The organism is Sorangium sp. So ce117 (genome assembly GCF_051524395.1).
Taxonomy (GTDB): Bacteria; Myxococcota_A; Polyangia; order Polyangiales; family Polyangiaceae; genus Sorangium; species Sorangium cellulosum_B.
Genome location: NZ_CP150309.1, coordinates 3,661,374 through 3,705,000 on the forward strand (window position 1 = coordinate 3,661,374; position 43,627 = coordinate 3,705,000).

38 protein-coding genes and 1 tRNA gene (1 of these 39 running past the window's edge) are annotated in these 43,627 nt (G+C 72.9%); 21 read left to right on the forward strand and 18 right to left on the reverse strand.

Translation table 11 applies throughout. The features are described 5' to 3' along the window. Window positions 1–344 precede the first annotated feature (344 nt). Entirely contained in the window at window positions 345–2,006 is a 1,662-nt protein-coding gene (locus WMF46_RS13800) for a hypothetical protein (RefSeq protein WP_437986037.1), read from the forward strand. Window positions 2,007–2,033: 27 nt separating this feature from the next. Here the strand turns inward: WMF46_RS13800 and cyaY are convergent, their stop codons facing one another. The 12 genes from cyaY to WMF46_RS13860 form a co-directional block, all read right to left on the reverse strand. Further along, on the reverse strand, window positions 2,034–2,372 hold the full coding sequence (gene cyaY, locus WMF46_RS13805; protein ID WP_437986038.1) for an iron donor protein CyaY: 339 nt from the start codon (window positions 2,370–2,372) through the stop codon (window positions 2,034–2,036). A gap of 57 nt (window positions 2,373–2,429) precedes the next feature. Then, window positions 2,430–3,869 (reverse strand): phosphonoacetaldehyde dehydrogenase, encoded by a 1,440-nt coding sequence (phnY, locus tag WMF46_RS13810; protein WP_437986039.1) that lies wholly within the window; start codon window positions 3,867–3,869, stop codon window positions 2,430–2,432. A gap of 43 nt (window positions 3,870–3,912) precedes the next feature. Beyond that, window positions 3,913–5,208: a phosphonoacetate hydrolase gene (gene phnA, locus WMF46_RS13815; protein ID WP_437986040.1), complete on the reverse strand. Its 1,296-nt coding sequence runs from the start codon at window positions 5,206–5,208 to the stop codon at window positions 3,913–3,915. A gap of 91 nt (window positions 5,209–5,299) precedes the next feature. Continuing rightward, window positions 5,300–5,581, reverse strand: coding sequence for a hypothetical protein (locus WMF46_RS13820; protein ID WP_012235184.1), 282 nt, complete (start codon window positions 5,579–5,581; stop codon window positions 5,300–5,302). Window positions 5,582–5,645: 64 nt separating this feature from the next. Further along, a tRNA-Arg gene (locus WMF46_RS13825) sits at window positions 5,646–5,719 on the reverse strand. 120 nt (window positions 5,720–5,839) lie between these two features. After that, window positions 5,840–6,580: a polyprenyl diphosphate synthase gene (gene uppS, locus WMF46_RS13830; protein WP_437986041.1), complete on the reverse strand. Its 741-nt coding sequence runs from the start codon at window positions 6,578–6,580 to the stop codon at window positions 5,840–5,842. Window positions 6,581–6,872: 292 nt separating this feature from the next. Further along, window positions 6,873–8,249 carry a histidine kinase dimerization/phospho-acceptor domain-containing protein gene (locus WMF46_RS13835; RefSeq protein ID WP_437986042.1) on the reverse strand — a complete coding sequence of 459 codons (1,377 nt, stop codon included), beginning with the start codon at window positions 8,247–8,249 and terminating at the stop codon, window positions 6,873–6,875. Window positions 8,250–8,252: 3 nt separating this feature from the next. Continuing rightward, window positions 8,253–8,954 carry a winged helix-turn-helix domain-containing protein gene (locus tag WMF46_RS13840; protein ID WP_437986043.1) on the reverse strand — a complete coding sequence of 234 codons (702 nt, stop codon included), beginning with the start codon at window positions 8,952–8,954 and terminating at the stop codon, window positions 8,253–8,255. A 128-nt stretch (window positions 8,955–9,082) separates the two neighbouring features. Then, window positions 9,083–9,670, reverse strand: a complete 588-nt coding sequence (locus tag WMF46_RS13845; protein WP_437986044.1) for a hypothetical protein — start codon at window positions 9,668–9,670, stop codon at window positions 9,083–9,085. A gap of 11 nt (window positions 9,671–9,681) precedes the next feature. Then, on the reverse strand, window positions 9,682–10,950 hold the full coding sequence (locus WMF46_RS13850; protein ID WP_437986045.1) for a hypothetical protein: 1,269 nt from the start codon (window positions 10,948–10,950) through the stop codon (window positions 9,682–9,684). After that, the gene (locus WMF46_RS13855) at window positions 10,947–12,161 is read right to left on the reverse strand and encodes a hypothetical protein (protein WP_437986046.1); all 1,215 of its coding nucleotides are present in this window, start codon (window positions 12,159–12,161) and stop codon (window positions 10,947–10,949) included. Before WMF46_RS13855 ends, WMF46_RS13850 begins: the two co-directional genes overlap by 4 nt. A 139-nt stretch (window positions 12,162–12,300) precedes the next feature. Next, a complete protein-coding gene (locus WMF46_RS13860) occupies window positions 12,301–13,080 on the reverse strand; it encodes a tetratricopeptide repeat protein (protein WP_437977850.1) in 780 nt (259 codons plus the stop codon). Between the two features lie 391 nt (window positions 13,081–13,471). Between WMF46_RS13860 and WMF46_RS13865 the strand changes: the two genes are divergently transcribed. From WMF46_RS13865 to WMF46_RS13895, 7 genes are all read left to right on the forward strand, one after another. Further along, window positions 13,472–14,917, forward strand: a complete 1,446-nt coding sequence (locus WMF46_RS13865) for a sigma-54-dependent transcriptional regulator (RefSeq protein ID WP_437555384.1) — start codon at window positions 13,472–13,474, stop codon at window positions 14,915–14,917. A gap of 4 nt (window positions 14,918–14,921) precedes the next feature. Next, window positions 14,922–16,214: a formylglycine-generating enzyme family protein gene (locus WMF46_RS13870; protein ID WP_437986047.1), complete on the forward strand. Its 1,293-nt coding sequence runs from the start codon at window positions 14,922–14,924 to the stop codon at window positions 16,212–16,214. Window positions 16,215–16,408: 194 nt separating this feature from the next. Beyond that, window positions 16,409–17,149, forward strand: a complete 741-nt coding sequence (locus tag WMF46_RS13875) for a hypothetical protein (protein ID WP_437986048.1) — start codon at window positions 16,409–16,411, stop codon at window positions 17,147–17,149. After that, window positions 17,146–18,435, forward strand: coding sequence for an ABC transporter ATP-binding protein (locus WMF46_RS13880; RefSeq protein WP_437986049.1), 1,290 nt, complete (start codon window positions 17,146–17,148; stop codon window positions 18,433–18,435). Before WMF46_RS13875 ends, WMF46_RS13880 begins: the two co-directional genes overlap by 4 nt. Continuing rightward, complete coding sequence (locus WMF46_RS13885; protein ID WP_437986050.1) at window positions 18,425–19,189, forward strand: hypothetical protein; 765 nt, start codon at window positions 18,425–18,427, stop codon at window positions 19,187–19,189. Before WMF46_RS13880 ends, WMF46_RS13885 begins: the two co-directional genes overlap by 11 nt. 125 nt (window positions 19,190–19,314) lie before the next feature. Further along, entirely contained in the window at window positions 19,315–19,734 is a 420-nt protein-coding gene (locus WMF46_RS13890; RefSeq protein ID WP_437552393.1) for a hypothetical protein, read from the forward strand. 41 nt (window positions 19,735–19,775) lie between these two features. Further along, window positions 19,776–20,318, forward strand: a complete 543-nt coding sequence (locus WMF46_RS13895) for a hypothetical protein (protein ID WP_437986051.1) — start codon at window positions 19,776–19,778, stop codon at window positions 20,316–20,318. On the opposite strand, the gene WMF46_RS13900 is transcribed toward WMF46_RS13895, so the two are convergent. The 3 genes from WMF46_RS13900 to smpB form a co-directional block, all read right to left on the reverse strand. Beyond that, the gene (locus WMF46_RS13900) at window positions 20,296–21,825 is read right to left on the reverse strand and encodes a DUF362 domain-containing protein (RefSeq protein ID WP_437986052.1); all 1,530 of its coding nucleotides are present in this window, start codon (window positions 21,823–21,825) and stop codon (window positions 20,296–20,298) included. The genes WMF46_RS13895 and WMF46_RS13900 overlap by 23 nt on opposite strands. A 116-nt stretch (window positions 21,826–21,941) precedes the next feature. Further along, on the reverse strand, window positions 21,942–22,244 hold the full coding sequence (locus WMF46_RS13905; RefSeq protein WP_437908955.1) for a hypothetical protein: 303 nt from the start codon (window positions 22,242–22,244) through the stop codon (window positions 21,942–21,944). Further along, window positions 22,241–22,765: an SsrA-binding protein SmpB gene (gene smpB, locus WMF46_RS13910; RefSeq protein ID WP_044968393.1), complete on the reverse strand. Its 525-nt coding sequence runs from the start codon at window positions 22,763–22,765 to the stop codon at window positions 22,241–22,243. Before smpB ends, WMF46_RS13905 begins: the two co-directional genes overlap by 4 nt. A gap of 188 nt (window positions 22,766–22,953) precedes the next feature. Between smpB and WMF46_RS13915 the strand changes: the two genes are divergently transcribed. The 3 genes from WMF46_RS13915 (at window position 22,954) to uvrA (ending at window position 30,666) form a co-directional block, all read left to right on the forward strand. Further along, window positions 22,954–23,376 (forward strand): hypothetical protein, encoded by a 423-nt coding sequence (locus tag WMF46_RS13915; RefSeq protein ID WP_437986053.1) that lies wholly within the window; start codon window positions 22,954–22,956, stop codon window positions 23,374–23,376. Window positions 23,377–23,416: 40 nt separating this feature from the next. Continuing rightward, window positions 23,417–25,069 (forward strand): collagen-like protein, encoded by a 1,653-nt coding sequence (locus tag WMF46_RS13920; protein ID WP_437986054.1) that lies wholly within the window; start codon window positions 23,417–23,419, stop codon window positions 25,067–25,069. A 251-nt stretch (window positions 25,070–25,320) separates the two neighbouring features. Then, window positions 25,321–30,666 carry an excinuclease ABC subunit UvrA gene (uvrA, locus tag WMF46_RS13925; protein WP_437986055.1) on the forward strand — a complete coding sequence of 1,782 codons (5,346 nt, stop codon included), beginning with the start codon at window positions 25,321–25,323 and terminating at the stop codon, window positions 30,664–30,666. Window positions 30,667–30,711: 45 nt separating this feature from the next. On the opposite strand, the gene WMF46_RS13930 is transcribed toward uvrA, so the two are convergent. After that, window positions 30,712–30,915: a hypothetical protein gene (locus WMF46_RS13930; RefSeq protein ID WP_437986056.1), complete on the reverse strand. Its 204-nt coding sequence runs from the start codon at window positions 30,913–30,915 to the stop codon at window positions 30,712–30,714. 183 nt (window positions 30,916–31,098) lie between these two features. On the opposite strand from WMF46_RS13930, the gene WMF46_RS13935 reads away from it, so the two are divergent. Beyond that, window positions 31,099–31,560, forward strand: a complete 462-nt coding sequence (locus WMF46_RS13935; RefSeq protein WP_437986057.1) for a hypothetical protein — start codon at window positions 31,099–31,101, stop codon at window positions 31,558–31,560. A 471-nt stretch (window positions 31,561–32,031) separates the two neighbouring features. Here WMF46_RS13935 and WMF46_RS13940 read toward each other — a convergent pair whose 3' ends face one another. After that, window positions 32,032–34,101, reverse strand: a complete 2,070-nt coding sequence (locus WMF46_RS13940; RefSeq protein ID WP_437986058.1) for a protein kinase domain-containing protein — start codon at window positions 34,099–34,101, stop codon at window positions 32,032–32,034. A 326-nt stretch (window positions 34,102–34,427) separates the two neighbouring features. Here WMF46_RS13940 and nadC point away from each other — a divergent pair, with 326 nt between their 5' ends. The 3 genes from nadC (at window position 34,428) to WMF46_RS13955 (ending at window position 36,868) form a co-directional block, all read left to right on the forward strand. Next, window positions 34,428–35,279, forward strand: a complete 852-nt coding sequence (nadC, locus tag WMF46_RS13945) for a carboxylating nicotinate-nucleotide diphosphorylase (protein ID WP_437987893.1) — start codon at window positions 34,428–34,430, stop codon at window positions 35,277–35,279. 71 nt (window positions 35,280–35,350) lie between these two features. Beyond that, window positions 35,351–36,097: a biotin--[acetyl-CoA-carboxylase] ligase gene (locus WMF46_RS13950; protein WP_437986059.1), complete on the forward strand. Its 747-nt coding sequence runs from the start codon at window positions 35,351–35,353 to the stop codon at window positions 36,095–36,097. 117 nt (window positions 36,098–36,214) lie between these two features. Next, a complete protein-coding gene (locus WMF46_RS13955; RefSeq protein ID WP_437986060.1) occupies window positions 36,215–36,868 on the forward strand; it encodes a radical SAM protein in 654 nt (217 codons plus the stop codon). 62 nt (window positions 36,869–36,930) lie between these two features. Here WMF46_RS13955 and fbp read toward each other — a convergent pair whose 3' ends face one another. Next, window positions 36,931–37,974: a class 1 fructose-bisphosphatase gene (gene fbp, locus WMF46_RS13960; RefSeq protein ID WP_437986061.1), complete on the reverse strand. Its 1,044-nt coding sequence runs from the start codon at window positions 37,972–37,974 to the stop codon at window positions 36,931–36,933. A 309-nt stretch (window positions 37,975–38,283) separates the two neighbouring features. Between fbp and WMF46_RS13965 the strand changes: the two genes are divergently transcribed. The 6 genes from WMF46_RS13965 to WMF46_RS13990 form a co-directional block, all read left to right on the forward strand. Next, window positions 38,284–39,210: a class I fructose-bisphosphate aldolase gene (locus WMF46_RS13965; protein ID WP_437986062.1), complete on the forward strand. Its 927-nt coding sequence runs from the start codon at window positions 38,284–38,286 to the stop codon at window positions 39,208–39,210. A 290-nt stretch (window positions 39,211–39,500) separates the two neighbouring features. Then, the gene (locus tag WMF46_RS13970; protein WP_437986063.1) at window positions 39,501–40,985 is read left to right on the forward strand and encodes a leucyl aminopeptidase; all 1,485 of its coding nucleotides are present in this window, start codon (window positions 39,501–39,503) and stop codon (window positions 40,983–40,985) included. A gap of 3 nt (window positions 40,986–40,988) precedes the next feature. Beyond that, window positions 40,989–41,840, forward strand: a complete 852-nt coding sequence (gene ttcA / locus WMF46_RS13975; RefSeq protein ID WP_437986064.1) for a tRNA 2-thiocytidine(32) synthetase TtcA — start codon at window positions 40,989–40,991, stop codon at window positions 41,838–41,840. A 9-nt stretch (window positions 41,841–41,849) separates the two neighbouring features. Next, window positions 41,850–42,692: a hypothetical protein gene (locus WMF46_RS13980; protein ID WP_437986065.1), complete on the forward strand. Its 843-nt coding sequence runs from the start codon at window positions 41,850–41,852 to the stop codon at window positions 42,690–42,692. A gap of 95 nt (window positions 42,693–42,787) precedes the next feature. Beyond that, window positions 42,788–42,970: a hypothetical protein gene (locus WMF46_RS13985; protein WP_157906650.1), complete on the forward strand. Its 183-nt coding sequence runs from the start codon at window positions 42,788–42,790 to the stop codon at window positions 42,968–42,970. Window positions 42,971–43,086: 116 nt separating this feature from the next. Next, window positions 43,087–43,627 carry the 5' portion of a peptidylprolyl isomerase gene (locus WMF46_RS13990; RefSeq protein ID WP_437986066.1) on the forward strand. It continues 323 nt past the right edge of the window, so only the first 541 of its 864 coding nucleotides appear in the window; the start codon lies at window positions 43,087–43,089; its stop codon lies beyond the right edge, outside the window.

Consider the following 43,627-nt stretch of genomic DNA (forward strand, 5'->3'; position numbering starts at 1 on the left):
CCATTCCGGGGGAGCTTACAGGGGCTCTCGGCCAGCGTCGAAGGTGTAAAGCGGAATCCGTCGAGCTTTTCGTCTGCGGCGCTCGGCGCGCCGGGGAGCGCTCTTGGGTCCTGACGAGATCCCGCGCTTTCGCCGGGGTCTGCGGTATCTGCCCGGACGGTGAGCGGTCCAGGCCCCGCTCGCTCCGTCGAGCCAGCCGCCAGGCAACGCAGGGGCCAATGTGGGCGATCCCTCGCGCTGTTCCTTACCTCGGGCCGCGCCGTTCGCGACATCCGCGGTCGTAGCGTCGCAGCGCCCGGTCCGTCCCGCGCGCCTCGCGGGGGCAGTGGTAGACTGAGCGCCTCTTGCGTCTTTCGATCGCTTCTCTCTTCGGCCTCCTGGCTGTGCTGCTCGCCCCTCCGGTGTTCGCCGGACCCGGCGACAAGGAGGCGAACCAGGGCATGAACGCAGCCAGAGGCGGCTTCTGCAAGCGGGCGATCCCGCTGCTCGAGTCCGCCGAGAGCCAGCGGCATCGCCCGAGCTCGGCGGTTCCGCTCGCCGACTGCTACGTCAAGCAGGGCGATCTGCTGAAGGCCAGCGACATCTATCACAAGGTCGCGAGCGAGAAGAAGGCGCCCGGCTACAACGCGCGGGATGTCGCGGCCATCACATCGGCCAAGAAGAAGGCAGCTCAGCTCGATGCGCGCATCCCGACGCTCGTCGTCACGCCGGCGGAGCCGTACGAGGGGCTGGTGGTCGAGATCGACGGCGAGGTGATCAGCGAGCCGTCGGCGCCGCACCGGTTCGATCCGGGCGAGGTGCTGGTGATCGTCGCCAGGGCCGAGGGCCACGAGGAGACGTCGCAGAAGATCACGCTGAAGGAGAAGCAGCGGCGCGAGATCAAGCTCCGCCTCAAGCCGAAGCCCGGGGGGAAGAAGCCGCCGGAGAAGCCTGTCGCGGAGAAGCCGCCGGAGAAGAAGCCGCCGGAGAAGCCTGTCGCGGAGAAGCCGCCGGAGAAGAAGCCGCCGGAGAAGCCTGTCGCGAAGAAGCCGCCGGAGAAGAAGCCACCGAAGAAGCCTGTCGCGAAGAAGCCGGCGGAGAAGAAGCCGCCTCGCGCCGCCGAGAAGCCTGTCGCGAAGAAGCCGGCGGAGAAGAAGCCGCCTCGCGTCGCCGAGAAGCCGGTCGCGAAGAAGCCGCCTCGCGCCGCCGAGAAGCCGGCCGAGGACAAGCCGCGCGTCGCGACGGGCCCCGACGAGAGGCCGAAGCCCGCCGTCGAGATGCCCGAGCCAACGCCGCCCAGCGCGCGCAGGCAGCGCGATGTGTGGCTCGGCGCAGGCTTCCAGGGCTTCTTCATCCCTCAGCTCATGTTCGGGCTCCTCGGGGAAGGCGGGCGGGACGTCCTCGTCCCCGGCGGAGACATCTCGCTGTCCACGCGGCTCGGGCGGCGGTTCGATCTCGTGTTCTCGGTCGCCTACGCGCGCTTCTGGATGGACGAGACGCCGTTCAAGCCGAAGGGACACCCGGACACCGACTACGAGATCGTCGAGAGCGATCTCCAGGCGCTCCAGGCGGGGGTCCGCCTGGTCTGGAACATCCCGCTCGATCGGGACGAGCTGTTCGCCTTCCGCGTCGGGGCCGGCCTTGGCGTGGGCTGGACGTTCATGGGCGACCTCTACCGGACCCAGGCATATCCCGGCGACGCGGTGCCCGGCGACCCGGGCTCCTTCGTGCCGGGGGACCCGTACCGCTATGTGAAATGCCGCGGACCCAACAACCCGGTCGGGAGCTTCCGGTACTGCAACCAGCTCGATTACGACGCGGATCACTACCCTGGCTACGTCGAGCCGAGCTGGTTCACCCGTCCCAAGGGGCGGCCTCAAGGCCTGCGGCCGCTCGTCTATCCGTGGCTCGTCCTGCCCGAGATCGGGCTCGCGCTTCGCCCGTGGGACCGCGTCGCGTTCGACCTCCGGGTCGGCGCCTCCGTGACGGGCCTGCTCGGAGGGCTCGGCATCCGCTTCGCCCTGTGATGCACCTCGCCCCGCGGGCCGCGCGGCTCAGCGAGCGAGCTTCACGGCGCGGCCGAGCTTCCGGGACAGCACGGCCTCGACCGTGCTCCAGAGCTCTTCGCCCGACTTCTGGGCCACCCAGCGGTCCTCGGACGGCCGGTAGTCGAAGTGCCACGCGGCCCGCTCGGCGGCCATCCAGATCTGCCGCGCCGCGCGGTGGCTGTTGACGACGTACTTGATGCCGTCCTCGAACTCCAGGGTGAGGATGCCGCTCTGCAGGTCGGCCTCGACGCCGTCGGGGATCTCGTTGATCGCTCGATCCAGCGCGCGCAGCGACCGATCGGCCACGTCGTCGAACTCTCGCTCCGATAGGGGCTCTCCGCTCATGCCGATCCGCTTACAACGGCGCGCGCCGAGGCGGTATGGGGAAGCGCCGGCGCCCCCTCACTCCCAGGGGACCGTGTAGAGCTTCACGTTGGTCATCGCCTTCATCGCCTCGACGATGCCCTCCTTGACCCCGATGCCGCTGTCCTTGATTCCCCCGAACGGCGACAGCTCGGACCGATACCCCGGCACCTCGCGCACGTTCACCGTGCCGCAGCGGAGCTCCCGCACGAGCCTGTGGACGCGCCGCAGGTCGTTCGTGCAGACCCCGGCGGAGAGGCCGTAGCTCGTCCCGTTCGCCACAGCGATCGCCTCGTCGATGTCCCTCACCCGCAGGATGGGCGCGTGCGGGCCGAAGGTCTCGTGCTGCACGGAGGGGGCGTCCCGCGGGACATGATCCATCACGGTGGGGCCGTACAGGGCCCCGCGGCGCTCGTTCCCGAACAGCAGCCGGGCGCCGCGCGCGAGCGTGTCTTCGGCCGCCGCCTCGAGCTGCCGCGCCGCGGCCTCGGAGATCACCGTCCCCATGTCGGTCGCCGGATCGAGCGGATCGCCCACCTTGATCTGCGCCGACGCGGCGGCGAGGCGGCCGGCGAGCTCGTCGGCGACGCGCTCGCTTACGATGAGCCGCTTCACCGCCGTGCAGCGCTGCCCCGAGTTCCTGTAACAGCCGTACGTCGCGAGCCGCACGGCCTCGTCGAGATCCGCGTCGTCGAGCACGATGAGCGGGTCGTTGCCGCCGAGCTCGAGCACCGCGCGCCGGTAGCCGAGCAGGCCGGCGATGCGCTTGCCGATCTCGACCCCGCCGGTGAAGCTCACGAGCTCCACGGCGGGGTGGGTCACGAGCGCGCGCCCGATCTCCGCCGGATCGCCGGTCACGACGCTGAGCATGCCGGGCGGCAGGCCCGACTCGTGCAGCACGGACGCGAGGTAGATCGCGGAGAGGGGCGTCTTCTCCGACGGCTTGAGCACCATGGAGCTGCCGCTCGCGACGCTCGGCGCGACCTTGTGGGCGACCTGGTTGAGCGGGTGGTTGAACGGGGTGATCGCCGTCACCAGGCGGAGCGGCTCGCGCAGCGTGTACCCCCGCCGGGGCTTGCCGTTCGCCGAGATGTCGAACGCGAGGCACTGGCCGTCATCGCGGAGCGCCTCGTACGCGGAGAAGCGGAGCACGTCGAGCGCGCGCCGCACCTCGTAGGCCGTGTCCTTGAGGCAGAGCCCGCTCTCCCACGTGATGAGCCGCGCCACCGCCCCCGCCTGCGCCTCGATGTGCGCCGCGGCGCGGAGCAGGATCTCGCTCCGCTCGTGGCGAGAGAGCCGCGGCGGGCCGGAGGACACGCTCGCGAGCGCCTCGAGCACCGCCCCCTCGTCGAGCCTCGGCACGCTGCCGATCACCTCGCCCGTGAACGGGTAGCGCACGAGGATGACCTCGTCCCGGCTCACCGGTCTTCCCCCGATCAGGCACGGAAAATGGAACGCTGGTCGATCGATTGAGAGCATCGAGCCCATCCCTGTCCCCCCTTCAGGCGCTCGATCGTTGGCGCTAGGCCACGGCGGTCGAGAGTCGGTTGAGCACCAGATCGAAGACGTCCGCGTTCGACAGCGCGCTCGGCCGGCCGTGCGCGGCGCCCGCGTCCGCCTTGGCCGCTTCCGCGCCGAGGAGCCAGGCGCGCTCCCCGGGCCGGAGCGGGTGGCTCGCGAGGATCGGCACCTCCGCCTCGTGCAGGCCGCCGTGGGACCTGAGCCCGCGCTGCACGGCGGAGAGGTCGTGGTAGGCCGCGCTCTTGCCGAGCACCGTGCTCCGATCGCCGAGGACCACGAGGTCGCCGATCCGATCCGGCGGCAGCGCGAAGCGCCGCGCGGCCTCCTCCCGGGTCAGGACGAGCTCCACGCCCGGGAGCTGCTGGAGGACGTGAGCGGCGCGCGCGCCGTCGTCGGGCGCGCCGAGGTACACGGTCGCGTACGACCCGAGCGCGCCGTGGTGCACGACGTACGGGTCGGTGATCGGCAGGAGCACGCGGAAGCCCGAGAGGCCGGCCTCGCGCAGCGCGTCGTCCAGGTAGCGCACGTTCGGCGAGCCGTCCTGCGCGGTCTTGTCGTTCATGCCGTGATCCGCGGTGATGCCGCAGACGAAGCCGGCGTCGAGGTACTCGCCGAAGAGGGCGTCGAAGCGGGCATAGAACCGATCCGACATCGGCTCGCGCGGCGGCTCCTTGTGCTGCACGTAGTCGGTCAGCGACACGTAGAGCAGCGTGGCCGAGAGCCGCTCGTGCAGCGCGAGGCCCATCTCCATGGCGTAGTGGGAGATGTCCCAGTCGTAGATCGACGGGTTCTCGCGGCCGACCGCGGCGGTGATCGAGCCGATCCCGTGCTCCGGGATCGCCTGCTCGTGCGCCTTCTCCGCCGACAGCGAGATCGGGCGAGGGCCCCCCTCGCGGCAGGCGCCGAGGAGCGCGCGGAGCTTGTCCTTGGCCGTGACGCAGAGGGTCCTGACGCCCGCCTGCTCCATCTTCTCGAAGAGCGTCGGGACGCGCAGGAACCGAGGATCGTTCATCGGCACCTCCTCCCCCGTGGCGGCGTCGAGGTAATAGTTGCCCGAGATGCCGTGCACGCGCGCCGGCTGGCCGGTGACGATCGACACGTTGTTCGGGTTCGTGAAGCTCGGGACCTGGCCTCGGCCGCGCACGTACAGGCCGCCGGCGGCGAGCGTGCCCGCGAGCCGCGGCATCAGCCCGTCCGCGAGCGCCTGGTCGAGGTACTCCGGCCCGCACCCGTCGACGCAGAACACCACCGTCTTGCGCGCGGGCAGCGCATAGCGCCGGTCGCCGAGTTCGATCATGCCGAACGCTGACACGCGGCGCGCGGGCCGAGAAGGGCCGTCGCTGCGCCGCCACGGCGCTCCTCCGCCTCGAACGGCGGGCCGGCGATCGTCAGTAGCCCGGCCAGGGATCGGCCGGCTTCGGAGGCGCCGGGACCGGCCGCTTGAAGCACATCACGCCGGCGTCGAGCGCCACGAGCTCCCAGCCGCCCTCGCCCCGCGCCTTCGCGATGGCGCGGGCCTCGTCCACGCCGTGCGCCTGCTCGCAGTCCTGCTCCCACCGCGGCGCGGGGACGCTCGGCGTGAGCCCCTGGGCGCGCACCCGCCCCGCCGCGAGCGCGACGGCCGCGCCCAGCACCAGACCGCCCAGCACGAGCACGACCCTCTTATCCATGGCGTCAGGGACATGGTGGTCCGCGCCGGGCAGGACCGTCAAGCGACGCACCGAGGACGTTCGGCACGCCCGGCAGGATTCGAACCTGCGACCCGCGGCTTAGAAGGCCGCTGCTCTATCCAGCTGAGCTACGGGCGCTTGGACGACAAGCGCATCTCTCGTACTGCATCGCGGACGCGGAATCGAGCGTTACAAGCGTTACGAGCGTTACAAGCGCACCGGTGCCGTGGGCGCGGGGAGCGCCCCGGCGAGGTCCGCTCAGGTCGACGCGGCCAGGCGGCGGACCTGCTCGCTGGTCCGGCCGTAACGCCGCTGTCGCCGGCAGTAGGTCGCGACCGCCTCGTCGAAGGTCGCCTCGGTGAAATCGGGCCAGAGCGTGTCGGTGAAGAACAGCTCCGCGTACGCGGCCTCGAAGAGCAGGAAGTCGCTGAGGCGCTTCTCGCCGCCGGTGCGGATGATGAGATCGGGATCCGGCATCGAGCTGGTCGTCAGGAAGTTCCGGAGCGACTTCTCGTTGATCTCCTCCGGGATGACCAGCCCGGCCCGCGCGCGGACCGCGAGCGCGCGCATGGCGTTCGCCATGTCGCGGCGACCGCCGTAGCTCAGCGCGAGCGCCAGGGTCATCTCGGTGCCCCCGGCGGTGTCCTCCACGAGCTTCTCCATCGCGCGCCGCGTCGGCGTCGGGATGTCCTCGAGGTCGCCGACCACCTGGACCGCGATCCCTCGACGGATCAGCTCGTCGTGCTCCCCCTCGGCGAACTCCTGGCAGATGCGCATCAGCGCGTCGATCTCGTCCTTGGGCCTCGACCAGTTCGCCACGCTGAACGCGTAGAGCGTGAGGTACGGGATGCCGCGATCGCGGCAGGTGCGCACCGAGAGGCGCACGGCCTGCGCTCCGTGCTGGTGCCCCTGCATGCGAGGGAGCCCCCGCGCCGCCGCCCAGCGGCCATTGCCATCGAGGATGATCGCGACGTGCTTGGGGAGATTGCTGGACGTCATGGGCTTTCCTGGGTGGGGACGACGAAAGACTCTGCGCCGAGCATGGGCGCGGTGGGGGGGCCGACGGTGATGCGATTGTGGAGGTTCTGTGGAGGATGGCGCGGGAGAGCTCAAGGCGCTCTGCTCGCCGACGGGTGCGCGAGCTCTTTGGCACGCGCCCGCTCGCCCGCCGACCACCGCAGCGCCTTCGCACCACCGATCCGGTGCGCTGTCAAACCGAGGAAACCTCCCGGAAACCAAGAGGGTCGCCGTGGAAGGGCGGCATGGCGAGAGAGCTCATCCTTTCACAGGATCAGGCCCCCGGCAGCGAGAGCTTGAACTCGACCTCGGGCGGCCCGCGGTGGGTGCACTCGGCCGAGCCGCTGTGGGCCTCGGCGATCGCCTTGACGATCGCGAGGCCCAGGCCGGTGCCGCCCCGGTCGGCGCGGGTCGTCACGAAACGGCGGAAAAGGCGGCCCGCGACGTGCCGCCCGATCTCGCCGCGGTTGCGGATCGAGATCGCGACCTGTCCGCCCATGCGAGACACGGCGATCTGGACGGGGGCCGCGGCGCCGCCGTGCGTGTGCGCGTTGTCGAGCAGGTTGTCGAGGGCGCGCGAGAGCCACTGCTCGTCGCCGCGCACCGTCGCCGAGCTCGGCGCGTCGAGCTCGACGCGGCTGCCGCGCTCTCGCGCCCGCGCCGCGGCGGCCTCTGCGATCGCGACCAGGTCGACCACCGCGGCGTGCTCCACGCCGCGCGCCTCGAGGCGCGCGAGCGACAGCAGCTCCCCGAGGAGCGCCTCGATCCGCGTGGTCGCCTCGCGGATGCGCGCGACGAAGCGGGCGGCCTCCTCGGCGTCGTCGAGCGCGCCCTCGGAGAGCACCTCGGCGCTCGCGCGGATCGCGGCGACGGGGTTCTTGAGCTCGTGCGAGAGATCCGCGGCGAACGTCTCGACGAAGGGGCGGCCCTCGATCTGGCGCCGCATCGAGTCGATGGCGCGCGTCAGCCGTTGGACCTCGCGGCCCTGCGCCGGCGGCGTCGCCGCGCGCACCTCGCCCTCGCTCACGCGCACCGCGAACTCGGTGAGCGCCTCGATCGGCGTCGCGATGGTGCGGCCGATCAGGAACGACGAGATCGCCGCCGCGGCGCCGAGCACCGTGCTGAGCACGAGGATCGGCGGGGCGAAGTCGGCGACCATCCGCTGCACCACGATGGTCGGCTTCACGACCTGCACGCTGCCGACGCGCTGGCCGCGGACCTGGATGGGCGCGGTCACGAAGACGGTCCCGGGCTCGCCCGGCGAGGCGCCGCGCGCCCGGAGCACGCGGCCCTCGGGATCGAGCAGCGCGATGCTCTGGGCGGTCGGGCCCTCGGCCTCGCCGTCGAGCGCGCGCACCGCCGCGAGATCGACGCCGCGCACCTCCATCTCCATCGCGGCCACGGCGGCGAACGCGGCCGCCTCGTCGCGCGCGCTGCCCTCGGCGAGCAGGGTCGCGCGCGCCTCGATGCGATCGATGACGAGCAGCCCGAGCCCGAACGCGAACGCGCCGACGATGCCGCCGAGCGCGATGAAGATCTGCATCCGGATGCTCATCCCCGCCGTCCGGGCGCGGACGAGGCGGGAGGCGAACAGCGCGACGAGCAGGATGAGCGAGACCGCCGCCGCCGCGGTGACGACGAGGCGCAGCATGCGTCAGCCGCCGCCTTCCGCGGGGCCCGGCTTGTCCGCGACGCGGTAGCCGACGCCGCGCACCGTCTCGATGAGGTCGGCGTCGCCGCCGGCCTCGACGACCTTCTTCCGGAGCCCCTTCACGTGCGAGTCGATGGTCCGGTCGGTGATCGCGAACCCGTCGCCCCAGACGCGATCGATGAGCTGCGCGCGCGTGAAGACCCTGCCCGGCGCGGCGAGCATGCAGGCGAGCAGATCGAACTCGACGCGGGTGAGGTCGACCTTCTGGCCGCTCACGTACGCGCGCCGCGTGGCCTCGTCGACCACGAGCGGCAGCGGCGCCGGCGCGCCGGCGGACGGCGAGGGCCGCGCGGCGCGGCGCAGGACGGCCCGCACCCGCGCCACGATCTCCCGGGGGGAGAACGGCTTGGTCACGTAGTCGTCGGCGCCGGTCTCGAGCGCGGCGACGCGATCGGCCTCGCTGTCGCGGCTCGACAGGACGATGATCGCGGCGCGCGCCGCGCTCCGCCGGGCCTGGCCGATCAGGTCGAAGCCGCTGCCGTCGGGGAGCATGAGATCGAGGATGATGAGGTCGGCCTTGTCGATCTCCCGCTCCGCGGCCGCGAGCGTGGTGGCGACGGTGGCCGCGAACCCGTCGCGGCGCAGGAAGTAGGCGATCGACTCGGCGATGGCCGGCTCATCCTCGACGACCAGGACCTTGGCCATGGTCGGGGAGCCTAGAACGGCGCGGCGGACGCGTCGACAGGGCTGGCCGGCGGGGCTGGTCAGCGGGCCTGGCCGGCCCCGCCCCTGCGGGGGCTCGCGGGCGTCGCGATCGCCGCGTTCGTGCGCGCTCAGGCGCGCGGGACCGCCGCGTTGACGAGCTCGCGCACGACGCCGAGCAGCCGCTCGTAGTGCTCCGGGATGGGCCGCAGGCCGGCGCAGTGGACCACGAGGCCGCCAGCGCGGAGCTCGAGGTGCCCCTGGAAACCGCGGCGGGCGAGGAGCTTGCGCAGCCGCGGATGGAACGCGCCTGCGGCCTCGCGCTGGGAGGCAGCGAAGGTCGTCACGTGGGCGTCCCAGAGCGCATCGTCGAGGGTGACCCGGGGCGGGGGAGCGCTCTCGATGAAGGCGACGCGCGTCAGGAAATGCTCGCCGACGCGCATCGAGGCGCGGCGCTGGAGCGCCGGGTGCGCCGCGAAGCCGAGCAGCGTCCGCTCGAGGGGCTCGGCTTCGCCCTCGGCGTACCAGGGCTCGGCGATCACCGCGTGCCCGGGGTTCGCCGTCCACGTGCACGCGGAGAGGTACGCGGAGGGCGGCGCGATCGTGTCGTAGGGCTCCCAGCGGCGGAACCAGGCCTCGTCAGGGCGCGCGGTGAAGGCGAGGCCGCGCCGGGCAGCCCACGCCTCGATGTGCTCGTCGGATCCCAGCGGAGGCGGCATGGATGGCGAGGTTAGTCGGCGCGGCGTCGCCTCGGAAGCCTCCGGCGCGATGCGACCGCGAGCGCCCCGGCGCAGAGCGAGAGCCAGGACGCCGCACCCGCGGCCGCGCCGTTCCCGGGCGCGTCGCAGGAGCATCGGCCGTAGATGCCGACCGTCGTCTCGTCGTCGTGGTCGTCGTCGTGGTCGTCGTCGTGGCCCAGCGGGGCTCCAGCGCCTCCGTGGCCTGCGGTCGTGATGGGCGCGCCGCCGGCGTCACCGGCGTCGCCGCCGCTCCCGCCTGCGCCGCCGCGGCCGCCCGTGCCGCCGCCTTCACCGCCGCTCCCGCCTTCACCGCCGCCGCTGCCTGCGCCGCCGCTCCCGCCTGCGCCGCCGCCGCCCGTCTCGCCGCCGCCGTCCGCGCAGCGCGTGAGATGGAGGGGACGTTTGCGCGTGCAGTCCGTCGGCGACGCGCAGCGGGGATCGGAGAGCGCGGGCGGCGCGCCTGTGCCGCCGATCTCGCCCAGGTCAGGGTAGGCGGCCTCGGTCCTCTCCCAGCGCCCCCCGGTGTGCTCCATCCAGCCGAACACCCGCTCCTGGTACGGAACGGCGCCGCCGATCGCCGGGTCGTAGACGCCGCGGCCCGCGTCGTAGTTGGGGTTGTTCGGGTTGTTGACGTACGCGAGCCCGTTGTAGGCCCAGACGGCGCTGTACCAGTGCTCGATGAACGCGGGTTGCCGGTCGCCGACACAGCGCGTGGCCCTCCACTTCGAGGCCAGGATCTGGGTGCCGGTGGCCGCGTTGTAGGTCGGCTCCGCGGCCACGCGGCGCGGATCGAAATCCGGGCTGTCGCCGCGCCGCATGCCGCTCGTGATCTGCGAGGCGCCGTAGCCGCAGTCGAAGGAGATGATCGTCCGCGAGCTCTCCCCCGCCTGATCCATGGGCCGGTCCGGCGCGCAGAACTGCTGCCACCCCGACTCCTGCATGGCGATCGCCTTCAGCAGCTCGCAGGGGAACGTGGCGGGAACGTCGCGCCGCGCCTCGGGCAGATCGCAGCCCTGACCGAGGTGGAAGGCCGGCGGTCCGGCGTCGCCCCAGGCCTCGGGGCCCCGCGAGACGCGGTCGAAGATGGCGTTCCACTCCGCGACGGAGGGGTTGATCCCGGGCACGGCCTCGATCGCGCAGCCGCGATCGTTGTACGCGCTCGACGCGGTGAAGCAGGGGCAGTACGCGGCGCGCGCGGCCGGCGCTACCAGCGCGGCCGCGGAGAGCGCCGCCGGGATCAGGAGAAGGCGGCCCGTCACGGCTCCTCCTTCGCGGCGGTGAAGCCGGCGACCGCGATGCGCGCTCCGGGTGGCGCAGGGATCGCGGCGACCTCGCCGCTCTCCACCCGGATCGCGAAGGGGACGGCGAACGCGGACGGGTTCGTGTGCAGCGCCGCCACCCACGCCCCGTCCTGCGAGACGGCCTGGATGGCGTCGATGCCGGGGCCGAGCGGGCTGCGGACCGCGGCGCGCGCGCCGACGACGAACAAGCCGGTGGCGCGCTCGGGCGTGTACGCGATCCCGCCGCCCGGCCAGGCGTAGGGGGCGAGGGCGTGGCTCGCGCTCGCCTCGAGCCGGGTGCGCTTGCCCCGGGCGAGATCGAGCCGATCGATGACCCACAGGCCAGGGTCGGTCTCGTGCCGCTCCTGGAACACGAGCGCGCCCGCCGCGGCGTCGATCGAGAAATCGCGCGCGAACGGCGGGATCGACGGGGCGATCACCCGCGTCGCGCCGGAGTCGGGGTCCACGAGGACGATGTCGGCCGACGCCGGGGAGACGCGGTAGAGGACGAGCTCGCCGTTCCACGCGCCGGCGAGGAAGGCGAGGTGGCCGGTGTGTCGGTGCACGGCGCGGATCGCGCCGGTGGCGAGGTCGACCTCGTCGATGGTGAGCGCGTCGACCCGGAGCTGCGCGGGCTCGTTGTCGGGCTGCGGCTCCGGGCCGGCGACGCCGCGCGAGACGAAGACGCGCCCCTCGGCGGTGACGAGCGGGCGGCTCGCGTGGACCACGCCGTCGCAGAGCGCGACGGGCTCTGCGCCCGGCTGGATCCGGAAGAGGCTCGCGTTGAACGAGCGGTCGCTGGACGGGCTCGTCTCGGCGGTCGCGACCACGAGCCGCGTTCGCGGGACGACGCGGGCGCGGACCACGGCGTCGCTCAGGTGCCGGAGCGTGGCGAGCGCGGGACCGGCCTTGGCTCCGCCGATCGGCGCGACGTGGAGCGTGGTCCGGGCCGCCCCTGGAGGCGTCGCGAGGATCGCGACGCTGGGTGGCGCCGAGGAATCGGCGGGCGCCGCGACGGCCGTGGGCACGAGCAGACGGCCGACCCGTGAGATCGCGGGCGCAGGGGCGTCGCCATCGGCGAGCACCGCCGTCATCGTACCCGTGAGCGCGGCGAGCAGCGCGCAGGGGAGCGCGATCCTGTGCAGACGGCGCCGTGTCAGGGGCGAGCAGGCGTAGGAGCTGAGACGCACGACAGGAGAGTAGACGATGCGCCGGTGAGCGCTCGCTCGCGAGGCGGCGCTCGCTTGCCAGCCTCTGCCGCCCCGCCGTCCCGTGCGGCCGGGGCGCCCGACGACGTCGCCGTCGAGCGGGTCGCCGGGAAGCCGGCCCTCAGAAGCGGCCGGCCATGCCGAGCCCGGCCGCGCCCGGTCCAGCGACCGGGGTCAGCTGGATCTTGCTGGGCCAGGGCTGGTTGAACCCGAGCTCCCAGATGAGGCCACCGGCGACGCCGGCGGCGCCCAACCCGAGCAGCACGCCGCCGACCGTCGCGTGCGTGCGCCCCTGATTGCCCCGCTCGGCCACCTTTTCCGTGCAGCCCTTGCGCGACGGGCAACGGTCCTCGGCGGCGCCGATGTCCGCGAAGCCGCTCGAGGTCAAGATCCCGCCGACCAGCAGCGTGACGACCCCGGCGCCCGTCGCGACCCACGGCGAATAGCCGTAAGGAGGCTGCGGCGGAGGCTCCTCCTTGGGGCGCTCCGGGATCGCCGAGGCGGTGGGGGCCGTCGGGAGCACCGCCGGCGCCGACGCGGACGCGCTCGCGCTCGCGCTCGGCGCCGGCCGGAGGGCGTTCTTGAGGTTCTGGATCTTGTCCTGGATCGTCTGCGCGTCGCTCGCGTCCGGCGTGCGGGCCAGGTAGGTCTCCAGCGCCGTGACCGCCTCGGCCCGCTCGCCCTTCTTCTCGTAGGCGTTGGCGATGTTGATCAGCACGCCGTGCGCCGAGCAGTCGAGCTGGTAAGCGTCCTTCCAGTACTGGATGGCGCGATCGTAGTCAGCGCGCTCGTAGAACTGGGTGGCGGCCTTGTGCGCCCCCTTGGCGCCTTCCAGGTCGGCGGGGGTCGCCGTGCGGTAGCACTCGGGGTATTCGATGGCCGGATCTCCTGCTAAGGCCAACCCCGCGGCGAGGAATATCCCCGCGCCGAGACCGACCAGCCAAGTCCGAAGCACACGCATCCGAGCCGCCCTCCGAGAAGTGGCCGCAGCATACTGATCCGCTTCGCCGGCAGCGAGAAAAAGGAATAGTCGCGGACCTCGCGGCAATGCGTTCGTCCTGCCGACCGGCGTGGCGAGCGCGGAGCGAAGCGGCGGCCAGGGGAGCGGGACGGGAGCGCGGAGCGAAGCGGCGGCCGGGGGACGGCAGGGAGCCCCGGGGAGGCCGCGGGAGCGGGACGGGAACGCCGCCGGCGCGCCCGCGCGGCGCGAGGGCGGCCGACCGGCCGACCGGAGCGTCGAGGGACGGTCCCGGCGCTTGCTTGGTTTCCGGTTCTGCTAGTCTCGCCCGGTGATGCTCCCCGAAAAGAAGCAGATCCTTGTCGTGGATGACGAGGCGAACCTCCGGCGGGTCCTTAGCGCCCAGCTCGGCCGGGATGGCTACGAGGTCCACACCGCGGAAGACGGCGAGGAGGGGCTCGCGTTCCTGAAGGAGCACCACATCGATCTGGTCATCACCGATCTCCGGATGCCCAAGGTCGACGGCATGGACCTGCTCCGCGCCGCGCTCCGCGACGACCCGTCGCGGCCCGTGGTGCTGCTCACGGCGCACGGGACCGTCGACAACGCCGTCGAGGCGCTCAAGACGGGCGCGTTCGACTACATCACGAAGCCGTTCGATCAGAACGAGGTGCGCGTCGTCGTGAAGAAGGCGCTCCGCACCCGCGATCTCGCGAGCGCGGATGCGACGCGGGACGTCTCCGCGGCGCAGCCCCGGGGGGGCTCCGACCGCTTCGGCATCATCGGCGAGAGCCCGCCCATCCAGGAGCTCTACGCGATCCTCGAGCGGGTCGCCGACACGCCGACCACGGTGCTCATCAGCGGCGAGAGCGGCACCGGGAAGGAGCTCGTCGCGCGGGCGCTGCACGAGAACTCCAGCCGTCGCGACCGGCCGTTCATCAAGGTCAACTGCGCGGCCATCCCGAAGGACCTCATGGAGTCGGAGCTCTTCGGCTACGAGCGCGGGGCCTTCACCGGCGCGGTCGCCTCCAAGCCGGGGCGCTTCGAGCTCGCCTCCGGCGGGACGCTCTTCCTCGACGAGATCGGCGAGATCCCGAACGAGATGCAGGTGAAGCTCCTGCGCGTCCTGCAGGAGAGCGAGTTCGAGCGGGTCGGGGGCATCAAGACCATCCACGTCGACGTCCGGCTCGTCGCCGCCACCAACCGCGACCTCAAGCGGGAGATCGCGGCGGGCACGTTCCGGGAAGACCTCTTCTACCGGCTCAACGTCGTCCCGATCGCGCTCCCCGCGCTGCGCGACCGGAGGAGCGACATCCCCCACCTCTGCACCCACTTCGTCGCGAAGTTCAACGCGCGCCTCAAGAAGAGCATCGAGAGCATCGAGCCCGAGGCGCTCGAGCGCCTGGCCTCGCACGCCTGGCCGGGGAACATCCGCGAGCTCGAGAACGTCGTCGAGCGGGCGCTGCTCTTCGCCGACGGCGCGCGCATCCGCCTCGACGACCTGCCGGAGGAGATCCGCGGCGGCGCCACGTCGGCGCCCGGCGCGACGCTGCCGCTCGCGGCCGCCGCCGCCGACACCTCCGCCGCGCCCTCGACGCCCGACGGCCTCAAGGAGCAGGTGAAGGCGGCGATGAGCAAGCTCGAGCGCGACCTCATCGAGCGCGCCCTCAAGCAGACGCACGGCAACGTCACCCACGCCGCGCGGCTCCTCAAGATCTCGCGCAAGGGGCTCCAGCTCAAGATGAAGGAGCTGAACCTCCGCGAGCGCGACGCCGAGTGAGCCCGTGGGCCTCGGCGAGCAGCGCTCCGTCCGCGCGCCGGGAGGGAAGGCCCTCGCCGTCGCCGCCTCGCTCGCCGGCCTCCTCGCGGCCTCTCCCGGCTGCGATCGCGGCGGCGCCCCGCAGGGCACGGACGCCGATCTCGACGCCGCCCCTCCCTGGGACGTGAGCCAGACCGAGCCGGAGCCGCGCCCCGGCATGGCGTGGATCCCGAAGGGCGTGCTCATCGCGGGCACGCCGCCGGACCGGCTGCCGCGCATCGCCGACGAGGAGATGGCGGGCGCGCAGGTCGTGATGCACGGCTTCTACATCGACATCTTCTCGTACCCCAACGAGGTCGGCGCGATCCCGACCACGAACATCGCGCAGGACGAGGCGCGCGCGCTGTGCGAGGCGCAGGGCAAGCGCCTCTGCACGGAGCTCGAGATCGAGCGGGCCTGCAAGGGGCCGGACAACACCACGTACGAGTACGGCGACACGTACAAGGCGCCGGTCTGCGCGACCGGGCAGAGCCGGGTCCTGACGCCCAACGGGGTGAACGCCGGGTGCGTGAGCGCGTTCGGGGTGCACGATCTCCATGGCGGCGTATGGACCTGGACCTCGAGCCAGTGGCAGCGGGACAGCGGCAAGCAGGGGCTCGTCACGCTGCGCGGAGGCAACGGGCCGACGGGCGAGCTCGTGGGGCGATGCGCCCACGGGCGCGGCGCCAAGCCGGACACGCGCCGCCCCGAGGTCGGCGTCCGCTGCTGTGCCGGCGAGGTGAACAGCTTCGAGGTGGTGCTCGAGGTGACGCGCGATCGCCCGCTCCGGCTGGAGCCGCTCGTCGACGCGCGCGCGGCGGCGCAGCTCGCGGCGCTCGCGCCGGAGGAGGTGCGCAACGCGTCCCGGGCCGGGTCGGCCGAGGGGGCGTTCAGCGTGGAGCGCATGTGGACCTGGCACCCCCGGGGCAACGAGGAGCTCGTGCTCGGCGGCGGCTGCGCGCGGCCGGCCGGGGTGAACGGGGCGTCGCGTAGCCGCGCCAAGCGCGCGAAGCGCTCGCGCCCGGGCGACGGAACGACGTGCGGGCTCCTCATCAGCCGGATGCGCATGAGCGCGCCGGCGCTGCTCGCGTTCGTCCCGTCGGATCTCTGGGTGCCCACGATCGGCGAGACGGACTCGCCGCGCGAGCTCTTCCTGTACGGCGGCGATGCGCTGGGCGCCTTCCGCCGTCGAATCACCTACGAGTGGGGCAAGATCGGCGTCGCCGACAAGGAGCGCAAGCGCAAGCACAAGGGCCGCCGCGGGCTCTCATACGACTGAGGCCCCTCGGCGTCGCGACGAGCGCGCCGGGGCTCGCGGTCGCGACGCCGTCGTAACGGGTGGCGCTGGCGCGCGGCGGCACCACATTCCGGCGGCGCGCTCCGGCCCCGTGGCACATTCACCTTGCGCCCGGGCGCCTGGAAGGGCAGCGCTAGCAGCGCGCGTCGCCGCCGCGCCGTCCGCACGCTCCTCCGATGACCCGCCCGCACGACCCCGAACCGCGCGACGCGCCGAGCAAGCGCCCGGACGATCCCGCGCGGCGGCGCGCGGCCGCGCGGCGCTCGCTGCGCGCAGCCGTCGCGCTCGGCTGCGCGCGGCTCCGCGGCGCGCGCGGCGGGCGGCTCGGCCTCGCCATGGCGGCGCTCATCTCGCTCGGGTGCGGCGTCATGGCGCTCGTGCTCCGGCTGGACGACGGGACGACCTCGCTGGAGGCGCTGCTCGGGTCCGCGGCGCGCGGGCTCGCGTGGGCGGCCGCCGGCCCCATCGCCCTCGCCGCGGCGCACGATCGCCCGGGGGCCGATCGCCGCGACGGCGTCGAGGCGCTCGCCGCCGCGCGGGGGATCTCGCGGGCCTCGCTCCACGGCGTGCGCAGCCTCGCCGCGATGCTCGAGGTCGCGCGCGTCGTCGCGCTCCCGCTCGCCGCGCTCTCGGTGCTCGCGGCGCTCCTCTCCGGCTCGCCGCTGCTCGGCCTCCAGCACCTCGCGTACGGCGCGGCGCTCGCCCTGTTCGGCGCGGTCTCCGGTGTGACGCTCGGCGGCCTCGCGGCGGCGAGCGGCCGCGTCGCCGGGGCGCGAGGGCGCGCCCTGTTCCTGGTGCTGACCCTCGTCCCCTGGGGGCTCGCCGATCTCGCCGGCGACTCGAGGTGGTCGATCCCGGGAGCGCTCGGCGCGTTCCTCTCCTTCGCGGCCCGCTCGGCGGGAGGCCCTGCAGGATGAGCCCGGGCGCTCCTGTAGTGGTGCTCGAGGGCGTGCGCGCGCGCGACGGCGCCGGCGAAGAGGGGCGCCCTCGGGGGGGCCTCTCGGGCCTGTCCTTGGCCCTCGGCCCGGGCGTGCACGCGGTGCTCGGCGCCCCGGAGGACGGGACGCTCGCCCTCGCGGAGGTGCTCGCAGGGCGCGCAGCCCCCCTCGCCGGCCGCGTCCTCGTGGCGGGGCGCGACCCGTGCCGGAGCGCGGCGACGCGGGCGCAGATCGGCGTCCTGGCCGCCACCCCGGAGCTGCCCGACGGCGCGTCGGTGGCGTCGTTCATGTCGGTCGCGCTCCGGGCCCGCGGCGCGCCCGCGAGCGGCGCCGCGGCGCTCCTCGAGCCGCTCGGCGTCGCGCCGCTCCTCGCTCGCAGCACGGCCTCGCTGAGCTTCTCCGAGGCCCGGGCGGTCGAGCTGTCGCTCGCCCTCGGGGTGCCGCGGCCGCTCCTGCTCTGCCTCGTCGAGCCGTTCGCCGACGTCGCCGTGCCGTCTCCGGAGCCGGTCCGAGAGCGCCTGCGGGCCCTCGCTGCAGCTGGCGCCTGCGTCGTGCTCGTCACGTCCTCGACCGTCGACGCGAGCGCCCTCGCCGACCGCATCCACGTGCTCGATCGCGGCGTCATCGCGCGCACCGAGCCCGGCGCCGGCGACCGCCTCGCCGCTGCCCCGGGCGCGGCCCCGCCGGGCGCGGGGCGCCCCGAGGTCGAGATCCACGTGCTCGTCCACGAGCGGGCGCCCGACGCGCCCGGCGCTCGCGCGCTCGCCGCGGCGCTCGCGAGCGCTCCCGCCGTGCGCGCGTGCGCGTGGGAGCAGGGGCCGGCGGAGGCGTCGTCGACGCTGCGGATCCGGGCCGCGGACAGGGAGGCGGCCGCGCTCGCGATCCTGGATGCGGCCGCGAGGGAGGACGTCACGCTCATCGCGATCTCCTCGCCGCCCCCGGCGATGCACGACGTGCGGGCGGCGACCGCGCTGCACCTGGCCGCCGTTCGCTCGCGCCGTCCCTTCGGCGCACCTGCGGTCGAGGGTGCTGCCCCGCTGCAGGGCGCGCCCGAGGGGCCGTTTGCGGTGGCGGCGTTCGACGCACCGGCGCCGCTCGTCCCGGCAGCGCCGCTCAGCCGGCCGTCGGACGGCCCGTCCGCGCCCGCTGGTGTGCCGCTGTCGGCGCACGGCGATGCCGCTGCCGGCGGACGGATCGGGGCCGACCCGCCGGGGGCCGACGGTTCGCCGCACGCCACGGAGACAGGACGCCACGATGGTGGGTGAGAGCGCATCGAGCGACGCGGCGCGGCCGCTTCCTCCCGCGGAAGGGGGGGCCGAGCGGGGCGGGCGCGCGCTGACGGGCGTCCGCCTCGGGATGGAGATGACCCTGAGCCGCCTCCGCGCGCGGCGTCCGCTGCTGGCGTTCGGGCTCGGCGCCGCGCTCGCGGTCGCGGCCGCGGTCATCGAGATCGCGTTCGGGTCTTCCGGGGCCGTGGACCGGGCGCTGCTCTCCACGTTCCGCCTTGCCACGCCGCTCACGATCTTCGCCCTCGCCGCCGACGCCGCCGATCGCACCACGCTGCGCGACGCGGCCTGGCCGGTGGCCCGCTTCGGTGCCTCGTCCCACCATGTCGCGCTCGGCATCGCCCTGGCCACGGCCCTCGCTTCCGCCCTCGTGGGAGCGCTGCTCGCCGTCGTCGTCGTCGCCGCCGCCCATGGTCCCGGCGCTGCGCCATTCGTCCAAGACATGCTCGTCAGTGGGTGGATCGGCGCGCTCACCGGAGCCGCCTACGCTGGCTGGTTCTCGCTCGGTGCGACCTTTTTCCGGCGCGGCCTCGGCCGCTTCGTGCCGCTCGCGGCCGATCTCCTGCTCGGTGGCTCGGCCGGGGTGATCGGCGCACTGTTGCCCCGGGGCAACGCCGTCAACCTCCTCGGTGGCCCGTCGCCGCTCGGGCTCGGGCAGCCCGCGAGCGCCGCCCTGCTCGCGTCGAGCGCCCTTGTCCTCGCGCTCGCCGCGGCGGCTCGCTGCAGGGAGTAGCGCGCGGGCCGGGGCCGCGGGAGCTCGGCTCGCCTTGCCCCGACCGGCTGCTTGACGTTCACGGCGATGGCGTGAGCGGCGCAAGAGGGATGGCTTCATCCGCTCGTTCACGTACTCTTCGGGGAATGACTCAGGAGCACGGGGACGACGAGGCCACCAAGGCCGTCAACGCGCCTCGATCGGTCCTGCTCGTCGGCTCGGCCGAGGCGCTGGCGGCGCGCTGCAGGGGGATGTGCCTGCGGGCTCGCGTCATGCTCATCGTCGAGAGCGACCTGGCGGCGCTGACGAACACGGCGGTGGAGCGGAAGCCGCTCGCGCTCCTGTTCCCCGACGACATCTACGCCTTCGACAGCGCGGAGTTCGACGCCCTGGCGCGCGACATCCAGGCCGCGGTGGTGACCCTCGAGCCAGGCGTCACGGACGAGGTCATCGAGGCGCGGCTCGCGGAGGCGCTGCTCCGAGCCGAGCTCCTCCGGCAGCCCGAGCCGTCGTCGAGCCGTTACGTGCTCGTGCCCGACGGCCCCCGCCGCTCCAAGCGTCGCTGACCGGCGCGCCCTTGCATGATGATGAAAAGGAGCTCCATCCGATGAGCGAGCTGCACCTCGATCCGAACGCGTCCCGCCTGACGATCCACACCCGAGCCGTGGGCATGCTCGCGCGCCTGGCGCACGACCTCGAGATCACGGCGTCCGAGCTGCGCGGTCGGGCGCGGCTCGACGGCGAGTCATGGACCGCCGAGCTCGAGGTCCCCGTGGCCAAGCTCTCCGTCGCGGGGGTCTTGCGCGGCGATCGCGTCGACCCCGACGCGCTCTCCGCGGGAGATCGCGGCGACATCGAGCGGCGCCTGCGCGGCGAGGTGCTCGCGGGGACCGAGATCGTGGCGGTGCGCGCCTCGGGGGCCACGCGTGACCGCGCCGAGGTGCGCGTCCAGGTCGCCTCGGGGAGCGCCTCGCTGGTGGCGCGGCTCTCCGCGCGCGATCGCGGCGACGGCGCGATCGGGGTGACGGGTACCTGTCAGCTGTCGATGGCTGCGCTCGGCGTGCGCGAGGTCAAGGGGCCGCTCGGCGCCTTCAAGGTGCGGGACGAGCTCGACGTCCTCTTCGATCTCACTCTGCGGCCTGCGAGCTAGGCGGCTCGGACGGGAGCTCGGGCGCCGCGTCGCCGCGCGAGCAGGCGCCGTGGACCTGGTAGGGCTTGCCGGCGAGCCGCTTCGCGATCGAAGCCCCGCGCCAGGCGACGTACGCCTTGTTGAAGTCGAGTAGCTGGTCGGGGGCGAAGTACGGGTTCTTCGTCTTGCCCAGCGTGACCAGCGTGAGCACCTGCTCCGCCACGCTCACGGGGCAGCCCTCGAGCCGGAGGGTGGTCTCGTTCCGGGCCATCGCGAGCTTCGTCGTCACCTTCACCATCTTCGCGAGGACGTCATCGTGCTTCGCGGTGTAGGGGTCCCGCGCGCTCCGCTCCCGGTACAGGCTCTCGACGCTGACCAGCTGATCGCCGATCTTCCCTTTGTACGTCGCGCAGTCGCCGATGAAGATCACCTTCTCGCCCGGCTTCGCGTCGATGGGGCCCTCGTAGGCGCCGAACACGACGTGCATCCGCGGCATCTTCGCGTCGCACTCCTTGTCGTACTCGCGCAGGATCTCGATCGCCTCCTCGATGGCCCCTGGACAGCCGCCCCAGCAGTAGTCGGTGCGCTCGGGCTCGGGCGGCGAGCCCGCGTAGGCCGTGATGTTCGTGCCCTCGAAGTACTTCTCGACGCGGACGAGGCCCACCTTGAACCCCTTGGCCTTGTGCTTCGCCTCCTCGAGCGTCACGTCCCCCGTGATCTCGATCTCGCCGAGGTCCATCGGGCCGAAGCCGCGCTCCGACGCCAGGCGGATGTGCTCGACGCTCCTCGGATCGACGCCGATGAGCTGGCAGCAGACCGAGTCGAACGCGACCTGGTTGTTCCCCATGATGATGAGGCCCAGGTCGAACGGCGAGGGCGTGAGCATCCGCCCCTCGCCCGCGGTGATGGCGTCGATCGCGATGAACTGCGGCTGCACGATGTACTGGAGATCGGCGACCTTCTCGTTCAGCCGGTGATCGTGATCGATGAGCCTGTGCCGATCGTCCTGGATCCCGATGTAGTTCTTCATCGAGAAGGTCACGGTGGTCCAGGGGTGCGACTTGAACTTGGGGCAGTTCACGAAGAAGTCGGCCTTCGCGACGGGCTCCGGCGTGAACACGTAGTCGCGCAGCCGGCCCTCGTGCGTGAGCGGGATCTCGACCTGCTGCTCTTCCTCGAAGTGGTAGTGCTTGACCCCGGTCCGGCGGAACATCGGGTAGTAGCCGGCGCTCTCGTACGTCATGCGGGTCGGGAGCGTGATGCCGCACCGCTCCCCGACGGCGAGCTCTCTCACGCGCCCGTCGTCGCGATCCTTGAGCGCGCCGATCACCCCCTCGACGAACTCGGGCCGGGTGTACGCGTGCGGAAAGTGCGTTCCCGACGCGACGACGTTGGGCTTGATGAGCGTCCGGCCGTGCGGGCGCAGCGAGAGCTCCTCGAGACCGCTGCGCACGATGCCGCGGATCTTCGCCACGTCATACGTCGAGCAGCGGCGCAGAATTACACGAGGGCGCGACGTAATTTTCATAGAAAGACAGCGTATGGGCCGCGCCGGGCCATCGCAACACTCGCCGCCGGACGAGCCGCGCCGCGCAGCCGCTGCAGAACAGCCTGGGCGTTCGCTGCAGGACGGAACGTCGTGGCTCAGCCCGTGCGTTCGCCGCCGACGAGCCGCGCGAGCTCGGCGCGGACCTCGCGCGTCGCATCGATGAGCCGGCCTTCGATCTCGTAGGTGCGCTCACCGGGCGCCGCGTCGTTGGGCTCGGTGGGTGTGCGCAGGCGGCACCGGGCGACCTTCACGCGGATCGCCGTCCCTGTCGGCTGGAGCGAGCCCTCCACGCGCGCTCCTGGCGCCGAGGAGGCGGTCGAGTGGAGCCGCACGCGATCGCCGTCGATCTCGACGAGCTCTGCCTCGCCGCCCTTGGACCAGGTGAGGTGCGACGTCATTCCGGCCTCCGCAGCCCGGCGCTCCGCGCGCGGGCGGCGCCGCCGCGGGCCCGCTCCATCGCCGCGCGGGCTTCGCGGGTGGCGTCCTTCTCTTTCAGGCTCTCGCGCTTGTCGACGGTCTTCTTCCCCTTTGCGAGGGCGATCTCGGCCTTCACGCGCCCGTTCTTGAAGTAGAGGCGGGTCGCGATCACGGTCATGCCCTCCCGCTCCACGCTCTTGCGGATCGCCTCGATCTCGCTCTCGTGCAGCAGCAGCTTGCGCGGGCGCTTCGCCTCGTGCCCGAAGGCGGCGCCGGGCATCACGGGGATGTTGACCCCTTTCAGGAACGCCTCCCCGTTCTCGATGGCGCACCAGCTGTCGGTGAGCTCGGCCGCGCCGTCGCGGAGCATCTTCACCTCGCTGCCGAGCAGCACCAACCCTGCCTCGAACCGATCGTCGAGGGTGTAGTCGAACGTCGCGCGCTTGTTGCGCACGATGAGCTTCTCCCCCTCTCGCTCCTTCTCTTTGCCAGCGCGGCTCACGCGGCCGCATAGCGCGCGCGCCGCCGCCTGTCCACACCGCTTCACAGGGCGGCGCCCGCGCGGCCCCGCTGCTGGGCGCAGCTCGCGCGGCGCGTCCCGCTGCGGTGGCGGCGTCATCGCTTGACGCCGATCGCCGCCGCTCGTCCAATGGTCCTTTCGCACGACGTGCCGTCAGCCTGGAGGACTCAGTGAATCGCGGACTGCGCTTTTCGGCCTGGCTCGGGGCGATCGTGGTGAGCTCTGCGCTGATGCCCGGGTGCAGCTGCAGCTGCGGCGTCGCCACGGACTCCGGCACCGTGGACGGCGATGGAGGGTGGGGCGGCGGCGGGCAGGGCGGCAGCGAACAGGGCGGCGGCGGGCAGGGCGGCGGCGAACAGGGCGGCGGCGGGCAGGGCGGCGGCGAACAGGGCGGCGGCGGGCAGGGCGGCGGCGCGCCGACTCCCAGGCGCGTCGGGGCGACCGAGACGGTGACGGCTGGCGAGGTCGCGAGGAGCTCGCGCTACCGCATGGTGTTCACGCTCGGGCAGCCGACGCAGAACCAGGGGACGTCGACCTCACCCAAGGTGCGGATGCGAGGAGGGCTCATCGGAGCCGACGGGAGCTTGCCATGACGAGGAGCTGGCGATGAGGACGTCGATGATCGCGCGATGCATGACGGCATCCGCCCTGGCGGCGAGCGCGGTCGTGGTCGCCGGGACCGCGGCTGCGGCGGTCCCGGCGACCATCACCCACCAGGGCCGGCTCTACGACGAGCGCGATGTGCCCATCAGCGCGACGCTCGATGTCGTGTTCGCCCTTTACGACGAGCGCGACGCTTCGACGCCCCTGTGGAGCGAGGTCCACTCGATCACGTTCGAGGACGGCTTCTTCTCGGTGCGCCTCGGCGCGATCGTCCCGTTCGAGCAGGCGATCTTCGACGGTGCTGAGCGGTACCTCGGCATCACCGTGGGCGACGATGTCGAGCTGGAGCCGCGCGCGACGGTCGCGAGCGTGCCGTACGCGCTGCTCGCCGGCAATGTGAACGGCGACATCACGCCGACCTCGGTCACGGTCAACACCACGAGCGGCACCACGCTGGTGCTCGGCGAGCGCGGGATCATCGTGAACGACGTCCTCGTAATCGACGAGAACGGCGAGTGGGTCGGCTCGCCGACGGGGCTTCAGGGCCCGCAGGGGCTGCCTGGACCGATCGGTCCGGCCGGTGCAACGGGTCCGGCTGGACCGACGGGGCCGGAGGGGACGGTCGGTGCGACCGGGCCTGCGGGTGCTGCTGGTCCGACCGGGCCAGCCGGGCCGATCGGGGAGATCGGGCCGACGGGCGCCGCAGGCCCCACAGGGCCCGCGGGGCCGGAAGGCGTGGCTGGACCTAGGGGGCCGGAGGGCCCGGCAGGGCCCGCAGGGGCGGCAGGGGCGGCAGGGGCGGCAGGGCCCATGGGGCCAGAAGGCCCGGTGGGCGCAATCGGACCGGAGGGCCCGATGGGGCCAGAAGGCCCGGTGGGCGCAATCGGACCGGAGGGCCCGATGGGGCCAGAAGGCCCGGTGGGCGCAACCGGACAGGAGGGCCCGATGGGACCAGAAGGTCCGATGGGCCCGATGGGACCAGAAGGCCCGGTGGGCGCGCTTGGACCGGAGGGGCCCATGGGCCCGATGGGACCAGAAGGCCCGGTGGGCGCGCTTGGACCGGAGGGGCCAATGGGCCCGATGGGACCAGAAGGCCCGGTGGGCGCGCTCGGACCGGAGGGGCCCATGGGACCAGCGGGCCCTACCGGTCCCATTGGGCCAGCGGGCTCTACCGGTCCGACAGGACCAGTGGGCCCTACCGGTCCGCAGGGGCCACGTGGGTTTACCGGCCCTGCTGGTCCGACCGGGCCCCAGGGGGTCGTGCTGACACTGACGGTCCAGGGCGTCGGCCCGCACACCGCGCTGCCGGCCGGGAGGCCTGTCGATTTTTTCGGGCCGACAGCATTGGTGGCGGTCTCATCGACGAGCCAGTCAATCTATGCGACCGCGCATCGGTACCTGGGCACGGACGGCTCGCCTGCGGACAGCCTCAAGCTCTACATGTGCTACCAGCGGGTTCGTTCCGGGCCGTCTGGCCCGGTGCTCGACGAGGTCCAGGCGGTCGGCCTTGGTATGGCCGGCGGCCGTGTCCCCGCGGATACCCGCGTCCCCTTCGGGCTCAGCGCCGTCATCACCGGCCTCACCGCGGGCACCTACAACATCGGGATGTGCGGCCAGACCTTGAGCCCGAACTGGACCAGCAACGACTACGGCTACCTCTCGATCCTCCTCGTCAACGGCTAGCCGCCGCGCCTGCCGGGCGCGCCCGCCGCGCTCGGCTTGTCGGGTCGCCCGAGCGCCGTGCGCACCCCTCGCCACGGACCGTGATAATTCGACGACGCAGAACGCAATGCCGCAGCACGCTGGGTCGGCACGCCGCCCACGTACGATCGTTCGCGACGATGGGCTGAAAGGGGGCTAAACACTCGCGGTTTTACACGCGGCCGTGTCCACTCCGGACGGCGTCCCCGCGGGTTCACCCTACCGCGCGTCCTATGCACTCGATCTGTCTCCGCGGCGCCCGCACGCACAACCTCCAGGGCATCGACCTCGATTTCCGGCCCGGCGAGCTCGTGGCCATCGCCGGCGTCTCGGGCGCTGGCAAATCGTCGCTCGCGCTCGACACGCTCTATTCCGAGGGACAGCGCCGGTTCGTCGAGAGCTTCAGCCCGTACGCTCGCCAGTTCCTCGAGCGGCTCGAGCGGCCGCCGATCGACGCGCTCGAGCCGGTGGCGGCCGGCGTCGCCGTCGATCGACGCGCGCCGGTCAAGAGCTCGCGGTCGACCGTCGCCACGATGGCCGACCTCGAGCCGTATTTCTGCGCGCTCTTCGCGCGCGAGGCGGTGCCTGTCTGCCCGTCCTGCGAGGCGCCGGCCGCGCGGACCGACCCGGCGCGCGCGGCCGACCTCGCCGCGAGCGCGCACGAGGGGGCGACCGCGCTCGTCACGTACCCGATCGCGGTCGCCGGAACCGAGCGGTTCCTCGACGTGCGCGAGTCGTTGCTCGCCGCCGGCTACCGGCGCCTCCTCGTCCGCGGCGAGGCGCGCGACATCGACACCGTGGCGCCGTCCGAGGCGATGAGCGGCGCGGACAAGGTCGAGGTCATCGTCGATCGCGTCCGGGTCGCCCCCCGGGAGCGCCGGCGCCTCGGCGCCGCCATCGAGGAGGCGTGGAAGGGCAGCGGGGGCGACGCCTCGCTCCACCTGCAGCGCAAGGCCGACGATCAGAGCGGCCAGGGGGCGGGGCCCACGCGGCTCCGGCTCGTGCGCGGGCTCGCCTGCCCCTCGTGCGCGCGCGCCTTCGATCCTCCTCGCCCCGGGCTGTTCTCGTACCAGTCCCCCACCGGCGCGTGCCCCTCGTGCCGCGGCTTCGGCCGCACCCTCGGCATCGACTACGACAAGGTGATCCCGGACCCCTCGAAGTCGATCGCAGGCGGCGCGATCCGGCCCTGGAACGGCCGCTCGACGACGTGGGAGCGGAAGCTGCTCCGCGCGTTCTGCGAGCGGAAAGGCATCCGCACCGACAAGCCGTGGCGCGACCTCTCCGACGCGCAGCGCGCGCTCGTGCTCGAGGGGGAGGGCTCATGGACCCAGGGGAAGTACCCCGGCGTGAAGGCCTGGTTCCGCTGGCTCGAGACGCGCACCTACAAGATGCACGTCCGCGTGCTGCTCGCGCGTTACCGCACCTACGACGTGTGCGGCGCGTGCAACGGCAAGCGGCTCGCCCCCGAGTCGCTCCTCTACCGCGTCGGCGGCCTGGATCTCGCCGCGTGGCACGAGCTCGAGCTCCGCGACGCCCGCGCGCGCCTCGAGGCCGAGCGCCCCCAGACGGGCCAGGGGGAGATGGCGCGCCGCGAGCTCATCGCGCGGCTCGGGTACCTCGAGCGGGTCGGGCTGGGCTACCTCTCGCTCGCCCGCCAGGCGCGCACGCTCTCGGGCGGCGAGGCGCAGCGCGTCGCGCTCACCGCGGCGCTCGGCACGTCGCTGACGGGCGCGCTCTTCGTGCTCGACGAGCCGACGGTCGGCCTGCACCCGACGGACATCCCGCCGCTCATCGCGGCCATGCGCGAGCTCGCCGATCGCGGCAACGCCGTGCTCGTCATCGAGCACGAGCCGCTCGTCATCCGGGCGAGCGATCGCGTCGTCGAGCTCGGCCCCGGCGCGGGCAAGCAGGGCGGGCGCGTCACCTTCGACGGCCCGCCCGACGGGCTCGCCGCGCGCGGCCCGCGGGCGTCGGCGCGCCCGGAGCGCCGGGCGCCGAGCGGGAAGATCGCGATCCACGGCGCGCGCGAGAACAACCTCCGCGACGTCACGGTCGACGTGCCGCTCGGCGTCGTCGTGGCGATCACGGGGCCGAGCGGCTCGGGCAAGAGCACGCTGGTGAACGACGTGCTCTACCGGCACATCGCGAGAGCGCGCGGCTACAAGGACGTCGAGGCGCCCGGTCTGTACAGGCGCATCGAGGGCACGGCCGACATCCGCACCGTCACGCTCGTCGACCAGGCGCCGCTGGGGCGCACCTCGCGGGGCAACCCTGCGACCTACACCGGCGCATGGAACCGCATCCGCGCGCTCTTCGCCGAGCAGCCGGAGGCGTCGGCGCGGGATCTCGGGCCCGGCCACTTCTCGTTCAACGTCGCGCTCGGGCGCTGCGAGGCGTGCGCGGGCGAGGGGAGCGAGACGATCGAGATGCAGTTCCTCGCCGACGTGTCGCTGACCTGCCCGACCTGCAAGGGCAAGCGGTTCCGCGACGAGGTGCTCGAGGTGAAGCTCGACGGCCGCTCGGTCGCCGACGTGCTCGACCTCTCGATCGACGAGGCGTTCGAGGTCTTCGTGGGGCAACCCGCGATCCGGCGGGCGCTCGCGCCGCTCAAGCAGCTCGGCCTCGGCTACCTCACGCTCGGCCAGCCGCTCTCGACGCTCTCCGGCGGCGAAGCGCAGCGGCTGAAGATCGCGCGCGCGCTCGGCGAGCCCTGCGCGGGCGCGCTCTTCCTCCTCGACGAGCCCAGCGCCGGCCTGCACCCCGAGGAGGTGACGCACCTCAACGCCGCGCTCTCCGTGCTCGTGGCCGAGGGCGCCTCCGTGATCGTCGTCGATCACGACCTCGACGTCATCGCCGCGGCTGACTGGGTCGTCGATCTCGGCCCGGGCGCGGGCAGCGAGGGCGGGAGCGTCGTCGCCGAGGGGACGCCCGAGGAGGTGGCCCGGACGGCGACGCGGACCGGCGTCTCGCTGGCCGAGTGGTTCGCGCAGCGGGGCGACGGCGGCGCTCGGCGCCCGCGGCGCGGTACGGCAGCGGCTCCTGCCGCCCCGAAGCCCGGCAAGCGCGGCGCCGCCGCCGCGCGCGCGTCGCTCGACCGGGGTCGGATCGAGGTCGAGGGCGCCCGCGAGCACAACCTCGCCGATGTCTCGACCGTGATCCCGCACGGCGAGATCGTCGTCATCACAGGCCCGAGCGGCTCTGGCAAGAGCACGCTCGCGTTCGACGTGGTCTTCGCCGAGGGCCAGCGGCGCTTCCTCGAGACGCTGACCCCCTACGCGCGCCAGTTCCTCCCCACGCTGCCGCGGCCGGACGTCGATCGCGTCACCGGCGTCCCCCCCTCGATCGCGCTCGAGCAGCGCACCACGCGCTCCGGCGCCAACTCGACCGTCGCGACCGTGACCGAGATCGCGCACTACCTGCGGCTGCTCTACGCCAAGGTCGGCGAGGCGCACTGCCCGGACTGCGACGTGCCGATCGCGGCGCGCTCGCCGGACGACGTCTACCGCTCGCTCATCTCGACGCGCGGCGCGCGGACGCTCCTCGCCCCCGCCGTCGTGGCGCGCAAGGGGACGTACCTCGACGTGTTCACCGCCGCCGCCCGGGCCGGCATCACCCGCGCGCTCGCCGACGGCGAGCCGTGCGCGACCGACAGCCCTCCTCGCCTCGACAAGCGCCGCGAGCACTCGATCGACCTCGTGATGTACGAGGGGCGCATGGACGGCCTGGATCGCGCCCTCTTCGATCGCGCCCTCGCGTTCGGGCGGGGGGCGATCAAGCTCGTCGGCGGCCGCGGCGGCGAGCAGCTGCTCTCGACCACGCGCACCTGCCCGCGCTGCGGCGTCGGCGTCCCGGAGCTCGATCCCCGCTGGTTCTCCTTCAACACGAAGCAGGGCCGGTGTGAGTCATGCGAGGGGACGGGCGCCTCGGACTTCGACGACGACGCGCTCGCGACGCCCGACCCGTGCGAGGCCTGCGGCGGCTCGCGCCTCGCGCCGATCCCGCGGGCGGTCCGGCTCGCGGGAGAGCGTTACCACCAGGCGTCGGGCCGCTCGGTCGCTGCCGCGGCCGCGTGGGCGAGGGGGCTACAGTTCACGGGCGACCGCGCGCTGATCGCCGAGGCGCCGCACAAGGAGCTCTGCCGCCGGCTCGACTTCGTCTGCGAGGTCGGCCTCGGCTACCTCACGCTCGATCGGCGCGCTGCCACCCTCTCGGGCGGCGAGATGCAGCGCCTGCGGCTCGCGGCGCAGCTCGGCAGCGGCCTCACCGGGGCGCTGTATGTCCTCGACGAGCCGACCATCGGCCTGCACCCGCGCGACACCGACCGGCTGCTCGGCAACCTCCGGCGGCTCGCCGGGATGGGCAGCACCGTGCTCATGGTGGAGCACGACGCCGACACGATCCGCGCGGCGGATCACCTGATCGACCTCGGCCCCTCGGGCGGGCGCAAAGGCGGCCGGATCGTCGCGGCGGGGCCGTCGCGCGCGGTGCTCGCGAACCCCGACTCGCCGACCGCCCGGGCGCTCGCCGGCGAGGATGCGCTGCTCAGCGCGCGCCCGGCGCGCCCTCCCGTGCGCGACCACATCGAGCTCCTCGGCGCCCGCGCGCACAACCTCCAGGGGGACACGCTCCGGCTCCCCGCGGGCCGGATGACGGTGGTCGCCGGCGTGTCCGGCTCGGGGAAGAGCACGCTGATCCAGAAGGTGCTCTACCCCGCCGCGCGCCGCGCGCTGAAGCTGGAGGCGCCCGAGCCGGGCCCGCACAAGGCGCTGCGGCTGCCGAAGAGCATCCTGCGGGCGGTGGCCGTCGATCAGTCGCCCATCGGGCGGACGCCGCGCTCGATCCCCGCGACGTTCCTGGGCGTCTGGGACGAGGTCCGGAAGCTCTACGCTGCCTGCCCCGACGCGCAGGTGCGCGGCTACGGCCCTGCGCGGTTCTCCTTCAACACGGCCTCCGGCGGGCGGTGCCCCGCGTGCGAGGGGCAGGGCGTCATCGCGCACGAGATGTCGTTCTTGCCGGACGTGACCACGCCTTGCGAGGCGTGCGGCGGCGCGCGCTTCGAGCCGGCGACGCTCGACGTGCGCTACCTCGGTCTGTCCGTCGGCGAGCTCCTGGACCTCACCGCGGAGGAGGCTGTCGAGGTCTTCGCGGCCCACCCGAAGATCCGCGCCCCGCTCTCGACGATGTGCGATCTCGGCGTCGGTTATCTCCACATCGGCCAGGGGTCGCACACGCTCTCGGGCGGCGAAGCGCAGCGGCTCAAGCTCGCGGCGGAGCTGACGGCCGGCGCGCGGCCGAAGCCCACGCTCTATGTGCTCGATGAGCCCACGACCGGCTTGCATCTGGCGGACGTGACGCGCCTGGTCCGCGTGCTCGACCGCCTCGTCGAGCGCGGCGACACGCTGGTGATCATCGAGCACCACCCGGCGGTCATCGCGTGCGCGGATCACGTGGTGGAGCTCGGCCCGGAGGGCGGCGCCGGCGGCGGGCGCATCGTGGCGGAGGGCACCCCGCGGGAGGTGGCGCGTCAGCCGACGGCGACGGGCGAGGTGCTGAAGCGGATCTTCGCGAAGGCTACGTGAGCGGGCGCGCCGCGCGAACCGGCGCGCCGTCCCGGGGAGCGCGGCTCAGCCGCCGGCGCGCTTTGCGTACTGGTACGCGGTGTAGGCGGAGATCAGGTGGCAGATCCAGCCGAGCCAGCCGCCCGAGCCGATCCACAGGCCGGGGGTGACGATCAGCCAGAAGATGCAGCGCAGGAACGCGCCGTTGTAGAGCTGCCCAACGCCCGGAATAATGAACGAAAGCACTGCGGCGATCCCGGATTTGCTCATGGCATCGGAACCTGATCACCGTGACCGCCCTGTCAAGCGGGCTGGGGGAACCTGGGCACGGACCCGCCGCGCCGCGGCCAGCGGCACAGCGCGCGGTGCAGGAGGGCTCAGCGGCTGCCTGGTAGGACGATCCTTCGACGGCCCGTCGAGGACGTAGAAGGGGTCGGCGCAGGGGTCGTCCCCGTGGCGGTGGGTGCAGGGGTCGTCCCCGTGGCGGTGGGTGCAGGGGTCGTCCCCGTGGCGGTGGGCGCAGGGGTCGTCCCCGTGGCGGTGGGCGCAGGGGTCGTCCCCGTCGGCTTGGGTTGCGCTTGTGCCGTCGGCTTCGGGGCTGCCACGGGGGCAGGCGCGGGCGGCTCCGGTGCGGTCGCCGCGGGTGTGGCGGCCGTCGGAGGGGGAGGCGCCGGATCGCCGGCGACCGACGCAGGCGCCGGGGGCGCCTCGATGGGCGTCAGCGCTGCAGCATCTTCGGATGATCCTCGGCTGCGCATCACGAAGAAGACGGTCGTCAGTCCGCCGATGACCACGAACGCGCCGATCCCGATCAGCGCGAGCGTCGCGCCGGAGCTCTTCGCGCGAGGCCGCGCGGGGATCGGCGCCGGGTACAGCGCGCCGCTGCCCGGCGGCTGGGGAGCGCCGCCGGCGTGAAACCCCGGCGCTCCGGCGGCCCCGGGGCCACCTGGGGCCCCGAACGGGGAGCCGCCGTACGGGCTGGGAGGCTGGGGCGGTTGCCCGTAAGCGCCTCCTGCTCCAGGTGGCCCGCCGTAATTCGCTGTCGCACCGGGCCCGTACGGGCCCGGTGCACCAGGTGGCGGCGCGCCGTACGGGCCAGCGGGAGCGCCGTACGGGCCGGGCATTCCGGGAGGCGCGCTGTTGGTCCCGCCTTCGACGAGGGTCCGCGGGACGGCTGCGCCAGCGGCGTTCGGATCGTGCGGCGCGGTGCCGGGCGGCACGGGAAAGGCGCCCTGCGGCGAGTTGGGCCCTGCGAGCGGAGGCTCGCCGGGCACGGTCTTGCCAGGGCCGTACATGCCGCTCGGGGGCGCAGGCCATCCCGGCGGCGGACCGCTATTCTGGTTGCTCATCGAGATCGCATCCTACCTACCGTACGCGCCTGGCGCGTCAGTTGTTGGGTACGATGATCACGCGCCGGCGAGGCCTGTCCGACGGCGTGGTGGTGGTCGGGCTCGTCGTCGGCGGGCTCGTCGTCGGCGGGCTCGTCGTGTTCGGCTGGGGGTTGGCCGGCGGCTGTGCGCTGGTCGGCGCGGGGAACGGGAACGGCGGCAGCGTCGACGGGATGACCCAGGGAAGCTGGGGGATGATCGTCGTCCCGCTGGGGCGTGTCGTCGGCGCCGTCGTGGTCGGCGGCGCCGTCGTGCTCGGCGGCGCCGGTGGCTTCGCCGTCGTGGTCGGCCGGGGCTGCGGCTTGGCGACCACGGGCGGCTCGACAGGAGGTGGCGTCACCGCCGGGGGCGTCACGGCGGGGGGCGTCGTCGCGGGCGGGCTGGGATCCGAAGGCACCGTGTTGGCCGGCTGGAAAGTCGGCAGGGCCGGCGCCACGTCGGCCTGCTCCTTCCGGCTCAGCTCGTTGGCGATGTACAGACCGCCGACGACGGCCCCCGTGATCCCCGTGGCGAGCAGCAGGATGGCGAACAGCGAAGTCCCGCCTCGCGCGGGTCGCTGCGCGCCGTGCGCCGAGGCGCTCTGCGAGATCCTCGGCAGCGGATCCATCGGCGCCGTCCCAGGGATGTAGCCCTGCGCGCCGCCGCCATACGCGCCGCCATACCCGGGCGCTGGGCCGCCGTTGAATCCGCCACCCGGGGCCGCGCTCCGGTCCATGAACGGCGCGCCTCCGACCGCCGTCCCTCCCGGGCGTGGCGACACATCGAAGGGCCCCGGCTCGTGGCTCGTGGCGGGCACCCCCTGGGGGAGAGCGTAGGGGGCGGCGCTCACGGTCGCCGGCTGCGCGATCTGGGGATAGCCCCCTTGAGGGAGGTACGGGCCGGAGGAGGGCTCCGGCCTCGGCGTGAACCCTGGCGCTGACGCCGAGGGACCTCGGGCATCCGAGGAAAAGCCGCCCATGGGGGTCGAGGGCCCGAGGCCGCCCGGGGGGCCGCTGGACGCGTGCTGCGCGCCGCCGTCCTCCGGCGGAATCGTCTTGGGAACGGAGCTGGCGCGACCGTCCCCCATCGCGTTGGTCGCGGGCGCCGCCGCGGAAGGCGTGAGCATCCCGGGCGCCGCGAGGGCTGCCGCCAGGGCGGCCCCGGATGACCGCGCCAGGCTGACCTCGGACGGCGCGGGGGTGAGCGCCGACGGGGCGCGGGCGGCTCGGGCGAACGGCTCCAAGGCGCTGCGGAACTCGGCGGTGGTCGCGAAGCGATCCGGCGGCGAGGCCGCCATGGCGCGGTGGACGGCGGCGCAGAGGCCGGGCGCGAGCTCCGGCGCCAGGTCGGAGAGCCGCGAGATCTGGCCCGAAAGGTAGGCTCCCGCGATCTGCTGGGGCTCATCGCCGCCGACCGGCCGGCGGCCAGCCAGCATCTCGAAGATGATGACGCCCAGAGAGAAGATGTCGGCGCGCGCGTCCACGGAGTCCGCGGAGTAGGCCTGCTCGGGCGCCATGTACTCGGGGGTGCCCATGATCACGCCGGGGCGCGTCAACCCGCGATCGAGCTCCCCCGTGACCTTCAGCTTGGCGATGCCGAAGTCGAGCAGCTTGATGAGCGGCTCTCCCTTGGCGGACTTCGTGATGATCACGTTGTCCGGTTTGAGGTCCCGGTGGACGACGCCCGCGCGATGGGCGGCCTCGACGCCCTCGAGCATCTGCATCGTGTATTCGAGCGCGTCGGGGTACCCGAGGCGGATGCCTGCCCGGTAGAGCTCCTCGTACAGGGTCTGGAGCGTCTTCCCCTCCAGGTACTCCATCACGATGAACGCCAGGCCGGACGCCGTCTGGTCGACGTCGCTGACGCGAACCACGTGCGCGCTCTGGATCTGCGCGGAGACGCGCGCCTCCTGAAGGAAGCGCTGCACCAGGCCGGAGCGGCGGGACAGCTCGGGGTGGAGAAACTTGAGGGCGACCGTCGTCCCCAGCACCTCGTGGCGGGCTTCGTAGACGCTCCCCATGCCGCCATCGCCGATGAGGCGCACGAGTCGGTACTTGTTGTTGATGACCTGGCCTGCCTGCGGACGCATCGATCTCCGTTGAGGGCGCTGGAGTTGCTCGGAGAGTCTCACAGGCTGGTAGACGAACGTCAGCCCCATTTGTGCGACACAGCGTCGCGATGATCGCGATCCGCCCTGCTTTTCGGCGCAGCGACCCCCATCCATGTCCGCCCGCGTCCCGTCCAGGGCGCCCATAAGGCTGAGGTCGTACGCTCCAGGGGGCGCGTGCCACCACAAGGATTCGCAATGACGCGCCGCGTTGTCGTGGCTCGTGTGGGCGCGACAGCGCTGATGCGCGCGTGCGGGACCGAGTATACCTGGGAGCGCCGCGTGGGAGCGGCGCCGAGGAGATGCCCGTGCTGGCTGCGCCGTTGCTCGATGCCCTGATCGATCGCTCTCTGGAGGAAGACCTCGCGGGAGGCGATCTCACCACCGAGGCTTGTGTCGAGGCCTCCGCGCGCGCGACAGCGAAGGCGGTCGCGCGCAAGCCGCTCGTCGCGTGCGGGGGCGACGTGTTCCTGCGCGTCTTTCAGCGCCTGGATCGGCAGGTGGAGGGCGAGGTGCTCGTCGCGGACGGCACCGCGGTCGGCGTCGGCACGGTGCTGTGGGCGGTGCGTGGTCGCGCGCGCTCGCTCCTCAGCGCGGAGCGCACCGCGCTCAACCTCGCGCAGCGGATGAGCGGCGTCGCCTCCGAGGCGCGCCGCTACGCCGAGGCGATCCCGGCTGGGTCGAGCGTGCGCATCACCGACACCCGCAAGACGACGCCCGGTCTCCGCGGGCTGGAGCGCTACGCGGTGCGCGTGGGCGGCGCGCACAACCACCGCGACAGCCTCGGGAGCGCCGTGCTCATCAAGGACAACCACATCGTCGCGGCGGGCGGCATCGCGACCGCCATCGCCCGCGCGCGGGCCCGCGCCCCGCACACGACGAAGGTCGAGGTCGAGGTGGCCTCGCTGCAGGAGCTCGATCAGGCGCTGGCCGCCGGCGCCGACATCATCATGCTCGACAACTTCACGCTGGCCGACGTCAAGGCCGCGTCCGCGCGCGTGCGGTCGGCGCAGCACGGCCGGCCTCTCCTCGAGGTCTCCGGCGGCATCACGCTGGAGCGCATCCCCGAGCTCGTCGCGGCGGGCATCGACGTCATCAGCGTCGGGGCGCTGACGCATTCGGCGCGTGCAGCCGACATCGCGCTCGATCTCTCGCTGTGAGGCGGCTCGACGGGGAGGCGATAGAGCGCGAGCTCTCTCGGCTGGGCGCGTCGTTCGGGCGGCCACTCGCCGTGGCGGCCGAGACTACGTCGACGAACGACGACGCGCGGAGCGCGGCCGCGGCCGGCGCGCCGCACGGGGCTGCGTTCCTTGCCGACGCGCAGACCCAGGGTCGGGGGCGCGGCGGGCGCTCCTGGCACTCTCCGCCCGGCGAGAACCTCTACCTGTCGGTGGTGTTGCGCCCGAGCCTGCCGGCGAGCCGAGTGGCCCCCATCGCGCTCGTCATGGGCCTGGCCGTCGCGTCCGTCATCGAGCGACGGCTCGCGCCTCTTCCGTCCCGCGGCGCGTCGGGCGGCGGCTCCGCCGTCGAGGTGCGGCTCAAGTGGCCCAACGACGTGCTCGCCGGGGGCCGCAAGCTGGCGGGGATCCTCGTCGAGGCCCAGCTGCGCGGCGAGTCGGTGAGCAGCGTGATCGTCGGCGTCGGGCTCAACGTCCATGCGTTGAGCTTCCCGCCGGATCTGTCGGCGCGGGCCACGTCGCTCGCGATGCTCGGGATCGACGACGTCCCGCGCGAGCGCCTCGCCGCGGAGCTGCTCCAGGCGATCGGCGACGCGGCGGCGAGGTTCGAGGCAGGAGAGCTCGCGCCCTTCGCGGAGGATCTCGCCCGGATGGACTGGCTGCGCGGCCGCCGCGTCGAGGTCGCCGGCGTGGTCGGCGTCGCGGCGGGGATCGATCCGGAGGGACACCTGCTGGTCCGCGGCGCGGACGGCATCCTCCGGGCGGTGGCGGCGGGCGAGGTCAGCGTCATCTCCAGCTGAGCGCTCCGCGCCGCTTGCGTTGCGCGCTCGGCGCGGCCAAAGCTCCCGCCCCACCTCGGGTCGCCGGCGGCGTGGCGCCGCCGAGGCGGACCGAGGCTCCTCGGAGGCGTCGCTTCCTTGAAAGAAGACACCCTCGTCGTCCACGAAATCTACGCCAGCGTGCAGGGCGAATCGACGTTCGCCGGGCTCCCGTGCACCTTCGTCCGGCTCACCGGGTGCAACTTGCGCTGCGCCTGGTGCGACACGTCGCAGGCCTTCTACGGCGGCAAGCGGAGCCGCCGCAGCGACGTCCTGGAGCGCGCGCTCGCCCTCGGCACGCCGCTCGTCGAGCTCACGGGTGGTGAGCCTCTGCTTCAGCCCGGGTCGTTCCCGCTCCTCACGGAGCTCTGCGACGCGGGCCGGACGGTCCTCGTCGAGACCAGCGGCGAGGCAGACGTCTCGCGCGTCGATCCGCGCGTGCACAAGATCATGGACCTGAAGGCGCCTGGCTCGGGGGAATCCCACCGGAACCGCTGGTCGAACCTGGATCACCTCACGCCGCGCGACGAGATCAAGTTCGTGCTCGCCGATCGGGCGGACTATGCGTGGATGCGGGACACCATCCGCGAGCGGTGCCTCGACGCGCGCGGCGTGACGCTGCTCGCCTCGTGCGTGTGGGGCAAGCTGTCGCCGAAGGAGCTCGTCCAGTGGGTGCTCGACGATGGCCTCCACGTCCGGGTGCAGGTCCAGCTCCACAAGGTGATCTGGGGAGCCGACGCGCAGGGGGTCTGACCCGCGGGTCGCCCCCCCGCTGCGGCTCGTGGCGGCGGGGGCGGCGCCCTTCTCTCGCGGCGTCAGCGCTCGCCGCGCACAAACTGCTCGAAATCTTCGACGTCGCGGGGCGAGCCGAGGACGAGCGGCACGCGCTCGTGGAGCGACCTCGGGACCCTGTCGAGGATGCGCTCGGCCCCCGTGCTCGCCTTTCCGCCCGCGGCCTCGAAGATGAACGCGAAAGGGTTCGCCTCGTAGAGCAGCCGCAGCTTGCCCTGGCCGCCTTGATCGGCGGGGTACGCGAAGATGCCGCCCTTGAGCAGCGTCCGGTGCGCGTCCGCGACCAGCGATCCCACGTAGCGCGCGCCGTACGGCCGCCCCTCGTGCTTGCTGTCCTCCTTGATCCACGCGTTCCAGCGGCGCACGTCCTCCGGCCATCGCGCGCTGTGGCCTTCGTTGATGGAGTACGTCGAGCCGCGCTCGGGGATCCGGATGTTCTCGTGAGAGAGAAAGAACTCTCCCACGGTCGGGTCGTAGGTGAAGCCGTGCACGCCGCCGAGGCCGGTCGTGATGACGAGCAGCGTCGACGAGCCGTAGAGCACGTAGCCCGCCGCGACCAGATCGCGGCCGGGGCGAAGGAAGTCCGAGGGATCGGCGCCCATCTTGGCGTCGCTCTTTCGGAGCACGCCGAAGATCGTGCCGATCGAGATGTTCACGTCGATGTTGGACGAGCCGTCCAGCGGGTCCACGACGACGATGTACTTCGCTCGCGGGTCCGTGGAGAGGAGCCTCATTTCACCGAGCTCCTCGCTCACCACGGCCGCGCAGTGCCCGCGCCTTCCGAGCACGCTGAGCAGCGTCTCGTTGGCGACCTCGTCGAGCTTCTGCACGACCTCGCCCTGGACGTTGGTCTGTCCCGTGTATCCGAGGACGTTGGCGAGGCCGGCCCGCCGGACCTTGGACGTCACGAGCTTCGCCACCAGGCCGAGCTGGTTCAGGAGGGAGGTGAAGGCCCCTGTCGCCGCGGGGAACCCGAGCATTCCTTCGAGGATGTATGTCTCGAGCGTGATCCCGATGCGTGACGGCGCCTCCGGCGGCTTCCAGCTCAGATCCCGTTGGTCCGACATGATCCCTCCGCGTTGTCGGCGAGGACGTTACCGCCCCGCCACGTGCTCGCGCTCGCGTCCGCCGCTGTGGCCCCGAGGGCGGACCGGCGCAGTTTCGAGAATTGCGTATCCGATGGCTTCGTACAACATCCTCGGGGCGCTGGACCGCCCGCGCGTTGGGCTCGATACGTTCGTCCAAGTCCCGAAGATGCGGCCCGAGCCCGCTCGCTCGAGCACCCTGACACGGCGCCGCGGGCATGACGGGGTGGGTTCACGCCCCGGGCGGGCCACGCGCTTCCTGGCGCAGCAGCACCTTCGACGGAGTGATTCATGGCGCTCACCACCCGTGTAGAGCAGATCCTCTCCTGGTACGCCTCCGAGAACCCAGGCACGCTGACGAACCTCGTCCGGCTGCTCAACCATGGCGCGCTCGCGGGCACCGGAAAGATGGTGATCCTGCCGGTGGACCAGGGCTTCGAGCACGGTCCGGTGCGATCGTTCGCTCCGAACCCCGAGGCCTACGACCCCGATTACCACTTTCAGCTCGCGATCGACGCCGGGTGCAACGCCTACGCGGCGCCGCTCGGATCGCTGGAGGCGGGCGCGGCCAGGTTCGCGGGGCAGGTGCCCCTGATCCTGAAGCTGAACAACAGCGACACGCTGGCGAAGGTGGAGCAGCCCGTGTCGGCGGTGACCGGCTCGGTCGAGGACGCGCTCCGCCTCGGCTGCGTCGGCGTCGGCTACACGATCTACCCCGGGTCCGGCGCGAGAAACAGGATGTACGAGGACCTTCGCGAGATCGCCCTCGAGGCCAAGCGCAGGGGCCTGGTCGTCATCGTCTGGAGCTATCCGCGCGGCGCCGGACTGTCGAAGCAGGGCGAGACGGCCATCGATGTCTGCGCCTATGCGGCGACGATTGCGGCCCAGCTCGGCGCACACATCATCAAGGTCAAGCCGCCGACCGCTCATATCGAGCAGGAGGAGGCGAGAAAGATGTACGAGAAATACAACATTCCCATCCAGACGCTCGCCGACCGGACCCGGCACGTCGTGCAGGCGACGTTCGGCGGCAAGCGCGTGGTGATCTTCTCTGGCGGCGAGTCCAAGGCGACCGATGCCGTCCTGGAGGAGGTGCGCGAGATGGCCGCAGGCGGCTCCTTCGGGTCGATCATGGGGCGGAACGCGTTCCAGCGCCCTCGCGTCGAGGCGCTTCAGCTTCTCGCCGACGTGATCCAGATCTACGGGTCGGCGCGCTGACGCCCCTCCATCCGGCGCTCGGGCCGGGCCGGCTCGGACCCGCAGTCCGGTGGGCAGCGTCGCGCGAGGCGCTCCGACGGCGGGCCGCCGAGCGCGAAGCCTGCGCGGAGCCGCGCGGAGCCGTGCGGGACTGCGCGGAACCGTGCGGGACTGCGCGCCTGGGGGCGCGAGCGCTCTCCCGGCCGCACCTCGGGCCGACCGCCTGCGGGCATCGTCCACGTCGACGGGGTTAGCCCTTCGTGTTTAGATGCCGCGCTGGACCCCTCCACATCCCGGGCTCAGGAGACCGCATGCCGATCAAAGTGAACCTCGCCTCGTCCGACCCGCTGAGCATCGCCGTCGACGTCGTCGTCATCGGCGTGCCTGAAGGCGCTTCGACGGGTGAGGGCGTGCTGGCGAGGCTCGTGGCGGCGCTGGGCGAGTCGGTGACTCACCAGGTCAAGCGTGACGACTTCACGGGGAAGAGGGATCAGAGCATCGATTTCGCGACGCACGGCGCGTTGAAGCCCGGCCGGGTGCTGCTGCTCGGGCTCGGGTCGGGCAAGGTCACCGACGTCGAGTGCAGGCTGCTCGCGGCGAAGGGGGCGCGCTTCGCGAACGGCGTGCGCGCCGAGAGCATCGCGGTCGTCGTGCCTCCCGGCGTCGAGCGCGCGGAGCGGGCCGCCGCGGAGGGGCTCGTGCTCGGGGCCTACCGGTTCACCCGCTACTTCACGGGCGATCGTCTGCCCAAGGTCGCGCTCTCCCGCGGCACCGTGGTCATCGAGGGCAAGGTGGGCAAGGCGGCGCGCGATGCCGTTGCGCTCGGCCAGCAGGTCGGCGAGGCGATCTGCGTCGCGCGCGACCTCGTCAACGAGCCGCCCAACGAGGTTTATCCGGAGGCGCTCGCGCGTGTCGCGGTGGACGTGGGCAAGCAGCACGGGCTCAAGGTGACGGTGCTCGACAAGGCCGCGCTCACCAAGCGGGGCATGAAGCTCATCATGGCGGTGGGGCAGGGGAGCGCGCGGGATCCCCGGCTGGTCCACATGGTCTACGCTCCTCCCGGGAAGCCGAAGGGGAAGCTCGTCTTCGTGGGCAAGGGGCTCACCTTCGACAGCGGCGGGCTCTGCATCAAGCCAGCTCCGGGCATGGAAGAAATGAAGGGCGACATGGGCGGCGCCGCGAACGTGATCGCGCTGATGGCCGCCGTCGCGGCCGCCAAGCCGAACGTCGAGGTGCACGGCGTCATCGGCGCGGCAGAGAACATGCCCGACGGCGCCGCATATCGGCCCGGCGACATCTTCGGCTCTCTGGACGGCAGGACGGTGGAGATCATCAACACCGACGCAGAGGGGCGCCTGGTCCTCGCCGACTGCCTCGCCTATGCGCGCGCGCTCAAGCCGGACCTCATCGTCGACAACGCGACCCTCACGGGCGCGTGCGTCGTGGCCCTCGGGCCGACCGTGTCCGGCTTCTTCTCGAACCGCGAGGAGCTCGCGGAGCGCCTGCGGAGCGCCGCGAAGGCCGCGGGCGAGTCGATGTGGCAGCTCCCGCTCATCGAAGAGCTCCGCGACGGCCTCAAGAGCGACTGGGCCGACATCAAGCACACGGCCGACCGCTGGGGAGGGGCCATCACCGCGGCCTTGTTCCTGCGCGAGTTCGTGGGGGATGTCCCCTGGGTCCACGTGGATATCGCTGGCCCATCCATGGCGAACAAGCCGTACGGCATCTTCTCCAAGGGCGGGACGGGCCACGGCGTGCTTACCTTCCTCCGCCTCATCGAAGGCTTCACCGGCTAAACCGTGCAACTCCGCCGCAAGCTCGCGCGCGCCATGGGGCGCGCCATCACCGACTTCGACATGATCGCCGACGGCGATCGGATCCTCTGTGCTGTCTCGGGGGGCAAGGACAGCTACGCGATGCACGCGCTGCTCGTCGACCTCGCGCGGCGCGCGCCGGTCCGGTTCAGCGTGATCGCGGTCAACATCGACCAGGGGCACCCTGGTTACCCGGGACACCTCCTCACCGACTACATGGCGGCGGGCGGCCACGAGTTCCGGATGATCTCCGAGGACACCTACTCGATCGTCACCGAGAAGATCCCCGAGAACAAGACGTACTGCTCCCTCTGCTCCCGCCTCCGCCGGGGCATCCTGTACCGCATCGCGCGCGAGCTCGGCTGCTCGAAGATCGCCCTCGGCCACCACCGTGACGACGCCGTGACGACGCTGCTCCTGAACCTGATCTTCGCGGGGCAGCTGAAATCGATGCCGCCGAAGCTCATCTCCGACGACGGCGACAACATCGTGATCCGCCCGCTGATCTACTGCGCCGAGGCCGAGCTCGCCGCGTTCGCCGCGGAGGAGCGGTTCCCGATCATCCCCTGCGACCTGTGCGGGTCCCAGGACAACCTCCAGCGCAAGGCGGTGAGCCAGCTCCTCGCGGATCTCGACGCGCGCCACCCCGGGACGCGGCAGAACATGCTCGCAGCCCTCGGCAATGTGCGCCCGAGCCACCTCTTTGACACGGGCCTTTGGAAGCGGCTCGGGCTCGAGGTCGCCCGGGAAGAGGGGAGCGCAGGCGACAAGGCGGACGTGGGTGCGCCAGCGCCGGACGTGCTGCCCGTGGGCAACCTCCTGAGAAACCTGGCCTAGCGCTCGCTCATGAGCACGGATGCCCCCGGCGCCATCTCGATCGGCGCTCCGCGCGAAGAGGAGTCCACCGCGTCGGCCTCCGTCGGTCGCGGCGGTGCGTTGACGCGCGGGGTCGACGGGGCGTCAGGCTCGGACCACCCGGAGGCGCCGCTGCCGGGGGCGGCGCGCTTCGACCTGGGTCCGGCCGGCGGGCGCGCCCCGCAGGCGTTGCTCGCCGCGGTCGTCGCCTGGATGATCACGGTCGCGCCCGCGGGTTTCGGTCGTGGCGCGCCCGTATTCGCCAGCATCGCCGCCACGCTCGCCTTCCTGTGCGGCATCGCTGCGCCGCTGCTCGCCCCCACGCACCGCCGGGTCGCCCGGCACCTCGGCATTTCCGTCTTCCTCGCGCTCGTCACGCTGACCTGGCTGCTGGCCTCTCCTTCCCTTCAGCCATCCCGCCTCGACCCGGTCCGCGCGGCGATCGGCGCGATCGCCTGGGGTATCTTCGCGCTTTCCTGGCGCGATCGCTGGGATGTGCGGCGCCAGCCGGAGCCGGAGCCAGACGCCCCGCTCCTGCAGGCCCGAGCCCACCTCCCTCCGCTCGCGACGGCGATCGTCGCGTTCGGAGCGCTCGTGAGCCTGGCGATCCTCGTGCTCGCCTGGCGCATCCGGGACCCGGAGCGCGCCCTCTTGGCCCAGGCCGTCGCGGTGGCCTGCGCTGTCGCGTTGATCACGGCGGCGTCCGGCGTCGCGGTGGCTCGTGACCGCCGGCACACGGGCGGCGGACGGCGGTTCCCCCACCGAGCCGTTCGGCACCTGGTGGTCCTCATCGTCTTTGCGGTCCTGGGGGCGGTCGCGATGACGCTGCGGTGAGCGGCGGCGCGGCCGTGGCCTCCCGGCTGCCGCCGCTCCCTGGTGTCCCCTGCATCCCCGCCGGTTCCTCACCAAATCGCGTTACACTCATGGGCGTGTCCCGCGCAGTCGATGTGTTCGCGGTTCTGCTCCTCGTCGCCGCAGCGTTCTCCTTTGCCTTCGGGGTTCACGCGCTCGGTGATCGCCAGGATTTCAAGGCGATCTACCTCCTCGTGATCGGCGGCCTCTCGCTCAAGGCGTCCACGGAGATCCTTCGTCCCCGCGGGGGTAGCGCGTGAGCCCTGGGCGCCGAGCGATCGCGGCCGTCGCGTGTCTGTGCGCGTGCGCGGCCTGGGCTGCTCTATCGACGTCCGCGAGGGGGGCGGCGCCGCTGCCGCCCGACGTGGCGGCCCGCGTGGGCGCGAGCGACGTCGCCGTCGACTCGGTAGCGCGCATCGCGGCGGCGCAGCAGATCCCGCCTGCGCAGGCCCGGGACGCGGCGGTCCGCGACGCGCTCTGGGCCGCCGAGGCACGAGCCCGCGGCCTCGAAGAGGAGCCCGACGTGCGGCGCGAGATCAGCCTGGTGCTCGCCCGTCGCATGCTCCACCGCCTGAAAGAGGAGGCGGCGAACGCAGGACCGGTGACCGACGAAGAGCTCCGCGTCGCCACCGAGCGCCACTGGCTCGATCTTGATCGTCCCGAGGGGTACCGCACCGTGCACGCCGTCGTGAAGCTCTCGGAAGACGCTGGCGAGGCTACCCGTGACAAGGCGAAGGCGATCGCCGACGCCATCCGGACGGCCGTCTTGTCTTCGCGCGAGGTCGCTCAGCGCACCGAGCCGCCCCGCGCCGCGGGGACGCCGCAACCGCCCCCCGATCCGGCTGCAGAGGCGTTCATCAGCGCCGCGAAGGGCGTCCCTGCCGAGGGACTCGAGGTCGTGGCGCAGGCGCTCGCGC

Excerpts from the sequence above, each read along its gene's own strand:
- cyaY (WP_437986038.1), bottom strand. The coding sequence starts at position 2,372 with ATGAGCGGAGAGCCCCTATCGGAGCGAGAGTTCGACGACGTGGCCGAT.
- phnY (WP_437986039.1), bottom strand. The coding sequence starts at position 3,869 with ATGCTCTCAATCGATCGACCAGCGTTCCATTTTCCGTGCCTGATCGGG.
- phnA (WP_437986040.1), bottom strand. The coding sequence starts at position 5,208 with ATGATCGAACTCGGCGACCGGCGCTATGCGCTGCCCGCGCGCAAGACG.
- WMF46_RS13820 (WP_012235184.1), bottom strand. The coding sequence starts at position 5,581 with ATGGATAAGAGGGTCGTGCTCGTGCTGGGCGGTCTGGTGCTGGGCGCG.
- uppS (WP_437986041.1), bottom strand. The coding sequence starts at position 6,580 with ATGACGTCCAGCAATCTCCCCAAGCACGTCGCGATCATCCTCGATGGC.
- WMF46_RS13835 (WP_437986042.1), bottom strand. The coding sequence starts at position 8,249 with ATGCTGCGCCTCGTCGTCACCGCGGCGGCGGCGGTCTCGCTCATCCTG.
- WMF46_RS13840 (WP_437986043.1), bottom strand. The coding sequence starts at position 8,954 with ATGGCCAAGGTCCTGGTCGTCGAGGATGAGCCGGCCATCGCCGAGTCG.
- WMF46_RS13845 (WP_437986044.1), bottom strand. The coding sequence starts at position 9,670 with ATGCCGCCTCCGCTGGGATCCGACGAGCACATCGAGGCGTGGGCTGCC.
- WMF46_RS13865 (WP_437555384.1), top strand. The coding sequence starts at position 13,472 with ATGCTCCCCGAAAAGAAGCAGATCCTTGTCGTGGATGACGAGGCGAAC.
- WMF46_RS13875 (WP_437986048.1), top strand. The coding sequence starts at position 16,409 with ATGACCCGCCCGCACGACCCCGAACCGCGCGACGCGCCGAGCAAGCGC.
- WMF46_RS13880 (WP_437986049.1), top strand. The coding sequence starts at position 17,146 with ATGAGCCCGGGCGCTCCTGTAGTGGTGCTCGAGGGCGTGCGCGCGCGC.
- WMF46_RS13885 (WP_437986050.1), top strand. The coding sequence starts at position 18,425 with ATGGTGGGTGAGAGCGCATCGAGCGACGCGGCGCGGCCGCTTCCTCCC.
- WMF46_RS13890 (WP_437552393.1), top strand. The coding sequence starts at position 19,315 with ATGACTCAGGAGCACGGGGACGACGAGGCCACCAAGGCCGTCAACGCG.
- WMF46_RS13895 (WP_437986051.1), top strand. The coding sequence starts at position 19,776 with ATGAGCGAGCTGCACCTCGATCCGAACGCGTCCCGCCTGACGATCCAC.
- WMF46_RS13900 (WP_437986052.1), bottom strand. The coding sequence starts at position 21,825 with ATGAAAATTACGTCGCGCCCTCGTGTAATTCTGCGCCGCTGCTCGACG.
- WMF46_RS13905 (WP_437908955.1), bottom strand. The coding sequence starts at position 22,244 with ATGACGTCGCACCTCACCTGGTCCAAGGGCGGCGAGGCAGAGCTCGTC.
- WMF46_RS13920 (WP_437986054.1), top strand. The coding sequence starts at position 23,417 with ATGACGGCATCCGCCCTGGCGGCGAGCGCGGTCGTGGTCGCCGGGACC.
- uvrA (WP_437986055.1), top strand. The coding sequence starts at position 25,321 with ATGCACTCGATCTGTCTCCGCGGCGCCCGCACGCACAACCTCCAGGGC.
- WMF46_RS13930 (WP_437986056.1), bottom strand. The coding sequence starts at position 30,915 with ATGAGCAAATCCGGGATCGCCGCAGTGCTTTCGTTCATTATTCCGGGC.
- WMF46_RS13940 (WP_437986058.1), bottom strand. The coding sequence starts at position 34,101 with ATGCGTCCGCAGGCAGGCCAGGTCATCAACAACAAGTACCGACTCGTG.
- fbp (WP_437986061.1), bottom strand. The coding sequence starts at position 37,974 with ATGTCGGACCAACGGGATCTGAGCTGGAAGCCGCCGGAGGCGCCGTCA.
- WMF46_RS13965 (WP_437986062.1), top strand. The coding sequence starts at position 38,284 with ATGGCGCTCACCACCCGTGTAGAGCAGATCCTCTCCTGGTACGCCTCC.
- WMF46_RS13970 (WP_437986063.1), top strand. The coding sequence starts at position 39,501 with ATGCCGATCAAAGTGAACCTCGCCTCGTCCGACCCGCTGAGCATCGCC.
- WMF46_RS13980 (WP_437986065.1), top strand. The coding sequence starts at position 41,850 with ATGAGCACGGATGCCCCCGGCGCCATCTCGATCGGCGCTCCGCGCGAA.